Origin of the sequence: Bacillus salacetis (genome assembly GCF_003581585.1) — a bacterium.
Classification (GTDB): Bacteria; Bacillota; Bacilli; order Bacillales; family Bacillaceae_B; genus Rossellomorea; species Rossellomorea salacetis.
Genome location: NZ_QXIR01000018.1, coordinates 1 through 57671, shown reverse-complemented (window position 1 = coordinate 57671; position 57671 = coordinate 1). Strand labels below are relative to the sequence as shown.

General features: G+C 43.4%; 59 protein-coding genes, 1 pseudogene and 1 riboswitch. Of the genes and pseudogenes, 27 read left to right on the top strand and 33 right to left on the bottom strand.

Features of this window, described 5'->3' with window-relative positions; translation table 11 throughout:
* The first annotated feature begins 85 nt into the window (after positions 1–85).
* Positions 86–2011 carry a heavy metal translocating P-type ATPase gene (locus D3H55_RS13625; protein WP_119547524.1) on the top strand — a complete coding sequence of 642 codons (1926 nt, stop codon included), beginning with the start codon at positions 86–88 and terminating at the stop codon, positions 2009–2011.
* A gap of 593 nt (positions 2012–2604) precedes the next feature.
* Here the strand turns inward: D3H55_RS13625 and D3H55_RS13620 are convergent.
* Positions 2605–3450 (bottom strand): YihY/virulence factor BrkB family protein, encoded by an 846-nt coding sequence (locus tag D3H55_RS13620; protein ID WP_119547522.1) that lies wholly within the window; start codon positions 3448–3450, stop codon positions 2605–2607.
* Positions 3451–3471: 21 nt separating this feature from the next.
* Positions 3472–3855, bottom strand: coding sequence for a YtxH domain-containing protein (locus tag D3H55_RS13615; protein ID WP_119547520.1), 384 nt, complete (start codon positions 3853–3855; stop codon positions 3472–3474).
* 521 nt (positions 3856–4376) lie between these two features.
* Here D3H55_RS13615 and D3H55_RS13610 point away from each other — a divergent pair.
* Positions 4377–4601 (top strand): DUF1128 domain-containing protein, encoded by a 225-nt coding sequence (locus D3H55_RS13610; protein ID WP_119547518.1) that lies wholly within the window; start codon positions 4377–4379, stop codon positions 4599–4601.
* A 131-nt stretch (positions 4602–4732) separates the two neighbouring features.
* Here the strand turns inward: D3H55_RS13610 and D3H55_RS13605 are convergent, their stop codons facing one another.
* From D3H55_RS13605 to motA, 6 genes and pseudogenes are all read right to left on the bottom strand, one after another.
* Positions 4733–5251: a type 1 glutamine amidotransferase domain-containing protein gene (locus tag D3H55_RS13605; protein WP_119547516.1), complete on the bottom strand. Its 519-nt coding sequence runs from the start codon at positions 5249–5251 to the stop codon at positions 4733–4735.
* A gap of 94 nt (positions 5252–5345) precedes the next feature.
* Complete coding sequence (locus tag D3H55_RS13600; RefSeq protein ID WP_119547514.1) at positions 5346–6332, bottom strand: class I SAM-dependent methyltransferase; 987 nt, start codon at positions 6330–6332, stop codon at positions 5346–5348.
* Complete coding sequence (locus D3H55_RS13595; protein WP_119547512.1) at positions 6329–7645, bottom strand: FAD-dependent oxidoreductase; 1317 nt, start codon at positions 7643–7645, stop codon at positions 6329–6331. The genes D3H55_RS13600 and D3H55_RS13595 overlap by 4 nt, the downstream gene beginning before the upstream one ends.
* 174 nt (positions 7646–7819) lie before the next feature.
* A pseudogene (locus D3H55_RS13590) lies at positions 7820–9192 on the bottom strand (alanine/glycine:cation symporter family protein).
* A 130-nt stretch (positions 9193–9322) separates the two neighbouring features.
* The gene (gene motB / locus D3H55_RS13585; RefSeq protein WP_119547510.1) at positions 9323–10081 is read right to left on the bottom strand and encodes a flagellar motor protein MotB; all 759 of its coding nucleotides are present in this window, start codon (positions 10079–10081) and stop codon (positions 9323–9325) included.
* The gene (gene motA / locus D3H55_RS13580) at positions 10065–10865 is read right to left on the bottom strand and encodes a flagellar motor stator protein MotA (protein WP_119547508.1); all 801 of its coding nucleotides are present in this window, start codon (positions 10863–10865) and stop codon (positions 10065–10067) included. The genes motB and motA overlap by 17 nt, the downstream gene beginning before the upstream one ends.
* 219 nt (positions 10866–11084) lie before the next feature.
* Here motA and D3H55_RS13575 point away from each other — a divergent pair, with 219 nt between their 5' ends.
* On the top strand, positions 11085–12566 hold the full coding sequence (locus tag D3H55_RS13575; RefSeq protein WP_119547506.1) for a methyl-accepting chemotaxis protein: 1482 nt from the start codon (positions 11085–11087) through the stop codon (positions 12564–12566).
* A gap of 216 nt (positions 12567–12782) precedes the next feature.
* Here D3H55_RS13575 and D3H55_RS13570 read toward each other — a convergent pair whose 3' ends face one another.
* The gene (locus D3H55_RS13570; RefSeq protein WP_119547504.1) at positions 12783–13157 is read right to left on the bottom strand and encodes a DnaJ family domain-containing protein; all 375 of its coding nucleotides are present in this window, start codon (positions 13155–13157) and stop codon (positions 12783–12785) included.
* Between the two features lie 165 nt (positions 13158–13322).
* Here D3H55_RS13570 and D3H55_RS24310 point away from each other — a divergent pair, with 165 nt between their 5' ends.
* Entirely contained in the window at positions 13323–13478 is a 156-nt protein-coding gene (locus D3H55_RS24310) for a hypothetical protein (protein ID WP_168413086.1), read from the top strand.
* A 217-nt stretch (positions 13479–13695) separates the two neighbouring features.
* Here D3H55_RS24310 and hmpA read toward each other — a convergent pair whose 3' ends face one another.
* Entirely contained in the window at positions 13696–14907 is a 1212-nt protein-coding gene (gene hmpA, locus D3H55_RS13565) for an NO-inducible flavohemoprotein (RefSeq protein ID WP_119547502.1), read from the bottom strand.
* A gap of 193 nt (positions 14908–15100) precedes the next feature.
* On the opposite strand from hmpA, the gene D3H55_RS13560 reads away from it, so the two are divergent.
* The 5 genes from D3H55_RS13560 (at position 15101) to D3H55_RS13540 (ending at position 19742) form a co-directional block, all read left to right on the top strand.
* Positions 15101–15553, top strand: coding sequence for an RrF2 family transcriptional regulator (locus D3H55_RS13560; RefSeq protein ID WP_119547500.1), 453 nt, complete (start codon positions 15101–15103; stop codon positions 15551–15553).
* A 295-nt stretch (positions 15554–15848) separates the two neighbouring features.
* Complete coding sequence (locus tag D3H55_RS13555) at positions 15849–17081, top strand: aminopeptidase (protein WP_119547498.1); 1233 nt, start codon at positions 15849–15851, stop codon at positions 17079–17081.
* Between the two features lie 379 nt (positions 17082–17460).
* Positions 17461–18747 carry an MDR family MFS transporter gene (locus D3H55_RS13550; RefSeq protein WP_119547614.1) on the top strand — a complete coding sequence of 429 codons (1287 nt, stop codon included), beginning with the start codon at positions 17461–17463 and terminating at the stop codon, positions 18745–18747.
* A gap of 150 nt (positions 18748–18897) precedes the next feature.
* Positions 18898–19026, top strand: coding sequence for a DUF2639 domain-containing protein (locus D3H55_RS13545; RefSeq protein ID WP_119547496.1), 129 nt, complete (start codon positions 18898–18900; stop codon positions 19024–19026).
* A 212-nt stretch (positions 19027–19238) separates the two neighbouring features.
* The gene (locus D3H55_RS13540) at positions 19239–19742 is read left to right on the top strand and encodes an acyl-CoA thioesterase (protein WP_119547612.1); all 504 of its coding nucleotides are present in this window, start codon (positions 19239–19241) and stop codon (positions 19740–19742) included.
* 70 nt (positions 19743–19812) lie between these two features.
* Here the strand turns inward: D3H55_RS13540 and D3H55_RS13535 are convergent, their stop codons facing one another.
* The gene (locus tag D3H55_RS13535; protein WP_240628579.1) at positions 19813–20643 is read right to left on the bottom strand and encodes a DODA-type extradiol aromatic ring-opening family dioxygenase; all 831 of its coding nucleotides are present in this window, start codon (positions 20641–20643) and stop codon (positions 19813–19815) included.
* Between the two features lie 79 nt (positions 20644–20722).
* On the opposite strand from D3H55_RS13535, the gene D3H55_RS13530 reads away from it, so the two are divergent.
* Both D3H55_RS13530 and D3H55_RS25260 read left to right on the top strand, forming a co-directional pair.
* The gene (locus tag D3H55_RS13530; protein ID WP_119547494.1) at positions 20723–21055 is read left to right on the top strand and encodes a hypothetical protein; all 333 of its coding nucleotides are present in this window, start codon (positions 20723–20725) and stop codon (positions 21053–21055) included.
* Positions 21049–21174 carry a hypothetical protein gene (locus D3H55_RS25260; protein WP_276310241.1) on the top strand — a complete coding sequence of 42 codons (126 nt, stop codon included), beginning with the start codon at positions 21049–21051 and terminating at the stop codon, positions 21172–21174. The genes D3H55_RS13530 and D3H55_RS25260 overlap by 7 nt, the downstream gene beginning before the upstream one ends.
* Before the next feature lie 640 nt (positions 21175–21814).
* On the opposite strand, the gene D3H55_RS13515 is transcribed toward D3H55_RS25260, so the two are convergent.
* Positions 21815–21994 carry a hypothetical protein gene (locus D3H55_RS13515; RefSeq protein WP_119547488.1) on the bottom strand — a complete coding sequence of 60 codons (180 nt, stop codon included), beginning with the start codon at positions 21992–21994 and terminating at the stop codon, positions 21815–21817.
* Positions 21995–22007: 13 nt separating this feature from the next.
* Here D3H55_RS13515 and D3H55_RS13510 point away from each other — a divergent pair, with 13 nt between their 5' ends.
* From D3H55_RS13510 to D3H55_RS13495, 4 genes are all read left to right on the top strand, one after another.
* Positions 22008–22985, top strand: a complete 978-nt coding sequence (locus D3H55_RS13510; RefSeq protein WP_240628578.1) for a BMP family ABC transporter substrate-binding protein — start codon at positions 22008–22010, stop codon at positions 22983–22985.
* Between the two features lie 15 nt (positions 22986–23000).
* Positions 23001–24656 carry a methyl-accepting chemotaxis protein gene (locus tag D3H55_RS13505; protein WP_119547484.1) on the top strand — a complete coding sequence of 552 codons (1656 nt, stop codon included), beginning with the start codon at positions 23001–23003 and terminating at the stop codon, positions 24654–24656.
* 550 nt (positions 24657–25206) lie between these two features.
* Complete coding sequence (mreBH, locus tag D3H55_RS13500; protein WP_119547482.1) at positions 25207–26214, top strand: rod-share determining protein MreBH; 1008 nt, start codon at positions 25207–25209, stop codon at positions 26212–26214.
* A gap of 452 nt (positions 26215–26666) precedes the next feature.
* Positions 26667–26891: a hypothetical protein gene (locus D3H55_RS13495; RefSeq protein ID WP_119547480.1), complete on the top strand. Its 225-nt coding sequence runs from the start codon at positions 26667–26669 to the stop codon at positions 26889–26891.
* Between the two features lie 365 nt (positions 26892–27256).
* On the opposite strand, the gene D3H55_RS13490 is transcribed toward D3H55_RS13495, so the two are convergent.
* The 7 genes from D3H55_RS13490 to queF all read right to left on the bottom strand — a co-directional run bounded on the left by D3H55_RS13490 (position 27257) and on the right by queF (position 33487).
* Positions 27257–28339 (bottom strand): nitric oxide synthase oxygenase, encoded by a 1083-nt coding sequence (locus tag D3H55_RS13490; RefSeq protein ID WP_119547478.1) that lies wholly within the window; start codon positions 28337–28339, stop codon positions 27257–27259.
* Between the two features lie 159 nt (positions 28340–28498).
* Positions 28499–28699 (bottom strand): hypothetical protein, encoded by a 201-nt coding sequence (locus D3H55_RS13485; RefSeq protein WP_119547476.1) that lies wholly within the window; start codon positions 28697–28699, stop codon positions 28499–28501.
* 77 nt (positions 28700–28776) lie between these two features.
* Positions 28777–30663: a ribosomal protection-like ABC-F family protein gene (gene abc-f / locus D3H55_RS13480; RefSeq protein ID WP_119547474.1), complete on the bottom strand. Its 1887-nt coding sequence runs from the start codon at positions 30661–30663 to the stop codon at positions 28777–28779.
* Between the two features lie 190 nt (positions 30664–30853).
* Complete coding sequence (locus tag D3H55_RS25380; protein ID WP_338067944.1) at positions 30854–30973, bottom strand: RAxF-45 family protein; 120 nt, start codon at positions 30971–30973, stop codon at positions 30854–30856.
* Between the two features lie 189 nt (positions 30974–31162).
* On the bottom strand, positions 31163–32011 hold the full coding sequence (locus D3H55_RS13475; RefSeq protein WP_119547472.1) for a YitT family protein: 849 nt from the start codon (positions 32009–32011) through the stop codon (positions 31163–31165).
* Between the two features lie 333 nt (positions 32012–32344).
* A complete protein-coding gene (locus D3H55_RS13470) occupies positions 32345–32977 on the bottom strand; it encodes a queuosine precursor transporter (protein ID WP_119547470.1) in 633 nt (210 codons plus the stop codon).
* 12 nt (positions 32978–32989) lie between these two features.
* On the bottom strand, positions 32990–33487 hold the full coding sequence (gene queF, locus D3H55_RS13465; RefSeq protein ID WP_119547468.1) for a preQ(1) synthase: 498 nt from the start codon (positions 33485–33487) through the stop codon (positions 32990–32992).
* A gap of 110 nt (positions 33488–33597) precedes the next feature.
* Positions 33598–33644, bottom strand: a riboswitch (PreQ1 riboswitch).
* Positions 33645–33838: 194 nt separating this feature from the next.
* Between queF and D3H55_RS13460 the strand changes: the two genes are divergently transcribed.
* From D3H55_RS13460 to D3H55_RS13440, 5 genes are all read left to right on the top strand, one after another.
* On the top strand, positions 33839–35659 hold the full coding sequence (locus D3H55_RS13460) for a solute:sodium symporter family transporter (RefSeq protein WP_119547466.1): 1821 nt from the start codon (positions 33839–33841) through the stop codon (positions 35657–35659).
* A gap of 152 nt (positions 35660–35811) precedes the next feature.
* Positions 35812–36483, top strand: coding sequence for a cobalamin B12-binding domain-containing protein (locus tag D3H55_RS13455; protein WP_136035707.1), 672 nt, complete (start codon positions 35812–35814; stop codon positions 36481–36483).
* Entirely contained in the window at positions 36483–37049 is a 567-nt protein-coding gene (locus tag D3H55_RS13450) for a hypothetical protein (protein ID WP_119547463.1), read from the top strand. The genes D3H55_RS13455 and D3H55_RS13450 overlap by 1 nt, the downstream gene beginning before the upstream one ends.
* A 27-nt stretch (positions 37050–37076) precedes the next feature.
* The gene (locus tag D3H55_RS13445) at positions 37077–37649 is read left to right on the top strand and encodes a beta-class carbonic anhydrase (RefSeq protein WP_119547461.1); all 573 of its coding nucleotides are present in this window, start codon (positions 37077–37079) and stop codon (positions 37647–37649) included.
* Positions 37650–37795: 146 nt separating this feature from the next.
* Positions 37796–38005, top strand: coding sequence for a heavy-metal-associated domain-containing protein (locus D3H55_RS13440; protein WP_119547459.1), 210 nt, complete (start codon positions 37796–37798; stop codon positions 38003–38005).
* Between the two features lie 66 nt (positions 38006–38071).
* Here D3H55_RS13440 and D3H55_RS13435 read toward each other — a convergent pair whose 3' ends face one another.
* Entirely contained in the window at positions 38072–38533 is a 462-nt protein-coding gene (locus D3H55_RS13435) for a GyrI-like domain-containing protein (protein WP_168413085.1), read from the bottom strand.
* 141 nt (positions 38534–38674) lie between these two features.
* Here D3H55_RS13435 and D3H55_RS13430 point away from each other — a divergent pair, with 141 nt between their 5' ends.
* Complete coding sequence (locus D3H55_RS13430) at positions 38675–38962, top strand: hypothetical protein (RefSeq protein WP_119547455.1); 288 nt, start codon at positions 38675–38677, stop codon at positions 38960–38962.
* A gap of 34 nt (positions 38963–38996) precedes the next feature.
* Here the strand turns inward: D3H55_RS13430 and D3H55_RS13425 are convergent, their stop codons facing one another.
* Positions 38997–39563 (bottom strand): flavin reductase family protein, encoded by a 567-nt coding sequence (locus D3H55_RS13425; RefSeq protein ID WP_119547453.1) that lies wholly within the window; start codon positions 39561–39563, stop codon positions 38997–38999.
* 206 nt (positions 39564–39769) lie between these two features.
* On the opposite strand from D3H55_RS13425, the gene D3H55_RS13420 reads away from it, so the two are divergent.
* Positions 39770–41149: an amino acid permease gene (locus D3H55_RS13420; RefSeq protein ID WP_119547451.1), complete on the top strand. Its 1380-nt coding sequence runs from the start codon at positions 39770–39772 to the stop codon at positions 41147–41149.
* A gap of 298 nt (positions 41150–41447) precedes the next feature.
* Here the strand turns inward: D3H55_RS13420 and D3H55_RS13415 are convergent, their stop codons facing one another.
* The 6 genes from D3H55_RS13415 to D3H55_RS13390 form a co-directional block, all read right to left on the bottom strand.
* Positions 41448–42080 carry a response regulator transcription factor gene (locus D3H55_RS13415; protein WP_119547449.1) on the bottom strand — a complete coding sequence of 211 codons (633 nt, stop codon included), beginning with the start codon at positions 42078–42080 and terminating at the stop codon, positions 41448–41450.
* Complete coding sequence (locus D3H55_RS13410) at positions 42077–43123, bottom strand: sensor histidine kinase (RefSeq protein WP_119547447.1); 1047 nt, start codon at positions 43121–43123, stop codon at positions 42077–42079. Before D3H55_RS13410 ends, D3H55_RS13415 begins: the two co-directional genes overlap by 4 nt.
* Entirely contained in the window at positions 43120–43851 is a 732-nt protein-coding gene (gene liaF, locus D3H55_RS13405; RefSeq protein WP_119547445.1) for a cell wall-active antibiotics response protein LiaF, read from the bottom strand. The genes D3H55_RS13410 and liaF overlap by 4 nt, the downstream gene beginning before the upstream one ends.
* 96 nt (positions 43852–43947) lie before the next feature.
* A complete protein-coding gene (locus D3H55_RS13400; protein ID WP_119547443.1) occupies positions 43948–44598 on the bottom strand; it encodes a PspA/IM30 family protein in 651 nt (216 codons plus the stop codon).
* Between the two features lie 20 nt (positions 44599–44618).
* Positions 44619–44963, bottom strand: a complete 345-nt coding sequence (locus D3H55_RS13395; RefSeq protein WP_119547441.1) for a lmo0954 family membrane protein — start codon at positions 44961–44963, stop codon at positions 44619–44621.
* 331 nt (positions 44964–45294) lie between these two features.
* On the bottom strand, positions 45295–47067 hold the full coding sequence (locus D3H55_RS13390; RefSeq protein WP_119547439.1) for a M3 family oligoendopeptidase: 1773 nt from the start codon (positions 47065–47067) through the stop codon (positions 45295–45297).
* Between the two features lie 161 nt (positions 47068–47228).
* On the opposite strand from D3H55_RS13390, the gene D3H55_RS13385 reads away from it, so the two are divergent.
* Positions 47229–47966: a TspO/MBR family protein gene (locus D3H55_RS13385; protein WP_119547437.1), complete on the top strand. Its 738-nt coding sequence runs from the start codon at positions 47229–47231 to the stop codon at positions 47964–47966.
* A gap of 26 nt (positions 47967–47992) precedes the next feature.
* Positions 47993–48127 carry a hypothetical protein gene (locus D3H55_RS25255; RefSeq protein ID WP_276310240.1) on the top strand — a complete coding sequence of 45 codons (135 nt, stop codon included), beginning with the start codon at positions 47993–47995 and terminating at the stop codon, positions 48125–48127.
* 148 nt (positions 48128–48275) lie between these two features.
* Here D3H55_RS25255 and D3H55_RS13380 read toward each other — a convergent pair whose 3' ends face one another.
* From D3H55_RS13380 to D3H55_RS13370, 3 genes are all read right to left on the bottom strand, one after another.
* Complete coding sequence (locus tag D3H55_RS13380) at positions 48276–50156, bottom strand: cation:proton antiporter (protein WP_119547435.1); 1881 nt, start codon at positions 50154–50156, stop codon at positions 48276–48278.
* A 77-nt stretch (positions 50157–50233) separates the two neighbouring features.
* Positions 50234–51556 carry an oligosaccharide flippase family protein gene (locus D3H55_RS13375; protein WP_168413084.1) on the bottom strand — a complete coding sequence of 441 codons (1323 nt, stop codon included), beginning with the start codon at positions 51554–51556 and terminating at the stop codon, positions 50234–50236.
* 208 nt (positions 51557–51764) lie between these two features.
* A complete protein-coding gene (locus tag D3H55_RS13370; protein ID WP_119547608.1) occupies positions 51765–52139 on the bottom strand; it encodes a DUF1284 domain-containing protein in 375 nt (124 codons plus the stop codon).
* A 402-nt stretch (positions 52140–52541) separates the two neighbouring features.
* On the opposite strand from D3H55_RS13370, the gene kynU reads away from it, so the two are divergent.
* Both kynU and kynB read left to right on the top strand, forming a co-directional pair.
* Positions 52542–53819, top strand: coding sequence for a kynureninase (gene kynU / locus D3H55_RS13365; protein WP_119547431.1), 1278 nt, complete (start codon positions 52542–52544; stop codon positions 53817–53819).
* 12 nt (positions 53820–53831) lie between these two features.
* Entirely contained in the window at positions 53832–54452 is a 621-nt protein-coding gene (gene kynB, locus D3H55_RS13360; RefSeq protein ID WP_119547429.1) for an arylformamidase, read from the top strand.
* A gap of 206 nt (positions 54453–54658) precedes the next feature.
* On the opposite strand, the gene D3H55_RS24960 is transcribed toward kynB, so the two are convergent.
* On the bottom strand, positions 54659–54748 hold the full coding sequence (locus D3H55_RS24960; protein ID WP_240628577.1) for a putative holin-like toxin: 90 nt from the start codon (positions 54746–54748) through the stop codon (positions 54659–54661).
* Between the two features lie 214 nt (positions 54749–54962).
* Here D3H55_RS24960 and D3H55_RS24305 point away from each other — a divergent pair, with 214 nt between their 5' ends.
* Positions 54963–55127 carry a hypothetical protein gene (locus tag D3H55_RS24305; RefSeq protein WP_168413083.1) on the top strand — a complete coding sequence of 55 codons (165 nt, stop codon included), beginning with the start codon at positions 54963–54965 and terminating at the stop codon, positions 55125–55127.
* A gap of 50 nt (positions 55128–55177) precedes the next feature.
* Here D3H55_RS24305 and D3H55_RS13355 read toward each other — a convergent pair whose 3' ends face one another.
* Together D3H55_RS13355 and D3H55_RS24745 are read right to left on the bottom strand one after the other, a co-directional pair.
* Positions 55178–57412, bottom strand: a complete 2235-nt coding sequence (locus D3H55_RS13355) for a UvrD-helicase domain-containing protein (protein ID WP_119547427.1) — start codon at positions 57410–57412, stop codon at positions 55178–55180.
* A gap of 65 nt (positions 57413–57477) precedes the next feature.
* A partial coding sequence (locus D3H55_RS24745; protein ID WP_205685481.1) for a hypothetical protein occupies positions 57478–57671 on the bottom strand: 194 nt, incomplete at its 5' end.

Here is a 57671-nt window from a genome sequence, read left to right as displayed (position 1 = left end):
GGTTCGCAAGGAAAGGAATTCGCCAGGCATGGCACCGGCACGGCAGCTGAAATAAACAAAATATCTGCCAAAAGGAGAAGAGAAAATGAGCTCACACGCAAAGTCAATGACTGTAAGAGAACCTTCGAGTAAATCATCCCTGTCCTATTTAGAAAAAATCAAGCCACATGTTGAACTGATCGCTGCCCTCATCAGCGGGGTCTTCATCTTGCTCGGGTGGCTGCTGGCAGATGTCTCTTCACCCTCTTCCGTTACGTTCTATCTCCTTGCCTTTGTCATCGGAGGCTTTGCCAAAGCAAAGGAAGGCATTGAAGAAACCATTGCAGAACATGAATTGAATGTAGAAATGCTGATGGTCTTTGCTGCAATTGGTTCTGCCATCATTGGATATTGGACCGAAGGCGCCATTCTGATTTTCATTTTCGCAATCAGCGGTGCTTTAGAGACCTATACATTGAATAAAAGCCAGAGGGAAATCTCATCCCTTATGGACTTACAGCCGGAAGAAGCCTTAAGAATAACAGACGGAGTGGAGGAACGCATTCACGTTTCCGACCTTTCAGTCGGGGATCTTATTCTTATCAAACCGGGTGAAAGGATCCCTTCGGACGGCCAGATAATCAAGGGCTCCTCCACCATTGATGAAGCTGCCATTTCTGGAGAATCGCTGCCTGTGAGCAAAGCAGTGGAAAGTGAAGTGTATGCAGGAACTGTCAACCTGAACGGTGCCATTACGGTAAAGATTACAAAACCGAGCAATGAAACATTATTCCAGAAAATAATTGACCTTGTTCATTCAGCTCAAAGTGAGAAATCCCCTTCTCAGCTTTTTATCGAGAAGTTCGAAGGTACTTATGTAAAAATTGTGCTTCTCTTTTTGCTTCTCATGATGTTTCTACCGCACTTTCTCCTTGGATGGAGCTGGACTGAAACCTTTTACCGGGCAATGGTCCTCCTTGTGGTTGCGTCTCCATGTGCCTTGGTAGCATCGATAATGCCTGCAACCTTATCTGCCATATCCAACGGAGCAAGAAACGGAATATTATTCAAAGGCGGCATGCATCTTGAAAACCTGAGCAATCTTCGAGCCATTGCCTTTGACAAAACTGGAACACTTACAAAAGGACGACCTCAAGTTACTGATATCATCACAGGAGAAGGCGTTTCAGAATGTGAAATTTTGGCCATTACTGCAGCCATTGAAAAACAATCGAACCATCCCCTTGCCCAGGCTATTGTAAAACACACGAAAAGGATGTATCCGGATCTGCAACTGAACGAGCCTGATTCACTTGAGGATGTGACAGGGTGGGGCGTGAGAGCTTTCATCGGTGGAAAGGAATGGAAAGTAGGAAAAGCAGATTTTGCGGGGATTGATGATGCAAGCCATTTCGCCGGAGGAAAAGCGGCACAACTGGCTGGAGAAGGAAAGACAACCGTATTTGTGTCGGACGATAATGGAATAAAGGCTTTAATAGCTTTGAAAGATGTCATCCGGGAAGAAACAAAGGCTGCTTTAACGTCATTGCGGGATGACGGTATTTTAACAGTCATGCTGACAGGAGACAGCGAAAATACCGCTAAAGCAATAGCAGCTGAGGCGGAAGTCGATAGCTATATAGCGAAATGCCTTCCAGAAACAAAAGTGACTGAACTTAAGAAGCTGATTGATCAATATGGAACGGTCGCCATGGTTGGCGACGGTATCAATGATGCACCGGCTCTGGCTGCAGCAAGCGTGGGAGTAGCGATGGGGGAAGGAACGGATGTAGCACTTGAAACAGCAGATATCGTCCTTATGAAAAATGATCTGAAACGAATCGCCGATGCAGTACGCTTATCCAGAAAGATGCAGAGGATAGTGAAGCAAAATATCATTTTTTCACTATCTGTTATCTTAGTCCTTATAGCCTCTAACTTCTTGCAGGTTCTTGACTTGCCCCTGGGGGTTATCGGGCATGAGGGGAGCACAATACTTGTTATCTTAAACGGACTCCGGCTGCTTCGTTAAAGGTTTTACTGAAGAGTCCTGGATTTCACCTTTAGGGCTGCCTCGAATTCCAGTTCAATATGTATAAAAGGGTTTCCGGGCAGGAAACCCTTTTGCAGTTTAATGATAACCGTTTTGTCCGTTAGCAGACCCGGATGTTTTATTTTTTGATTTTTGCTTGCTGTTTTGTTTAGTTCCGCCATCTTTTTTGGTTTTCTTTGTCATGGTCAATTCCTCCCTCGGATGTTCAAGGCTCTTTTGTTCAGGCTCTTTTCGTAGACTTTGCTGCTATTCAATATAATGCGAAAACAGCCTTTGTTTAACAGCCCCGTATGATTAGTCTGTTCAAACTCAAAAAAAGTTTACCGGTAATAACCGGTAAACTATAAAGCGCAAGCCCTCCAATTCATTCAGCACCGTAAGGATTGGAGGGCCACTGTTTGAGATGTAGGAACACGGCAAGCACAGCGAGCCGATGGTAAACTATTTCAAGGTGTCGGGAAGGACACTGGCCGGTTTGGCTTTGGAACTGGAATTCCCTCCAGGGAAGGACTAAATCCGCGAGGCGCTGTCCGCTGGGGCTGGACGGACTGCAAATCTAAGACCTTCCAGGACTACTTACAGTCCCCAGTATTCTTCACATTCATGATTGCATTGATATGGCCGCCGATCATAATGATGATGCCGGTGAGATAGAACCAGATCATCAGGACGATGATACCGCCGATGCTTCCATAGGTAGCTGAGTAATTTCCAAAGTTGCTGACATAAAATGAAAAAGCCAGTGAAGCTCCCACCCATCCCAGTGCGGCAAATACAGCCCCGGGAACGGCGCTTAAACATTTGATTTTCTTACTGGGGGCAATGAAATAGAGACCCACAAACACGATAAATAAAATGATTGGAGAAATCGCCCACCTTACAGCTCCCCAAATAGTGAGGAATTGATCGGAGAACCCAAATTGGGAAAACAGGAATAATCCGATTTGTTTTCCAAATACCGGAAGCAGCAAGGCTACAATAAATACAAAGATCATCGCAATGGTCAGCAGGATTGACATTAACCTTATTACGATAAAGGATCTGGTCTCTTCCACTTCATAGGCATCATTTAATGATTTCACAATCGCATTCATTCCGTTGGACGCAGACCAGATGGTCGCGATGATACTGAATGATAATAAACCGGTATTCCGGTTTGACATGACTTCATTGATTGTTGACTGAATCATCTGCATTGTTTCACCAGGAGCAAAGTCACTGATGACGTTTAAAATATCTTCCTGTGTAAAAGGCAGATATGGAAGAAGGGTTACCATGAAGATCAGCAATGGAAAAAGTGAGAGGAGGAAGAAATAAGCCAGCTGTGCTGCCAGTCCTGTCACATCTCCATCGGATACCTTCTGAAATAACTTCTTGCCAAAACCTTTAATTCCTCCAGTTTTACTCCTCTTCGTCATCCTTTCACCTCTTATTCTGCATTAATACTCCGCTTTGGTGTCCACGGATTGATGTTCCTCCTCATTGAAAACCTCTTTGTAGGATTCAGAAGAAGAATGAATTGTTTCTTTGGTATCTTCTATGATTTCCTTTACTTGAGGAGAAAGTTCTTTGATTTCTGCCACTTTTTGATTGATGAAATCCATGTCCTCTTCTATTTGTTTAGCTGTCTCCCTGACTTTTTCATAAACTTCTTTAGAAGAATCCATCAGTAATTGAGGATTGCGGGCATACCGGCCAATCAACTCCCCGCTTTTTTTCGTGCTGGCCATTACATCTTCACGCGTCTCTCTATTCAGCAATGTAACGAACCCGCCTGCGATTGCTCCGAAAACCAATCCTTTGATAAATCTCTTAGTTCCCATATTCATCCTCCGATACATTAATGTTATTAGCTTGCGCCCTGTTTTAGTTCTTTAATCATATAATGGCCTAGTCCAGGGGGCAAACTCTTTTATCTTTTTACTTCTTCTCATAATGACTATTTCCCTCTTTTTATGAAGGCTGTTTTCGCATATGTTGTTGCGTTTGGAAAAATCCCAAGTGCCTGATTCCCCCCCTGTATTCCGAGGTTTTACTCTCGAAAAAGAAAAAGCAGGGGCTCTTTTCTTTCCTGTTTACCAGTGTTTTTACGGCGATTTACCAGGATATTAGTTGAAATTCGTATTAAAGAGCAACAAAGTTTACGAAAAGAGCACTAATGAAATACTTCAAGAGAGACCTGTCAAATGAAGTTTATGAACAGTAGTATTATTTATCCATTTACGGTGGTCCTCAAACATAACGAAAGGCTCCATGTCCCTGCCCGACAAGGTTTCTTATTGACATCCCCTGTAAGTAATGAAAAGATGTTAGTAATGATTAACCAAAAAGGATGGATGAAACCATGGATCTTTCACAAAAATCCCCAGAAAATGTAGAGTTTATGATTGAAAAAATCAAGGAAAAACTAAGAGTTGTAAATGTAGGTGCCATAAAGCCTTCCCACTTCGACGGTGAAATGTATGAAGAACTGAGAGACATTTATGAAATGGTTGACCGCAAAAACCATTTCAGCCCCAGTGAAATGCAAGCAATAGTCGAAGAATTAGGGAACTTGAGAAAGCAGTAAAAGATCCTTTTTTTATTCTATGAGGGCAGCCAAAGGGTGGCTTCCAAAATGGATATGAGTACATTTTCAAGAACTTGAAACATGTTCATGAACATTAAAAGGACCGCCAATAACGGCGGTCCTTTTTCTTATTATGCACTCTTTAAGAGTTTAAGTGATTCTTTGACAAATGCAGGAATATCATCCGGATTACGGCTTGTGACAAGCTGGTCCTTACATACAACCACTTCTTGATCTTTGTAGTTTGCTCCCGCATATTCCATATCCACTTTAATGGATTTAAAGCCGGTAGCATCCCTGCCTTCCAATGTTTTCGCAGTCAGCAGGAGCTGGGGCCCATGACAAATGGCGAATACGGGTTTTTCGCTGTCCATGAAGCTCTTTGTGAACTTAACAAACCGCTCATCACCGCGTAACTGGTCGGGTGAGAATCCTCCCGGAAGGAACAAGGCATCGAAGTCATCAGGGTTAACACTATCAATGCCTTCATCGATCGTTACTTTTGCTTCTCCCTGCTTTCCTTCTACTGTTTTTCCTGATCCCTTTTCGATCGTCACCACTGTATGCCCCTCGTCTTTAAATGCATCCGCAGGTTTGGTATACTCTACATCTTCAAACATATCCGTAATTAAGCATGCAATCTTAGCCATATGCAACCTCTCCTTTAACATTTTGTCTACATTACATTATTCCCGCTCAGCCAATTGAAAAACATGATGCTGTTATAAATTGCTGGAAACTATTTCATTTCTTGAAAACTGCAATATACCAGCCGCCTTCCTTGATAATGGGATCAAGGGACATCATTTTCAACCCGGATTTCTCCGCAAATCCTTGCAAGTCTCTTTCAGTGGGGACTGGATAGAGATTATCAAAAGTCATAAAGAAGCTATTGAACGCACTGGAAAACTCTTTTCCATGCTTAGGTTTCTGAATCGGTGTGATAATGGAAAGTGCTCCATTTTTCTTGATCCATTGGGCAGCGTTCTGGAAAAATCCTGCCCTCTCGTCCGGTTCAATATAGTGAAGAAGATTGTTTGCCATGACAAGTTTGAAACGATCCTCAGGTTGATACTCATTAATATCTTTGTTCAGTATTTCAATATTCCCATGTTCTTCCACGATTTTCCTCGCGCTGTTGGCAACTTCCTCATTCACTTCCACCCCCACCATCTTTTTGTGCGGGAACTTCTTGGCCAGCTTACGAAGATATCCTGCCTCTCCGCATCCAACATCAAGTACAGAATCTACATTATATTTCTTCATGACTTTCTCCACTTTCGGATATGCAAGCTGTTCCAAAAGAGTGGAGGTCTTAGCCACAGTAGGACCGTGCACGCTTGAATCAAAGTGCTGCTTCGTTTGATTCCTTAGCAGTTCCGGGTAAGCGAGCAAAGACGGGATATGGAGCTCCATCATCTCCTTCAGGATAATCCCGGAAGAAAAACGGTTTGATTTTGACTTCGGCAGTTTCCACTTTTTCATAGTCCTGACTTTCTCACCCGACAATCTCTTAAAATGCTTGAGGATGATCCCTACCTCTACCCACTGTTTTAACAAATCATATTCAAGCTCCCTTGCTGCAGCCACTTCCTCAATGGAAGCAGGCTTTTCAAACGACTTGAACAAATCCAATTCATATCCTACATAGGCATGCCAGCTGATTAAAAATGGCATGTTTTTTTTCATCCAGCCCCTCGCCCGCCAAACCCTGACATATTCTCTTATCATACTAATTGCTCCTTCCATTTCCATGGGTAATCTTCTCTCTCTGTAAAGAGCCTCACTTCTTTTTCCCCTTGTGTAAGGGGTGTGTTCCGCTTTGGAAGCAGCCCTCCCTGGATCATTCTGTCTTTAAGGGAATCCTGCCACATCCCTAGCCCGGAAATATTAAGCATCTGCTTGAAATGCAGAATCGGATCCTGCTCGATTCTCTTAAGGCTCATTTTTCTAAGTTTGCCGACTGATCTATATGGAAATGAGTAAGCAAGTGCAGAAAGGTGACTCAGTTTCATCTGATTTGTGACTCTTTCTCGACGCACGTGAGGGAACCACTTCAGGTTTTCTGCATTCAATTTGCCTTGGGCGTACATATCACTTAAAAGTTCTCCCAGTACATCGGCATCCTGGATTGCCATGTTCATCCCTTCCCCTGCCATCGGGTGCACCGTATGGACAGCGTCACCGATCAAGGCTTTATTTCCTTTAGTATAGGAGTCAGTGTGATAGGCTATCGGCACCATCAGCTGAACGGTCTTCCAATTGTCGATCTGATTGACGTACCCTTCCATTTCCGGGCATAACTCAATATATAGTTCATGAAAATACTCTATTGGCTTCTTCCTTAGTTCCTTGTATTCTCCAGCAGGAATCAGATACACAGAGCGGACTTCATCATTCGGCAGAGGGAACAGCCCGAGGAACCGGTCAAATGTAGAAATGATTTTCCCTTCTGTAAATGAAGGAGGCCTCGGAAAAGTGACTGTAAGGAAATGATGATTGTATTCATTCTCTTCTTTCTTGATCCCCATTTCTTCCCTTGTCACTGATACACGTCCTTCTGCACCAATATAGAAGGAGCTTTCATATAATTCTTCCTTTTTTTCCTTTCTGTCCTCCACTATGGCCTTCCCCCCTGAATATCCTTTACAGCTGCTATTTGAGCGGTAATGGAAGGAAGGATATTCACTTGCGGCTTCCCTGATGATTCCCTTCAATTTTTCATGATGGATCATCAAGGAATAGGAATATTTACTGGGAACCACGTTGTATTTCATATTCGACTCGTCCACCGAGCCTGAATTCTTGTCGATTTCCACTAAATTCAACTCATCAATTTCATGTCCATTCTCTTTGATTCTGTCCAGCAACCCCAATTCATCAAAGATCTTCAAGCTTTTTGGCTGAAGCAATTCTCCTTTATATACAGGCGTCGGTCCGGGCAGACGTTCAATTACTGTTACATCTATATTGCATTTCGCAAGTTTAAGAGCAAGAGTCAGTCCGCCGATGCCGCCTCCTGATATAAACACATCCGTTCTCAAATCATCACCGCCTTTTATCGATATTTATCCTTATTTCCATCATTTAAAACTAACTGGTGTGCTAAAGAGCGGTTGGCAGCCGGATGAATTATTTCCCGGAAAATAGCGGTTAATGACGAATGGCAGCATAAAAGCCTGCTTCTCGAATGGCATACAAGAAGCAGGCTTTTGGATTCACTTTTTACTTATATCTTTCAGATAATAATCCTCGGATGTGAAAAATTCCTGTGTCAGCCTTCTTACTTCCTTGCTTAACAGCAATACGGCTATGATGTTTGGAATCAGGATGGCCACGAGCGCAAGATCAAGGAACTGCCAAATGACTTTTGCTGCCCCCACTGAACCAAGTATGATGGCAGCGATATACATAAACTTAACAAACAATGCCGCCTTCAGTACGAATAAGAATTCAGCTTGCTTTGCTCCATAAAAAACAATGACAACGATTGTCGACAGGACAAAGAAGATAAGCGAAATGGTGACAAGAAAACTGCCGGTGCTTCCAAGATAATTTTGAAAAGCCTGTGTAGTCAGGGCAGAGGGGTTGTCCAATGAACCTTCTGCTGTCCACACACCGGAGGAAATAACAACGAATCCAGTTGCCGAACATACAACTAATGTGTCGATCACAATTCCTATAATGGACCATAATCCTTGTCTTACGGGATGATCGGTGGTCGCTGCCGCGTGTGCAATGGGTGCAGTCCCCAGTCCTGCTTCATTCGAATACAGTCCCCGGGCAAAGCCCCAGCGGATGGTTTCTGCCACAGCAACTCCTGCAAACCCGCCCATTGCCGACATTGGTTGAAATGCATGAGAGAAGATGAGGTTCAATACGTTAGGCAGTTTTTCCAGGTTCATAAACAAAATGACCAAACATGCCCCAACATACAGGAAGGCCATGAAAGGAACCAGCATTTCTGTTACTTTTCCTATTCTTTTTATGCCGCCGAATACAATCAAGGAAACGACTATGGCAATCACAATCCCTGTGTACATACCGTCTACCTCGAACGACTCCTGGACAGTGGAGGCAACCGCATTCCCCTGAACCATGATGCTCGGGATCAATTCAATCATCAAAGCAAAAGCAAACCAGACCCCGAGCCATTTCATGTTCAACCGTTTTTCATATAATACATCGGTCCGCCGACAAATTCGCCATTGGCATTTTTCTCACGGTACCTTACCGCAAGTACACTTTCAGAGAATTTCAGAGCCATTCCGATCAACGCTATGACCCACATCCAGAACAGCGCACCCGGACCGCCAAACATGATGGCCGCCGGAACTCCTACTATATTGGCAGCGCCGATTGTCGAGGAAAGTGCTGAAGTCAGTGCCTGCAGCGGCGTTACCGTTCCTTCCCCTTTTGGCTTTTTGAAGATGCTTCCCAATGTTTGCTGAAATATGTAAACCGGGTAACGGAACTGTACAAATTTCAATAATACTGTCAGATAAATTCCAGTACCTGCTAAAATGATGATAACCGCCGGTCCCCAAAGCCATGCAGAGACCGCTCCGACTGCTTCCAAAAATCCATCCAATCTGTAAACCCCCTGTAAAAAATCTAATAGTAAATACCCTGGCCCTCCTATCACTAAACGTCCCAATTATTTCACCTTTATCTGAAAAACAAAAAAAGCACCTGTAATTTAACAGGTACTTCCTTTTCACTCACTGTATGATCCTTGGGAGTATCAATACTTCCACTCTTCTGTTTTGTGCTCTTCCTTCACTTGTATCATTGCTTGCCAGCGGTTTGAATTCTCCGAAGCCTTTTGCACTGAACAAGCGGGGATCAAGATTTTGGTTCTTCAAGATAATCTTCATGAAATTAACTGCCCTCATGACACTAAGTTCCCAGTTCGAGTCATAATTCGCATTACTGATCGGAATGTTATCTGTATGGCCGCTTATGATCACGCTTCTGGGAGTATCCATTTCCAATAACCCTGACAATTCCTTAGCAATCCCTTGATCCTTTGACCCTACTAGCGCCGACCCTGATTGAAAAAGGACATTATCCCTGATTGTCAGCAAGAGACCTTCTGAAGTCAGTTGGGTTGCAAATTGTTTTTGCAGTTCATTTGCGGCGATATATCCATCCACTTTCTTCTGAAGCTCCGCCAACTCCTGCCTTTCCTTCTCTTTCGCTGCTTCCAGTTCGTCTACAGTCAATGGGTTTTCTTCTTGTTTCTGATCACCAGAATCCACTTCAGGTACAGGGGACGGATAATCCATCACTCCGGATCCCCCTACAAAAATTTCATTAAAGGCTTTGGACATTGCCTGGAACTTCTGTGCATCAACACTGCTTGAAGCAAAAAGTACAATGAAAAGGGCCAATAAAAGCGTAAGAATATCCGCATATGGGATTAGCCATGATTCATCTACATGTTCTTCATGATCATGTTTTTTACGCCGCCGCTTCATCCTTGACCACTTCCTCATCAGTAAGTCGTTTTCTTTCACTTGCCGGCAGATATGAAGCCAGCTTTTGTTCGATGACTCTTGGTGCTTCACCTTCGATAATGGAAAGGACCCCCTCAATCATCATAACCTTCAGTTTAACTTCCTGCTTTGATTTCCGCTTTAGCTTATTTGCAAATGGATGCCATAATACATATCCCGTGAAAATCCCAAGGAGAGTAGCCACAAACGCTGCTGATATCGCCTCGCCTAAATGCCCGATATCATCCATGTACCCCAATGCGGCAATCAGCCCGACAACGGCTCCAAGAACACCCAGTGTCGGAGCATACGTACCAGCTTGAGTAAAGATCAAAGCTCCAGCCTGATGCCTTTCCTCCATAGCGTCAATTTCCTCATTGAGCACATCCCGGATGTAATCTGCATTTTGGCCATCAACAGCCAGACCCATCCCATTTTTCAAAAATGGATCTTCAATATCATTCGTCTTTGCTTCTAAAGCAAGCAGCCCTTCCCTTCTGGCCAAATCAGCCCACTCAGAAAACATAGCAATAAGTTCTTTAGGTTCTTGCAGCTTATTCTCTTTAAAGATGATCCCAAAAAGTTTGGGAACCTTTTTAATCTCTGATGTCGGGAATGCAATGGTTACTGCACCTATTGTACCGAAGATAATGATCAAAATGGCCGGCAGGTTCAGCAGCCGGTCTATAGGTACGCCCTTAAGAACCATTCCGACCCCCACCGCCACTACTCCTAATACGACTCCAATAACCGATGTTTTATCCATAGAATTCACCCTATACTTTTTTTCTTACTGTTTATATCGGTAGCCGCGGAAAATATTGAAGGACAATTTTTGCATTTATATGATTTGTCGGTTGAGTGACACAGAGCTGTTAATTTACTGGTTTTTTAAAAAATTTTCCAATTAAGCTATTGAAAAATTGCGAAAACTGACGATAATTAATAGTAGAAATAGACTATTATTCGACAGGAGAGACCCAATATGACCATTGAGGATCTGAAACTGCAAGATCTAAAGAAGAAGAATATCCTGATGCTTATCTTATATTCACTTTCTTTACTGGCAGCCATTTCATATACTCTCGCAAACAAAAATCCATTGATTGAGACAATCTTATATTCCACCCAGCTTGCAGCGATGCTGGCATTCTTTTTCATCTATCATGCTGCTTTAAAGAAATTTCATTTATTTCCTCTCCTTACGATTCCGGTGATCTATATAATTATCGGTGTCGATATCTTTGTCAATGGAGGTTCCGGGAACAACCTGATCATCCTGCTTTTCCTTGCTGTCATCTCTGCCCTGCACTTTAACCTCTCACTTTTTGCCATCGGATATGGATCCGGGTTTGTATTATTCATCTTGAATAAACTGTTCTTCGGCGGGACTGGGGACATTGACACTATCTTCATTCCAGGTGTACTCGTGTATATAATGCTTGGAATCCTATTGTCCATTGTCGTGAAACTGAATACAAATCAATTTGCCCAGCTAAAGAAGTTTGTGGCTGATGCAGAAGCGGAAGGTGTTAGAAAAGAACAGCAGAAGGTGCTGCTGGAAACTGAACTTGGCACGATATTCAGGAGCATCAAAAAAGTGAACGAGCAAATCCAGCACCATCTTTCTTCCCATAATGAAATGAAATCTGCACTGCAGGAAATCTCGGCCGGAAGCCAGACACAAAGTGACCAAATCAACAGTATTGCCTCCATTTCCGAAGCAACAATGAAACAGATGGAAGAGATGGCTTCCATGGCGGAAACATTATTTCAGCATTCAGAAGAAGCAAGTGCCACAGCTGCCAGCGGTACTGAAAAAGCGGACGGGCTCCAGATTGAAATGAACGAGCTGAACATGCTGATTCATGATCTTAGTGCCACTTTCACTGAATTGACAAATAAGATTGAAGAGACCAACAGTTTCATCGGAACCATACAGGGCATCACAGAACAGACAAATCTGCTGGCACTGAATGCATCCATAGAAGCAGCCCGGGCTGGTGAAGCCGGCCGCGGTTTTTCCGTAGTGGCAGATGAAATCCGGAAACTTGCGGAAATGACAAGCACGACGGCTTCCCTCATCAACGAGAATCTTTCTTCAGTCAACCAGGCTAATTCGACGGCACTGCAAAAAATGAACCTTAGCAGCAGCAAACTTTCTGATAATGTTGCGACAGTGGAAAATGTGAGCATTTCATTCAAAGAACTGAGTTCAAAGCTTAAGCTGCTTCAAACTGAATTTCATACCTTATCTGCGAATTCCAATTCTGTAAAACAACAGACGGTTCATGCTGAACTCTCCACTAAAGAACTGGCCGCAGTCATTGAAGAGGCATCTGCGGGGCTCGAAGAAGTCAGTGCAGCCATTGAGACTTTAAATGAGGATACGCATTCAATAGCTGGTTATGTGAACGACACAGTAAATAGTGCCGAGAAAATCCAGGCGGATATCGATAATAAATAATTCATTAAACCAGGAAAGGAGCAGCCCTGTTTTGGACTGCTCCTTTTCTTATACTCTCTTTTCGTTAACTTTGTTGCTATTCACTATAAACTTCAAATAATATCCTTGTAAATCGTCGTGAAAACCCCTGTGAGGAGGGAAGAAAAGAGCTGCTCGTTCTTTTTCCAGAGTAAAACCTTTGTACCGAAAGCAGCAATATATGCGAAAACAGCCTTCTTATAATAACTTCTTCTCTATTTTATGTTCGTAATTTTTAAAGACGGAACTATTTGTTTTAATTCTTTTTTTAGACATCAGTCCATTGAATTTAAGAAGTTTTTCATTAAGGTCCTTTTTCAACCCTTCCTTCTCAAGCTGATCCTCACAATCGCGGATCAAATCTTCTATCTGAAGCATTTCTTGCCTGAGCGCATTCTCTTCAGTTGAGAAACCGGCATTTTTCATGATGCGGTGAGCCATGCGAAGTTCTTCCGGGACACTTGAATCATCATCCAGGTTCAAAGGCTTTCCAAAGCCAGAAAGATGATCGAACTCTCCATCTTCATAAGCTTTTTTGATTTTCTGTTCAGCTAGAATTGTAAATAAGTCCACCGTATATCCCCTCCCTAAATAAAAAGTCACCTCACTTCCATTATAGATCTTAACTTTTGTCAGTCCACCTGACCTTTAAGTCAATTTTTTGAAATTTATAGTATCTCATAAAATCCCCGTTCATGGAAAAACTACGACGAGGAACGGACGGAAAGGGGGATCAAAATGAGCACAGGAAAATCTTTTCAACATAAGAAAAAAGGCCATCCGGGAAATAATCCATCAGATGCCCTAACTGAAAAACATACAAAGGAAAAAATCGAAGACGAAGAATATATCGTCACACAAGAAGCTTTCAAGAACCGTGTAGACGGAGATTGAATATTCTTTAAAATGAAGGAGGACGAAAACATTACGTTTTCGTCCTCCTTCATTTCAGAAATCAGTAGAAGTGCCTAACTAAAAGTTGATGAACTTTCAAGGGATAATGATTAGTTTTTGCAGCAGAAGGGGTGCGTTCTTCTTCCGTACTATACTTACTTCCCTCATTGCGATAAGTCATGCCCGATTGGAAAATCCCATAACACTTCTGCTTTCCTTATGCTTCCTGGAGTTGAAATTTCATCGCTGGCCCGAAAAATTCATAACAGATCTTATCTTCAGGGATGCCGATTGACATCAAGGAAGAGATCACCGCTTTCATAAATGGAGCTGGTCCGCAAACATAGAAGATGCTGTCCCTATCTACAAGGCCATCGAGAACAGCTGTGTCAATATATCCGCGGTGATCGCAAAGTGTCCCGGCATTGACCGGCTTTTCATAGGCAAAGAATGCCCGCCCATTATCAAGTACTTCCATTAACTCAGCCACATTCTTTTTAAAGGCATGTACTTCTTCATTACGGCTGGCATGGATGAACAGGGCAGGCCTGGACGGAGTGTTTTTTGCCAATGCCTCAAGCATGCTGAACATTGGTGTAATGCCGACTCCCCCGCTTATCAAGGTGACAGGGGAATGGTCGTTCACGTCAAGATGAAAATCACCAGCCGGTGCGCTGACTTCAATGACTGCTCCCTCACTTACACTGTCATGAAGATAGTTTGATACTTTGCCTTCAGGGGAATGTTCCGCTTCCCGTTTGACTGAAATTCGGAAGTACTCCTTATTGGGAGCTGATGATAAGCTGTATTGTCTGTTGAACAAATATTCTTCTCCAGGAATGGCTGTCCGAATAGTAATATACTGTCCCGGCAGAAAATCCGGAACCATTTTCCCGTCTTCGGGCTGTAAATAGAATGAAGTGATCAATGAGCTTTCAACTTCCTTCTTCACCACTGTGAAATTCTTGAAGTCTCTCCAGCCTGCTTCTTGAGATGCTGCCTCCTGATACATCCCTTCCTCAACATCAATGAAGACCTGGGCGATCACGCCGTAAGCAGCGCCCCATGCTTCAAGTATTTCCTCTGTGGCTTCATCACCCAGCACCTCTTTAATTGCCTTTAACAGATACTCTCCAACGATTGGATATTGTTCCGGTTTTATTCCCAGGCTTCGGTGTTTATGCGCTATTTGCTTCACAGCCGGCAGCAATGCTTCCAGGCGGTCTATATTCTGTGCTGCTGCATAGACTGTATTGGCAAGCGCTGTCTGCTGGCGTCCCTTTTTTTGATTGACATGATTAAAGATATTTAACAGTTCAGGATGATTTTCAAACATTCTTTTATAAAATAAGCTAGTTATTTCTGTACCTTTCACTTCCAAAACCGGTGCTGTGGATTTAATGATTTCGATTGTTTTTTGAGCTAACATATTATCGCCCCTAAAAGATATATTTTTAATACACCTTTATACTAATCCTCTCGTTTACTTAAAGCAATATTTTAAATACACCTTTAAAGAAATGGACACATTTAGACAGTCCTGGCTGTAAATTGTATAATGAAAGTATCATTGGAAGCTGCTTCTGCATTCAGTAACGGCTCCCTCATTGAAGGTGAAGCAATTGAAACTAACGTTATATACAGACTATTCCCTGCGCGTCCTTATTTATCTTGCTGCAAAAAAGAAGGACGAGCTTGCCAATATCAAGGAAATTGCAGACTCTTATCAGATTTCAAAAAATCATTTGATGAAAGTCACCCATGAACTCGGAAAGATGGGGGTCATTGAAACGATCCGCGGCAGAAATGGCGGAATAAGACTTGCCAAATCCCCTGGTGAAATCAATATAGGGACTCTTGTCAGAAAGACAGAAGATGATTTTAACCTGGTGGAATGTTTTTCATCAGAACATAACACCTGTATCATCACCCCGGTGTGCGGCCTGAAACACGTTCTCGCTAAGGCATTGGATGCCTACTTGGATGTGTTGGATCAGTACACATTGAAGGATCTCGTGCAGAGCCCTGAGGATTATCGGCTGCTGTTCTCACTGAACAACCCTCCGAAAATATAGAGTAGTTCCCAGCCTTACTCAAAAAGGACGAAATCGATTTATGATTTCGTCCTTTTCTTCTGTAAATAGATATACGTTGTCTTACGATTACAATTCAACAACTAAGCAAATTTCCAGTGAAAGCAGAATGAAAAAGTTATATCTGTCTTATGATAACTTAATTTGCTTGACATATAATTGAATCACGTACACTCTTAAAAGCAATAATTACCAAATGACAGAATTTAAAAATTTGCAAAAGCTTCTTGGATTGATAAAATGAAGTAGAAAGATTCTGAACAAAAGGAGAATACATATGGAAAATTTCAAGCAAAACCTTGAGAAATACGCAGACCTGGCTGTCAAAGTCGGAGTCAATGTCCAAAAGGGACAGACATTGGTTGTCAACGCTTCCCTGGATGCAGCTGAGTTCATCAGACTGGTTGTAAAAAAAGCCTATGAAACAGGTGCAAAGCACGTCTATGTAAACTGGAATGATGATGAAGTAAATCGTTACAAGTACGACCTTGCTCCTGATGATGCCTTTACAGAGTTCCCTGAGTGGAAGGCAAGGGAAATGGAGACCCTTGCTGAAAATGGGGCTGCCTTCATGTCAGTTGTTTCTGCTACTCCGGACCTTTTAAAAGGTGTAGATCCGGAACGCATCTCCAACTTCCAGAAAGCAGCCGGCCAGGCAATGGATAAATACCGTTCTTACATCCAATCTGATAAAGTAAGCTGGACTGTCCTGGCGGCTCCATCTGAAAAATGGGCAGCAAAAGTATTCCCTGACGCTCCTGCCGACGAGCAGGTCGACAAGCTATGGGATGCGATCTTCAAAGCAGTCCGTGCAGATCAGCAGGATCCTGTTCAAGCATGGAAAGACCACGACCAGAACCTGCATGAAAAAGTCGACTACCTGAACAGCAAGAACTACAAAAAGCTTCATTACACTGCTCCGGGTACTGACCTCACTATCGAGTTCCCTGAAGGGTATATGTGGGTCGGAGCTGGAAGTGTATCCGAAAAAGGTGTAGACTTCATGGCAAACATGCCGACAGAAGAAGTATTTACTGTTCCTTTGAAAACAGGCGTTAATGGTACCGTTTCAAGTACAAAGCCATTAAGCTACGGAGGAAACGTCATCGACAATTTCAAAGTGACATTCAAAGACGGACGCATCGTCGAGGTCCAGGCTGAGGAAGGCGAAGACATCCTGAAACGCCTGGTAGAGACTGATGAAGGTTCACACTATCTTGGAGAGGTGGCATTGGTTCCTCACCAATCACCAATCTCGCAGTCCAATGTCCTTTTCTATAACACACTGTTTGATGAGAATGCATCCAACCACCTTGCCATCGGAAGCGCGTATGCGTTCTGCGTGGAAGGCGGTAAATCAATGTCCAAGGATGAACTTGAGAAAGCCGGCCTGAACAACAGCATCACCCATGTTGACTTCATGATCGGATCCGCTGATATGGATATCGATGGGATCACTGAAGACGGCACAGCTGAACCTGTCTTCCGCAATGGCGGCTGGGCATTTTAATTGAAGTAAAGTATTCAGACCAATCCGCATCTGTGCGGATTGGTCTTTTTGGTTTTGATTTTAGTCATAACGGATCGCCAGGAAGCATCATACGGACATTTTTCTTGGATTAGGGTGTTTCATGGATCCTTCATTCAATCTCTTTTCTTCTCTTACACGAATGACGGTCTTTCATAGTCATTTCATGCGTCCGCCTTCCCTCTATTTGTCGCAAAATGGTATCTCAAGATTATTTTATAGGATTCTTCTTAACACACCCTATTGGCCGTGTCCTTTCTACCCGCGATAAAGCTTTTATCACAGAAAAATCTTCTTGTAATTTTGGGGTTCCGACTATATGATATTAAAGGTTAAATTCAGGGAACGGAGAGATTTTTTTATGAGAATCAGGGATTGGGATCGAAACTTGAAAGTCAGGCTTTTCGGAGAAGCGATGATGAATATTACATTCTGGATGTTCTTCCCGTTTCTCACGATTTATTTTACCGAAGCATTCGGGAAGCAGATGGCCGGGCTGCTGCTCATTGCTTCACAGCTCTTTGCGGTATTTGCAAACTTAATGGGGGGTTACTGCGCAGATAAATTCGGCAGGAAGACCATGATGGTACTGTCTTCGTTTGGACAGGGATTTGCCTTCCTCATTTTCGCATTCGCCAGTTCCCCATGGCTGGAATCAGCCGCGCTCGGCTTTGTCTGTTTCACCCTTGCCAGTGTTTTCGGTTCCTTTTACTGGCCGGCAAGCCAGGCTATGGTCGCGGATGTTGTCCCTGAAAAGGAACGCAGCCATGTTTTCGCTATTTTTTATACATCCATCAATATCGCTGTGGTGGTCGGACCGATTTTAGGAAGCATTTTTTATGTGCATTATCGATTCGAGCTTCTGCTAGTTTCAGCCATCATCTGCATGATCCTTGGTTTGATGCTGGCCAAGATGACTAGGGAAACCGCTCCCCGGAGTCTTAATGTACAGCAGGCAGCCAAAGAGGAACGGAAAGCGTGGTACCATGCAATAACTGACCAGTTCAGGGATTACAGGGTGATTGCCAGGGACAGGACCTTCCTGTTATTCATTTTGGCAGGAGTGTTAGTGGGACAAACATTCATGCAGCTCGATTTGTTGATTCCTGTTTATATAAAAGATTCAATGGAGAGTGCTTCATTGCTGTCCTTCACTCTGACCGGTGAACAGATATTCGGCGTCATCCTTTCAGAAAACGGATTACTGGTTGCACTGTTGACTGTCGTTGTTACGAAATGGATGACGAAGTATAGAGAGAGAAATGTATTTGTTCTTTCGTCTTTGATTTATGCGGTTTCCATCTTCTTATTTGGGCAGACCGCATCGGTTTATGTATTCATCATATCCATGGCGGTGTTTACATTCGCTGAACTGATGACGGTCGGTATCCAGCAGAACTTCATTTCGAAGCTTGCTCCAGAACATATGCGAGGACAATACTTCGCTGCTGCCAGTCTGCGGTTCACTCTGGCAAAAACAGTCGCTCCGCTGTCCATCACCTTTTCATTATGGGCCGGATATGAGGCGACCTTCATGGGCCTTGCATTTCTTGCATGTTTAAGTGCTGTTCTATACTTCGCCATGTTTCAGCAGATTGATAAAAAAAGCACAATGAACCAGCCAATTGCAGTCAATACGAAAGCTTGATAAAACTTTTCCGGAAAATTAAAATACACCCCTTTCGTCATGGATTTATAGATGTTACAATGGGACCCGGTTGAAAAAGATTAACTTTTTTTCAATGAAAAATAGCCGATTGACTCCAATCAATAAATCGCAAAGAAAGGGTGTATTTCAATGCATATCGGAAGCAAAGGCTGGTACGTGGAACAACTTAAGGAGAAGGGCATCCGCCGTTATGAAGAGCGGAAAGTTGAATCCTACAAAAAGCACGTTTTAGCTAATCTACTTGAAAAATACCAATAATGTTTTCAGCCGGGGAGCATCGATTCTTCCCGGCTTTTTCGTTTTATAAGGATGAATTTCAATGAGCCGGACCGAGTTCACTTTTTTAGTCCTGCCCGGCTGATTCCCCGCATCAAAAGCGGAATTTCCATCATAAGAATAATCAATGGTGTTTGTTTTATATTATTTAGTGGATTATATAAGAGAAGCCACATTTGAAAGGTGATAAGAAAATGAGCGAAACAAAAAGAATGAAAGATACGAGGACAATCAAGACGAGCCATGTGCTTCCTCCCGACACAAATCATCACGGCACCTTGTTCGGCGGTAAGCTCATGTCCTATATTGATGATGTTGCCTCCATCTCCGCATACAAAATGGCAAGGAATCCAGTTGTCACTGCTTCGACAGATTCAGTCGACTTCCTTAAGCCCATAAAGGTCGGGGATGCAGTTACACTGGAGGCGATGGTTACCTACACAGGGAGCAGCTCCATGGAGGTTTGTGTAAAAGTCACATCTGAGAACCTGCTTACGGGAGAAACGGCTGTTGCTGCCATTTCATTTCTGACGTTTGTTGCATTGGATAATAACGGAAAGCCCTGTCCCGTTCCTAAAGTGATTCCTGAAACAGAAGAGGAAAAGTGGCTGAATGAAACGGCGGATAACAGGGCATCCCATAGAAAGGCAAGACGGAAACACAGTCAGGAATTGGCTGAGTTCTTTGCGAATCAATAAGATGAACAGAACCCGTTCTTAAGGAAGAACGGGTGTTTCTCGTAGAGTTTCCAATCAGCGGTTAAAGGGTTTATTGATGGTACGCCATACATAACAGCCCAAAATAGGTTGGAGCTTCATATGATAAAAACTTGCTTTTCCGTTCATCGAATGGAATCGCCCCTGCCAGGATCATGGTTTGCCAAATGCCATCCGGTTTGGCATTCTCTATTGACTCTTCAGGAAATTCTGCCATCTCCTCCAGGTTATCCTGTTGGAGGAGCAATGTAACCTTCTCGTCGAGTATTTGCGCCTCCTCATGGTAACCATAAGGACCGGCTGGATTATGAGTATGGGACCAATCACAGCTGGCAATCAATCCTGTCCTGATACCACTCGCAGCAACAACTTTCCTCATCATCCGGCCAAATTCAATATGCATTTCATATGAAATGGACCTTGAAGGGGTAATGATGACTACAGGGATATCCGGCATGAACCGGAGCGGTACAGCTGCGCCCCAGTCCAACTGCAGGCACGATAATGGGCCGGCACTTGTACCAAAACCAATTACACCTGCAGGGAGCCCTTCGGCTTTTGCCCCCCTGGCCAGAAGATCCGCCATCTCCCTATGTATCTTTCTTTTCATAGAGAACTTTTCGCCATTCTCTTCGACAATCCCCTCCACCGTTTCAGAGCCTGTAATGGAAAACTGGCCATCAATCCGGGTTCCATGGGGAGTCAAGACAATCAAGCAGCCGGGCTCAGCTTCTTTCATCCAATTCCCCAGTCTTAACATGCTTTGTCTCGTGATGTTCATCCGCTCCGGTTTTTCTCCTGCTAATTCCGGGATAATTTCTCCACCATGCGGTGCTATACAAGAAAACACAAAAGGATTCATTTTCCACTTCCTTTCCATCATTTTAGTGTCTCCACCCATTCATACATCGCCAGCCCCTCCTGAATAAGATATTTGCAACTAAGAAAAAGGGGTGATCTCAATGAAATCCATTAAGCTTCCCACTCTCTTAGGCGGTCCGATTATCCGCAGGGCAGATACCCATCAAGTTACTATTTGGCTTGCAACGAGCCAACCACTTGAAATTAAAGGAAAGGTATTTAAAGTCACGAACGGCCGGGAAACAGAAACCAATGAGTATGAAATGCTCGACAGCTATACAAAGACTGATACCATCAGGGCAGGCAGCAGGCTTTTTATTCATCTGTTATCCATTTCTCCACATACAGGTACTTTTCCTGCAGGCACTTTGATAGGATATAATCTCTCCTTTGCAGACGGAAATACCTGTGGAATAAAAAGGATCCGTTGTTAATCGTTTCCCCTGCCCTGTTATACGGTATTGGATTGATCGAGAATTCTTCACAAAAACTTTCGCTGCCCCTTCGTTCACTGGGGATGCCCGTCTCACATGACTTTGACCTTGAAGCCTGAAAATATAATGAGAAGGGTTTCTAAGAGTTTCTCTCCCGGATTGCTGATTGGGACCCTGAGGAATGCTTCATACTATCAGGAGATGTCCATTCTGCTTCAGCAGCCAAGTCTTCTGTTAAACTCGCCGGCCATGAAAGCTTTACTATACATCAGTTCACAAGCAGCCCTATTAAAAATATGAGTTATTCATCAATCACCGGTACTCTTATGAAATTGTTGATTCGGATAATTGCCCGGTCTAGAACAAACTCCAACATTCACCGTTTTTGTTCCAGGAACTATGAACTGCATACTTCCAAAGGTATTGAGCTTTCTCCGAAAGAATACATTCGGAAGGAGAACATTGAATATATAAGAATCAAAGATTCATCGATAGTTGAAACCGATAATAATATCGGTTTATTCACGTACCAGCCGCATCTGTTCACCAACCGGCTATTATTAAAGGCTCTTTTCGTAAACTTTGTTGCTATTTATTATAAGTTCAAATACTATCCTGGTAATTCACCAAAAAACCCTCGGTAAGCAAGAAAGAAAAGAGCTACTCTCCCTTTTTCGTGAGAAAGACTTTGGAATACAGGGGAAAAATCCGGCTCTTGGGATTTTTCCGAAAGCAACAATTAATGCGAAAACAGCCTTATTAAAAGACCCCTCCAATCATTTTACTTGGAATAATCAAGGTGAATAGATAAACAGGCAGCCTGCCAAAGCTGCCATTTTTTAGTTCCTGATAAATTTTACTGAACCCCTTAATATACATTTGGCTGCTGACGATAAAAGAAAGGTACGGACAGCCTTCTTTGGTTGTCCAATAACGCATGGGGGGAACATCATTGAAAAAACGCATACTTACAGCTTTGCTCATCTCTGCATTATTCTTAGCGGGATGTTCATCAGCATCTACTTCCGAAACAAACGAAAAAGAATATAAAATCGGTGTACTGCTATCTGACACCGGCCTGGGGGATGAATCCTTCAACGATTCGGCTTTCAGGGGACTGGAAAAAGCTCGGGACGAGCTTGGAATTCTTTTTGATTACAGGGAAGCGCCTGATGGGGATTTCGAGTCACAGCTTGAAGAATTGTCCAAGCAAGATAACGACCTGGTCATCGGGCTGGGATTTTCAGTACAGGAAGCCCTTGAAAAAACGGCTCAGAACCATCCGGAACAGCAATATCTCCTTATCGATGGTGTATCGGAGCTGGAGAATGTGACATCAATCACCTTTAAGGAACATGAAGGCAGCTTCCTTGTAGGGATGGTCGCCGCGATGACAAGCAAAAATCAAAAGCTTGGGATTATCGGAGGTGCAGATGTACCTGTCATCCACCGGTTTGAAAAGGGATTCGAGCAAGGCGCAAAATACATCAACCCTGATATCAGCATCTCAAAGGAATATGCCAACAATTTTGGAGATGCCGCCCTGGGGAAAAAGATCGCGGAAAATCAAATCAAGGACGGAGTGGATTTTATCTATCCTGCAGCCGGCTTTACAGGAGTCGGCGCCATACAGGCAGCTCAAGAAAAACATATTTTCACAGCCGGAGTCGATTCTGACCAATATTTTGTTGCGGAAAAAGCAGTGGTCACATCCATGATGAAAAACATCGATGTAGCGGTCTTCAATATGGCGGAGAAGCTTGTGAAGGATGGATCTATCGGTACGGAGGTATATGAGCTTGGTCTTGCCGAAGATGGAGTCGGCCTTGCAGCAATCAGGAACTTTACACTTTCAAACGAGCAAAAGAGCGCCATTGAATCAGCCAAGGAAAAACTCACTTCCGGCAAGATTACGATCAATTTAAACTAACAAGGAGCCAGATAAATGAAATTACGAAACAGATTGACCATCCTGGGTGTACTCCCGCTGGTACTTTCAATCAGCATTATTGCATATATGATATTTCAAATTGTAAATATCCAAAACTCGGCAAAGGATGATGTGAATGTATTAACCGCCACTGAATCCTTGAATGGCAGTTTGATCGTCACAAAGCAATCGCTGGCGAACTATGCTTTCACATCATCTGATGCCAATAAATCCGAAGTCCTTTCTCTGCTGGCCGGCACGGAAGAAGAAATGAACAATCTTGGACAGCTCATTAAAGATGGGAAGAAAAGGGACACACTTTCCAAGGCTGCAGGCAAATTCGGAGAGCTGAAGCAGGCAGCCGAACAGGCTCTGAACAGCCAGAATACAGCAGAAGTAAAAAGACAGTCGATGAGGATTTCAGGTGTCCTGAATGATATGCACCTATTGAAAAAGCAAACCAACGAATGGTACGATGGCATACTAAAGCAAACAGAAGAAAAGATTGCCTTTATTATTATGTCATCCGTAATTGCCTCTGCCCTTCTGATTGTATTGTCAATCGGTCTTTCCTGGTTCATTTCCAGCAGGATCATCAATCCGATCAACATGGTTGTCAAAGATGCAGCGATGGTGGCTGCTGGAAACTTAACCATACAGCCAAGGACTGCAGGAAAAAACAGTAAATTCGAAATCGATCTTTTGCAGCAATCATTCGCTGATATGGTACATAACCTCAGGCAGACAGTCCTGTCAGTCGATTCAATCGGCGGCAGGGTCGAAACATTCACTGACGAAGTAAGCGTCCATATGCAAAGCCTTACAGAAAGCAGCAATCAGGTTGCCGTATCCACGGAAGAACTTTCACGGGGTAGTCAATCCATTTCTGAAGATATCAGCTCTGCCGCAGAAATGATGAACGCGATGGGAGAGGAATTCAGCAAAAATGTAGAAGAAAGCAATCTATCGGTCCAATCCAGCAAAGAGGCGCTGGAAATGGTTCAGACAGGAAAGGCCACTATTGATAAACAGAAGGCTTTCTCAGAACAGCAATCCCAATCTTCCCAAGACATCATGCTATCAGTGGAGCAGTTCGCACAATACACGGATGAAATCGATCAGGCAGCCGTTTCGGTCAAAAGCATTGCGGACCAGACCAACCTCCTGGCTTTGAATGCAGCAATCGAAGCTGCAAGGGCAGGTGAAGCAGGCAAAGGGTTTGCTGTAGTTGCAGAAGAAGTAAGAAAGCTTGCTGAAGACTCTTCTCGAGCTACCGAACGGATCGGGAAAATGGTCATGAATATCAAAGAAGGAATCGGTTCCATCATTGAACTTACCAACAATGGGAACAGACTCTCTCAGAATCAACTTTCCTCCATGGCGGAAACCGAGAATGCATTCGAGAATATTTCAGATAAAATCAGTATTGTGTATCAGCAGTTGAATACTCTTGTAAAAGGCATGGAACATTCAAATGAAATGACGGCGAGAGTCACTTCAGCAGTTGAGAATATTTCCGCTGTTACCGAAGAAACAGCCGCCGGTACGGAAGAAATTTCTGCATCGACTGAAGAACAGCTGAACTTCTTTACCCAAATGAATGAAAAGGTTGGACAGCTTCATCAGATGACAGAAGAAATGAACAAAGAACTCAGCAAGTTTACATTATGATTTAGAGAGCCGTCCCTTTTTTAATAGGACGGCTTTTATTCTGGCTTTTCAGCTGGAGTGCTGCTTCCGCATAACTCCCATGCCATAATTCCCCCGGGTTATCTATGCTTCCTCTCTGCAAAAGAGCAGCTCCTTTTGGTTATAAGTATCTTGAGTAAAATAATTCATATACTTTTGACTATCATGGTCATTTAGGAATAATTCAGGCTTACATAAGAACCCATTCCCATGCTCTGATGCCCCTTCAAAACCCTAATTATTGCCATTACAACTTTACAGCCAGTTTAAGTTTCATTGACACACAAATTTCGACATACACCATTTCTTCATTCTCCATGCCGGTTAAATATTGATAAGACAATAAAAATACCTGCTACATGGTACACGCCATTTTGTAACAGATTGTAACAATTAATTTCTGGTAAATTTATCCGTGACAATAACCGTCAAAAATCTCCTATAATTTATGAAGTATATGTAGATAGATTTTCAATCTCAAAATGTATTAAACATGAAATCAAGATGACGACTAACAGTTGGAGGAATAAATATGCTTTCAAATACGGAAATAGGTATTGATTTAGGTACTGCTAATATCCTGGTATACAGCAAGAATAAAGGAATCATTTTTAACGAGCCGTCCGTTGTGGCAATCGATACGGAAACAAAAACCGTCCTTGCTGTAGGGACTGAAGCAAAAAGCATGATCGGGAAAACACCAGGAAAGATCGTAGCAGTAAGACCGTTAAAAGACGGGGTTATCGCTGACTTTGATGTTACAACAGAAATGTTGAAGCAAATCATGAAAAAAGCAAGCAAACAGATCGGCTTATCCATCAGAAAGCCGAGTGTTGTGGTTTGTACGCCTTCAGGAGCGACTTCTGTAGAAAAAAGAGCCATACAGGATGCAGTCAAAGGAAGCGGCGCGAAATCTGTCACGCTGATTGAAGAACCTGTTGCAGCTGCAATCGGAGCGGATCTGCCAGTGGACGAGCCGGTAGCCAATGTAATCGTTGATATCGGAGGCGGCACAACTGAAGTTGGCATCATCTCATATGGAGGGGTCGTATCCTGCAACACAATCCGGATCGGCGGTGACCAGATGGATGATGATATCATTCAACACGTACGCAAAAAATATAACCTGTTAATAGGTGAACGTACTGCGGAAACAGTGAAAATGGAAATCGGCTACGCCTTGATCCCTCATGAAACCCTGACAATGGATATCCGCGGAAGGGATCTTGTGACTGGCCTTCCAAAGACAATAACTCTGGATTCAAACGAAATTCAGGAAGCACTGAAGGAATCCCTTCTTCACATCCTGGAAACCATCCGTGCTACATTGGAAAACTGTCCTCCGGAGCTGAGCGGGGATATCGTGGACCGAGGAGTCATCATTACTGGAGGTGGCGCCCTCCTTGGCGGTATGCAGGAATGGCTTTCTGAAGAAATAGTCGTCCCTGTCCATCTTGCTCCGAATCCATTAGAATCTGTTGCCATAGGAACAGGACGTTCACTTTCTGTCATTCACAAACTGCAGAAGGTTGCAAAATAAAATCCTTATCAAGGCCCTGAAAACCAGAAATGGTTTTCAGGGTCTTTTTCAAAGCCTCTTTTCGTAAACTTTGTTGCTATTCAATATAAATTTCAACTAATATCCTCCTGGTAAATCGCCGTATAAACAACGGTGAGCAGGGAAGAAAAGAGCTGCTCGTTCTTTTTCGAGAATAAAACCTTTAAATTCAGGGGAAAAATCCGGCGCCCGGGATTTTTCCGAAAGCAACAATATATGCGAAAACAGCCTTTTCAAAATAAACGGCTGAATAAAAGAACCGGCTGCACAGCGTCCTGCAGCCGGTCATGAAGATGAAAGGAGGTTCTTCACAATACATAATATGTATTGAAAGCAAACGTGCTTGTACGTCTAACTATTTTTTTGAATTAATGAGAATTGGGCATATCCTGAGCGACCATACTACTAGTAGTAACAGGAAAGGGTGATGGTCCATGCTCGAACACCAGGTGGAAGACTTATTTGATTTCTATGGATACAGTGATCTCTACAGACGCTTCCGGTATCCACTATTTGTTTCCGGACTGCTTGATAAGGCGAGTACAGAAGAACTTGAAGATTTCTTTGAGAACTTTTCCTTCCATGACCGCCAGCCGCTTTTCGATGAGTTCCGCTACTGGTTTCAATATTTTCTTGTAACAAGAAAGAGCTTTACTTAAGGTTTAGGTGGAGTCACGATCCCTGCCTGGCTGATGCGAGCTGTTCTATTTGTACCCCTGGCTATGTCTTGTTCATCTCTTATTTTGGACGCTCCATGCCTTCTGCACGCCTCTTCTCTTTTGTCCATCTTTTGTTTTGGACACTGCAGACCTTCTATATGCCTTTCCCCTCTTGTTCATCACTGGTTTTGGACACAATAGTCTTTTATGAATTTGGCTCAGATAATAAGGATTTTGCAAACTGTTCCTTCTGGAAAAATCCTTATGGCCCGGATCTTTCCCCTATACCTGATATTTCACTTCCCAACAGTAAGGCTATAGCAGCAAATTTCACGAAATGAGCCTTGAATAAAAAAGAAAAAGCCTTAGCTGTAGGCTTTTTCCTGGTAAAAGTAATTTGGAGACTTCCATTCATTTTCATAGCTTCGATGAAAAACATGTGTGGCAGCCGGCGAGACCGGGGGGATGAGCCATGACCAATCTCCGGTAAGTTCTCTGCCGCACTGTTTTTCCTTGTTTTCAAAAACCTTGAATTGCTGTGCGGCTGTATGGTGATCGACAATACTGATTCCCGCTTCTTTGAAAGAATGAAGCACCGCTATATTCAATTCCACTAAAGCTTTATCCTTCCACAATGATGATGTTCTGGAGGTATCAAGCCCCATGCATCCGGCCACTCTCGGCAGCATATCATAGCGGAATTCATCAGCAAGGTTCCTCGCCCCTATTTCCGTTTCCATATACCAGCCGTTAAAAGGTGCCGCTTTATAAGAAATCCCGCCAATCTCCAGCCTCATGTCGGATATGATCGGGACACCATACCATTTCAGCCCAAGGTCATGGAACCAGTTATATTCAGGATGCCTCAATGGAACTTCCAGTACATCCTCATGATTGAGGTCCTTCCAGTGCGGTTTCCTTTCTCCTATTTGAACCACCCAAGGCAATATATCGAAATGGGTTCTTTTCCCTTCCCATCCCATCTCTTCGCACTTTCCGGTGAAATCGATTGAGGCAGGGTCCCCTGTTACTCCAAGCACATCTTTATATCCAGCATATCTTATTAATTGATGATTCCAAATCCGTATGTCGGGTCTGCCCGGCATTGAAGGACGGAAGATAGTGATAGTCGGACGGATTTTCCCTTTATTTGAGGCATATTTCAGATGGGCATCCATCTCTGTAAAGATCTCTTCTTCGGTAGCAGCCTCCCTTGCATCCCTGACATGCATGGTGTCCCAAAATAGTCTTCCGATACAGCGGTTACTGTTCCTCCAAGCCATTTTCGCGCCATGTTCCAATTCTTCATATGTATGGGTATAAGTGCCGCTCTTATTGATTTCTTCTTCAATTTCTCTTTTTCTAAGTTCGGATTGCCCCGTGGTTTTTCCAAGTTCTTCATAACATATATTGATAAATGAATAGGCTTCTTCAAGTAGCTGTTTCATCCAAACTCCCTCTCAGTTTAATCTTTCCACAATTATATCATTTGCCTCTATCATTTATTGATTCGTGTTGTGTTCATTTATCAACAATTCTCCTTGCCTATAATGGGATTAGCTGAAAATAAAAAAAGAACCGCAGTTTTTCACTGCGGTTCTTTTGTCTTAGTCATGCCTCTTATGCTTATTAAGCAATTCCTTCAGCATATTGATGATTGTTGCGCGTTCCTCGTGATTGAAAGTGGCAGTCCACTCTGTGATCAGCTTGTTCTCGTCAGGATGAAGCTCTCTCTGAAGTCCGTCCACTAGTATTTCATGAATTTCATCAAGTGTCTCTCTTCTATTTCCTCCGCGAATTTCTTCCATGATGTCAAACCTCCAGTCCTTTTATTCCGGTTATTCCCTGATTAAGAAAGCCCGAAACTTTCGAAGCACACTGACCTTCATAGAAGAAGCTCCAGGGAAGTATACTTTTCTTCCCTTTCCTTTTCTTTCTCCTCTTTTTCAGCAAAAAGCTTTTGAAGTGCTTCGAGATCTGTCTCCTTAGCAAGCTGCTGGTCTATTGCAGAAATTTCCGTTTCAATCTCAAGAAGTTCCTCTTCAATTGAGTCGATGGAAACCTGGTTCTTTCCGTGATGCTCCTTGACCCGGATTTCCCTGCTGATTGGCACATCAGGCTTGCCGGCCGGCTCCTCCTTCAACTGGAATTCTGCCAGCTTTTCTTTTGCCCAGGAGTAGCTCCCAGGAAAGCAATACAGTTTTCCGTTGTGAATCCAATAAGTCTTTTCAAACAGTTTATTTAAGAAATATCTATCATGTGAAACAGCTAATATCGTGCCGTGAAAGCCTTCAAGGGCGTCTTCCAGGACCTCTCGGGAATCGATGTCGAGATGGTTTGTCGGTTCATCGAGAACAAGAAAATTGATATCCTTATGCATCAGCTGGGCCAGCCGCAGACGCATCTTTTCCCCTCCGCTGAGCTGGCCGACTTTACGGAACACTGCTCCTCCGTAAAACAGGAATCCTGCAAGAATATGCCTTGCTTCTCCCTCGGTCACTGATACTTCATCCCTGAAAGCATCAATCAACCTCCTGTCGGGATCTGCGGTAGTGAAATGCTGTGACAAATAGCCGATCCTGACATTGCTGCCCAGTTTGACTTCTCCTTCATCATGCTGCATTTCCCCTAACAGCATTTTGATGATTGTAGATTTCCCAGTTCCATTTTTACCGACAATAGCTGTACGGTCCTTAAAATGGACATCGAGGGATGCCTCTTTAAAAAGGATTTTTTCGCCGAATGATTTTTTGGCATCTTTCATGCTGAAAACCACTTTACCGCTGCGGTCTCCATTTTCAAACTCCAGCCCCATCTTCTTCCGCTCCAGGACAGGCCGTTTCAGTTTTTCCATTCTTTCGAGGGCGCGTTCCATATTTCTTGCCCTTTTATGAAGGGCAGCGTTCGGCGGATTTGCCTGGTTTGCCCATTCTTTCAGCCTTTTGATCGCTTCCCTCATCTTTTTGATCTTTTTTTGCTGCTCCTGGTACTGTTGGAATTCAAGGAGAAGCTTCTCTTCTTTCTCCCTCACAAATTGAGAATAGTTGGCATGATAAAGGCAAACCTCCCCATCCTCCAAGTCAATGACTTTATTTATCGTTTCATCGAGGAAGTAGCGGTCGTGCGAGACGATCATCACCGAACCGCTGTACTCTTTCAGGAAGCCTTCAAGCCATTCCACTGCTCCGATATCCAGATGATTTGTCGGTTCATCCAAAAGCAGCAGGTCAGGCTTTTTCAAAAGGATCAAGCCGAGACAAACCTTGGTTTGTTCCCCTCCGCTGAGAGCAGTAAACTGCTGGTCCATCAGGCCGGTGATTTCAAGGCCATTCGCCACCTTGGCTATTTCAGACTCTATTTCATATCCTCCGCCGAGCGTGAATTTATCCTGTATCTGTCCATACTCTTCCAAAAGCCTTTGAAGTACTTCCGGGTTACTTTCGGTACCCATTCTGGTTTCCAATTCCTTTAATCTGGCTTCTATCCCGATAAGGTCCTGAAAAGCAGATTTCAGTACATCTTTGGCTGAAGTGCCTGCTTCATACTTCGGAATCTGCGACAGGTACCCGATCCTTGCTCCCTTTTTGGTATGGATTTCACCTGTGTCCGGCTGTTCGACACCGGCTATCAATTTGAAAACAGTCGTTTTTCCGGTTCCGTTCCGGCCGACACATCCGATCCTGTCTCCTTCATGGACCTCAAATGATAAATTCTCAAAAACAGAGTTTCCTCCGAACATTTTGCTGATCTGCTGTACGCTGCATATTATCATAATTTTTCTATCCTTTCTTCTCTCATTAATTTAATGAGCAAGAGGATCTCAGAAGTATATAAAAAAGCCATGTATAAGTAAGACCTATACCATGGCTTTTTGAATCCGGGCATAAAAAAAGGAAAGCGTGACGCGCTCTCCCCCCGTTTCTATAAAAAGTGTGGGTATTGAGACCTCTTACCGTTCTGTTCTATATGGAATTGCTAAAAAAGGGCATACGTATCCCGTTGAAAGCAAAACCATGAAAAATTGCACGACAAATGTAGATGTATTCTAAAAATTGACCGTGCAACCCGACAGAACTTTTCATCTCAATACACACCTCCTTAAAATCTTTAGTATATCCATAGTATAAATTTTTCGAAAACTATAATCAAGGGGTTTCTGTAAAATAAGCAGTCTGCCCAAATCCTTTACCCCTTTAAAGCGATGGGGGACAGTCCCCCATCGCTTTAAAGCACTAAAAAGGACTTGCTCCTCATGAGCAAGTCCTTTCCATTCAAACCAGGCGCTTGAAATTCTGGCCCAGTATTTCATTCATATTGTGGACTGTAATGAAAGCAGTTGTGTCCACTTCCGTGATGAATCCCTTAAGTCTGGAAAAGTCCTTCCTGCCGAGAATCGTTGTAATGACTTCTTTACTATCGGAAGTGAATGCCCCTTTGGCAGTATGGATTGTAGCTCCTTTTCCAAGTTCTTTAACAATGTACGTGCGAATTTCATCGCTTTGATTGCTGATGATCACCACTTCTTTGTTTGTATTGAATTGCTGAAGCGTGTAATCAATGACAAGTCCATTCAGGATAACTCCGAAGAAAGCATACATTCCGACCTGTGTCCCAAAGAGGAAAGTGGAAGAAAGAGCAATCGCCAAATCGGAAAAAAGCACTGCACGGCCGATTTCAATATTAAAGTATTTATTCAGGATCATGGCAATGATATCCGTTCCGCCGGTTGAAGCCTTTTGATTGAACACCAATGCCATACCTGTTGCAGCGATGCACTGCCCGATGATCAACTGAATAAGGATGTCCTCGCTCAGCGGGGCTTTCAATGGTGCAGCTGTCTCAAGCAGCCATACATATCCTGAGAGAGCAAAGCTGGCATAGACCGTCTTTGCCCCAAAGCTGAAGCCCAGGAATATGATACCAACAATAAATAGTACAATATTGACCATAATCATGAACATACCGATCGACACGCCAGGCATGACAGAATTCAGCAGGATAGATAACCCGCTGACTCCCCCTGTTGCCAAGTTATTAGGCGATAGAAAGAAATGAACATTCACCGCAACAAAAAATGCCCCGAGATTCATTAGTAGAAATGACATCAGCTTTTTTTGCATCACTGCAACCTCCTTTATATATATGATGATGAATCGATTGATTTTTTCTTAGACAACGGGATTATATAGGTCACAAACACCTTTGTAAAGGGGTATCATCAAGGTTTAACTATTGAAAAAATTGCAAAGGTTTACATTGGTAATCCGCTCTATTTCCCTTAAGGATTTTCACTATTCGTTACAGTATTTCTTCCTCATCTTTGGATTTAGTGATTCAAGATGCTGCCCAGACCTGCCGGCTGCCCAAGCCATCCTGGACGTCCATACTGCAAGCCTTTAATAATTTCCGGTACAATTAAAAAAACCATCCAAAATAGGATGGTTCAATCAAATTTATCCTGCTGCCTCCACACCGCTGCCGCCCTTTTCTTTACGGGCAATCCGGACAAGGAGATAAACAAGCGGTGTATCGACCACAGCAACGACAAGCTTAAACAGATACTGTGTCCCTATCAGTACAAACAAAGCCCCGAGAGGCATCGTACCAAAGAATGCAATAGTGATGAAAATCACTGTGTCGGCAAGCTGGCTTAACAAAGTAGAGGAGTTGTTGCGGATCCATAGCTTATCAGTCCCATGCTTGGCTTTTAATTTATGGAATACAGAAACGTCCAAATTCTGGCTGACAAAGTATGAAATCAGGCTTGCCAGCGTGATGCGGAAGCTGCCGCTCAAGATTGATTCGAATTCCGCCTGCATCCCAAAGAAGGGGGCCGCGGGCAAATTGATGGCTGCCGCGATGAATACAAGAGCAAAGACCTGTGTCAGCAGGCCTGCGCGCACCGTAGACCGTGCAGCATCTTTTCCGTATACTTCACCAATGACATCAGTGATCGGATACGTAAATACATAAACAATGACAGCTGCCGGAAGAACCGCCCATTCACCAAGGCTGAAAAGCTTCACGGCCAGGATATTCGAAAGGATAAGCAAACCAACGAAAAGAGAATTTAAATAGATAAGCATTCGCCGGCCTCCTTAACGATTATCGATGGTTTCCGGGTAAAGGTCATGATTCATCATGCGATACTCCGCCATCTTCTCAAACTTCGTACCCGGCTTGCCATAATTGCAATAAGGGTCGATGGAAATTCCGCCTCTTGGGGTGAATTTTCCCCATACTTCGATATAACGGGGGTCCATCAATTCAATCAGGTCATTCATGATAATATTCATGCAGTCTTCATGAAAGTCACCGTGATTTCTGAAACTGAATAAATACAACTTCAGCGACTTACTTTCAACCATTTTAATATCCGGTACATAGCTGATATAAATCGTGGCAAAGTCAGGCTGCCTAGTTTTTGGACATAGGCTCGTGAATTCCGGGCAATTGAACTTTACGAAGTAATCCCGGTTTGGGTGCTGGTTTTCAAATGTCTCCAGCACTTGAGGAGCATACTCAAATAAGTAGTCAGTTCCTTGGTTTCCTAATAGTGTAACATCTTGAAGTTCTTCATCTTTTCTTCCAGACATAAAAAAAATCCTCCCTTTTATACAACCTATAAGGAGAATCCACAGCCAACGTATATGATGAGACAAACAAAAAACCATATCCTTCATGGATATGGCTACAATTGTAAGTCTCATCCATAGTTTTTTATAGAGGGTTTGGGCTATGAACCTCTCCTGCGATAGGAAACTATTTAATTCAATATCTACTATAGTAGTGGAGCCGCATTAAATTGTCAATATCTAAATAAGAAACCGTTTACAATGATAATATAATAATTTTTTCCTAATAATCCCACTTCATTTAGGTTTCAACTTCTACAGAAGCGGATATATATTATTCTACGATATTAACTGATGTGGAGGAAAATTCTCATGTTCAACGGGTTAACTTTTACCATTATCTCTTGTCTATTTTTCATGGGACTGGTAGCTTGGATTTCATACATAAAAACGAAAGGATCAGTCAATGATTCCGATGGATATTTCCTTGCGGGAAGGGGGTTGACAGGTACTTTCATCGCAGGTTCCCTCTTGCTCACAAACTTGTCAGCTGAACAGCTGGTCGGATTGAATGGACAGGCATTCCGTGCCAACTTATCTAATATGGCCTGGGAAGTAACGGCTGCTTTTGCAATCATTATTATGGCACTCTACCTCTTGCCTAAATATCTTGGAAGAAGTTTTACCACCCTGCCTGAATTTTTGAGCCAGCGATACGATGAGGGCGTCCGTAAGTATACCGTTGTCCTTTTCATGCTCGGTTATGTATTCGTGACCATTCCTTCAATGCTCTACTCGGGGGCACTGGCTGTCTTAAAGTTATTCGATGTACCTGCCCTCCTTGGCATCAGCTATACTCAATCGGTATGGGTCGTCATTTGGGTCATTGGGATCATTGGTGCAATTTATGCCATATTTGGCGGATTAAAGGCTGTGGCTGTCTCAGATACCTTGAATGGAATCGGACTGCTCATCATTGGAATCCTTGTGCCGATTCTCGGATTCTTTGCTTTAGGGGACGGCAACTTGGTCGGAGGCATGAAGGAAATTGCCACCACCAACCCTGAAAAACTGAATTCCATCGGGTCGAGTGAAGATTCTGTGCCATTCTCGACCATCTTTACCGGCATGATTTTTGCCAACCTTTTCTATTGGGCGACAAATCAATATGTCATCCAGCGTACGCTTGGAGCCAAGAACTTGGCTGAGGGACAGAAAGGGGTCATCTTCTCAGGTTTTTATAAACTACTGGTTCCATTCATGATGATGATTCCCGGTGTAATCGCTTTTCATTTATACGGGGATTCTTTAAGGACAGTTGATATGGCCTATCCGACGTTGATTGCAAATATCCTGCCCACTTACTTGACCGGGTTCTTCCTGGCAGTGCTTCTCGGGGCTGTTTTAAGTTCTTTCAATTCGCTTTTGAATAGTGCGGCTACATTATTTGCACTTGATATCTATAAGCCTCATTTCAATAAAAACGCGAACGACCAACAGTTGATTTCGGTCAGCAAAAAATTTGGTATCCTATTGGCAGTCATTTCAATGAGCATTTCACCAATGCTCATGAATGCTACAGAAGGACTCTGGGACCTGATCCGTCGATTCACTGGATTCTTCAATATCCCGATTGTCGTAATCCTGCTTGTAGGCGTGCTGTCTAAGCGGATCCCTTCACTTGCAGCTAAAACCGTAATCTTTTTCCATGTGATTACGTATTACATGCTTGTCTGGGGAACCAATCAATTATTTGGCGTTGAACTTGGCATCAACTTCATCCATATTTATGGAATCCTCTTTACCATAGAAGTATTGATGATGATTGTCATCGGAAAATGGAAACCACTTGAAAAGGCTTATCACTACCAGGCAGATTCCAAGGTCGCCATGACTCCTTGGAAATATGCGCTGCCGATGTCCATCATCCTGCTTTCCAGCGTAGCGGTTGTTTATGTCATCTTCTCTCCGATCGGCCTGGCCTACAGCGAGGGTGTTGTTTCATCGTCATTCTGGCCGGTCATAGCTGGAATCGTTGTAGCAGCGGTCCTTCTTATCAAGGCTGCCCTGAAGAATTGGAACAAAAAATATTCCGGGTATCTTGAAAGAGGTTATACAAAGAAATCAGCATCAACAGTCAAAAAGGCGATTAATAAATTGACCCCTGCTTTCTCTGCCAAAAACGAAAACTGACATATAGGGTGTCCCGGAATCTTGCAAGCTCCGGGATGCCCTTTTTTATTTGAGCTTCGTCGCTTTTCATGTACTCTTAAACACACTAAAATATGAATAATACGCAGATTCTGTTAAAATAATGATAAGTCATAACAACTGGAGTGTCTCCTTTGCAAAAACAAGTGAGGAAACTAACTGAACTGGCTGTTAACGGTGATCTCCCTGAAATCCACAAATGGTATCAGGAAAACCGTGAACTGACAATTAAAACTATAGATTTCTACGAGAAGATCTTAAAACCCGTCATGGAAAGGGTCGGCAGCCTGTGGGAAAAGAATCTGATTACAGTCGCTGAAGAACACCTGGCGACAGCGAGCATCGACTATCTCATGACACAGCTGAGATACCAGCTGCTGCATCCTGAATTATTAAAGAGTTCACCTTCCATTCTCTTGTTCTGTCTCGAGGGCGAACAGCATTCCCTTGGTTTAAAGATGGTTTCTGATGTATTCAGGGAATATAAATGGAATGTGAAATTCCTTGGTTCAAGTGTTCCGACTGAAGAAGTCATCAAAACCATTGATAAATGGGAACCTGATGCCATAGGAATATCCGTGTCTCTCTCACCGCTGCTGCCTAAACTTAAAGAATGTATAAGTTTAATAGATGCACTGGAAAGAGACATTGATGTCTTCGTAGGCGGACGTGTTGTATCGCTCTACAACCTTGAAGAATTAGGAATCGACAATATCCATCTGTGTAATGACCTTAATGACATTGAAGCCATTGCATCGAAAAACGCACGAAAATCAGAACCCGTCCTTCCTAAAGGTGAACGATAATGGAAGAAATCCATTACTTACCCATCCCGATATTTATTCTGGATGCCAAACTCAATATAATCGAGTCATCATCAAGTGGAACAAAAATGATGAAAGGCTCAAGTTTTCTGGATATGATTGAAGAAGAGAGTTCAACCAAGTTCTCGAGATATTTTCACCGCCATTCCACAGGAATGCTGGAGATCAATATGAAATCTGCGACAGAATCCGGAATGCCTGATTTGCATGATGTTTATTTTCAGTTCGTGGAAAACAAACATAAGTTCTTTGTGGCTGTCATCAGTAAAGCTCAGAACTATTCTGACATTTCCAAGAAACTGGACAGAATCCAAAAGCAGCTGTGGAACCCAAATCAAGAGGAGTCTTATCAGAAACAGCTCCATCCAAGCTCCTTCCACCTTGATTCTGCAGCCGGCCAGATCCGCAAGCAGGAAATTGATATACAGGCTGCCATTCACCAGTTGAAACAGCTGCATGCTGAAATTGAAGACCTGCCTGCTGCCAGACATTTGGCAGAGCAATGTATGAGAATTGAAGAAACACTTAAGAATAATATAAAATTGTAGTGACCAATGAATGATGGAGGTTACATGATGTCCCTATTGAATGATATTCTAACGTTTAATGAAAAGTTTGTTTCCGAGAAGAGGTACGAAGATTACATCACAACAAAATTCCCTGACAAACGCCTTGTCATACTGACATGCATGGACACGAGGCTGGTTGAACTGGTAACCAAAGCAATCAATATGAAAAATGGTGATGTCAAGATCGTCCGAAATGCCGGTGCTGTGGTTTCACACCCCTTCGGCAGCATCATGAGAAGCTTGCTTCTTGCCGTTTATGAACTTCAGGCAGATGAAGTACTGGTCATCGGCCATCATGACTGCGGAATGAGCGGGCTGAATGCTGATAATGTTAAATCAAGCATGAAGGAAAGAGGCATAAGCGAAGATACCTTCGATACTCTGGAATATGCAGGAATCAACCTGGATGAGTGGCTGACCGGTTTTTCAAGTGTTGAAGAGAGCGTTGCGCACAGTGTAGACATGATACGCAACCATCCGTTGATGCATGATGAAGTTCCAGTGCATGGGCTTGTCATCGATCCCGCTACCGGCAAATTGGATCTGGTTGCTTCAGGGTATGAAACAGCCGAAGAATAGCCTAATAAAATGAGCAGCCATAATTTGGCTGCTCATTTGTTGTTATGCAGTCAAACTCTCTTTCCCTGTCCTTAAAAAGATACATACTTCCTGTACAGGAGGGGTATATATAATTAGCAGTAACTTCAAGGAAAGGAGAATCACTTGTGACTGAAGAATTGACCCTATATATAAAAGAAGCTGTAGATCGGAGCTCCATCCAAAACCTGGAGAGCCTCTTACTGAAACTTAACGGTGTGGAAAGGGCACTTGTGGATACCCAGGATGGAGAAGTGAAAATAACCTATGACACAAACCGAATTTCCAGCACAGACGTAGAAGAAACGATCCGGCAGAACGGCTTTTATTTATCGTAAAAAAAGAATCCCGCGGGATTCTTTTTTCTTGGGCTCTTGCCGGCTATAAATCTTTCTAAAGGAGCCTCATCTTAACACCGGGATATGAATAATTAATTTCAATTCATCTGAGTAAGGCTGATAATCGGAAGGATACTCTTCCAAATGTTCAAGGATCTGCTGATTCAGACTGAAGCCATTTTCCTCTATCCAGCTGTATAAACGCTGATAGGAGGCCATGACATCCGGCCCTTCATGTTCCAATACCGCATAAGTGTATGCCGGTACTTCGACAATCTCAAGGCCATACCGGATTTCTTCAATCTCACTGACTTCACTGCATAGATAATAGGTAAGTCCCCCGGTAAGATTATGGTAAGACACCCCGATTACGATTCCAGGGTTTACTTTGTTCTCAATTCCTTCAGTCACAGCTTGTAATTCGGGAAACAATTTCTGGATCCCCCCTTGTGAGGCTTCATCAAAGGTTCCCTGCCATTTAAAACCTAAAGCTTTGAACCCCTCTTTTTCAACTATTCTCGGCTTCACTTTTTCTTCTCCTCCAATTATCAATAAATAGATTTTTTGGGACCCTGTTATGGATGATACATCAAAAAAATTTCTGGCCAGCATTTTTAATACACCACTTACCCATTATCTACATATTGTATGATGAAGGAGGTGGTTGTTTTGCTATCACGCATCAAATGGCTGTCTTTCTCTATGGAAGCACTTCTGGCACTCCCTATATTCGGCGGGGTCGCTTCAGAATTAATGCCCTTTTACCTTTGCTTCGTTGCCGTATGGCATGCATGTGTATTGATGGTGTCCAAATCGGAGAATCAACCAATACTCGGAAGTGCTTTTGGAATTGTTGCTTCCTTTACTAACTTTTTCCCTTATGTACGAATTATTACACACGCTGTCACCGCATTCATCCTATACCTAGAGATCAAAAAAGCTCCGGGAATGGAGTGACCGCTGAGCCGGACCGGCAATAATGATCCGGCTCTTATTTCTTCTCTTTCACCACATGCTCCTCTATTTCGGTACTTCCATCCATTATCGCATATTGTGACCGGCCAAGATAAAGCGGAATGGACAGCTTATCAAAATCCGGGAGCCCTTTTTCATTGAATAATTCATCATCACGGTAAAATGCAGTGATACCAGCTGCAAACCAATCGTGATCTCCATATGAATTGACATCGATTGTCGTGCATTCATATGCTACATAGGCATCTTTCAAAATTGGGGCATTTGTCTTCCTTCCCCTTTCGAATCCCATTCCCCCATGTTTGAGTTTATTGATATCCAAGCCTGAATAAACCCCTGACTCTTGAATGAAACCTGCATATTGAGCAGGAAGAAAATTGATCGCAAATTCACCTGCTTGCTTTACTAAATGATGAGTATGCCTTTCCCTGCCAATGGCCACTCCATAAATCGGCGGCTCATAAGATATATAGGAATGCCAGCCTGCTGCCATGATATTGTCTTCACCATTATGGGAAACCGTCACCAAAGCAACCATACCGGGGTAACTGTGCATCACGGTTTTGTCCTGAATTGTCCTCATCTAAATCACCTCGATACTATTATCACACACTTTAGAAATATCTGTCATTTATAAAATTGATCTTTTTGGAGCCTGGGCATAATCCTGCTCTCTTGTATCAGGAATCACAATAATGTGTACGGATGATTTTTCCTCCAATATATTCTTCTTTTTACACACAAGCTAGAGGATGAGTATTTTTGAAAGTATTTGGAGGAGGATTTGCAATGAGCAGTGCAGGATGCGGAACAGGGAGCAACAGCCAGGACAATGGCGGCGGCTCAGAAAAAGGGGATTTAAAGTGGTCGCAACTTTCCCTGACTGGAGTGGGCTGCACAATCGGCACAGGATATTTTGTTGGTTCAAGTATCGGAATAAAACATACTGGCCCTTCCATTGTTTTTGCTTTTATACTGGCAGCGCTCGGAACATATATTGTTTTTAACCTTTTAGCAAAGATGACAGCCGAAGACCCCCAAGAAGGTTCTTTTTGCTATTATGCCAATAAAGCTTATGGAAAGTGGGCAGGGTTCAGCTGCGGCTGGAATTACTGGTCCTCAAATATATTAATCATGGGAAGCCAGTTGATGGCCCTCTCGCTTCTTTCACAGTTCTGGTTCGAAAAGGTCCCTTTATGGGTGTTTGCAGCAGGCTATGCAATTCTGTCCATTTTTGTTGTGCTGCTCGGAACCAAAGGCTTCGATAAAGTAGAGGATATTTTAGCAGTGATTAAAACAGCTGCCATCATAATGTTTATCATTCTTGCAGCTGCTGTGTTGTTTGGCTGGATACAGGGCGGTGATGGAAAACCAGCTTTTCCCTCTTCAACAGGCAAGTTCTTTCCGGAAGGATTCAGGGGATTCTGGTCTTCCTTGATTTATGCCTTTTACGCATACGGAGGGATCGAGGTCATCGGCCTTATGGCAATGCAGCTGAAGAAGAAAGAGGATGCTCCAAAAGCGGGAAAAGTCATGCTGATTTTACTTCTTATCATCTATGTCATTTCACTCGCCTTTGCCGTACTTCTTGTGAATTATGATAAGTTCACCCCGGATGAGAGTCCTTTTGTTACAGCTTTAAGTGATACAAATCTGAAATTCTTTCCGCATGTCTTTAATGGAGCGATCATCATTGCCGGTTTTTCCACAATGACCGCCGCTTTGTTCGGTGTAACCAATTTATTGGTTACAATGGCAAAGGACGGGGATGCACCGAAGCTTTTTTCCAAGAAGCTTGAAAGGTTTAAGAAACTTCCGCTCCCTTCCCTCGGCTTGGCTGCTGCAGGTCTTTTGCTTTCGGTCATCACTGCGCTTGTCGTACCGGGAAAGATCTATGAATACATCACAACAGCAGCCGGAATTTTGATTCTTTACAACTGGGCGTTCATCATCATTTCCGCACTTAAGATATTGGAAAATAAAGTATGGGGAAAAGCGCTCTCCATTGCCGGAATGGTCCTGCTCCTGGCTGCTGTCAGCGGGACAATCGTTGAAAAAGAGATCCGCCTTGGTTTTTTCATCTCTCTGATCCTTGTCGCCATTATCGCGATTGCAGCTTTTATCATGAAAAAGAAAAAGTGGAGCAAGGAACAACCATCAAGCGGTTAACAGGTTTGATCAAGCATTTTGAAATCTCCGCAGGAAAGTGGATATTTCATACTTGGGTTCCCCGCAGATGATTGCTGGCTTAGGAAAAATCCCGGGTGCCGGATTTTTCCCCTGTATACAAAGGTTTAACTCCCGAAAGCGAACGAGCAGCTCTTTTCTTTCCTTCTCACCAGGGGTTTTTACGACGATATACCAGGAAATTAGTTGAAATTTTATATTGAATAGTAACAAAGTTTACGAAAAGAGCCTAAAAAAAAGAAGCTGTTTCATCCGGAGTCCCCCAGGATGAAACAGCTTTTTATTCAACCAGCGCGTGTTTAAAAGCATAGATGACTGCCTGGGTCCTGTCCGCTACATCTAATTTCCCCAGGATATTGCTGACATGGGTTTTGACTGTTTTCAAGGCGATGAAAAGTTCATCCGCTATTTCCTGATTAGTCTTCCCCTCTGTCATGAGCAAAAGGATTTCCATCTCCCGATTGGTTAATTCTTCGTGAGGCAGGGAGGTGTTCCTTCCTCTCATTTTCAACATCATTTTGCCGGTAACCTCCGGTTCGAGCACAGTCTGCCCTTCATAGGTAGCACGGACAGCATCGGCAATCTCGCTCGCCTTTGACGTCTTCAGCATATAACTTGTTGCCCCCGCTTCCAATGCAGGGTATACCTTATCGTCGTCGAGGAAGCTGGTGACAATGATGATTTTGGCTTCTGGCCATCTCTCAATAATCCGGCGGGTGGCCTCTATGCCATCCATCTCTTTCATGACGAGATCCATTAAAATGATATCGGGCTTGTGTTCAAGTGCAAGATCAATCGCTGTACTGCCGTCATCCGCCTCTGCTACCACCTGGATATCCGGCTGGGCGGTCAAGTAGGAAGTGACACCGATTCTTACCATTTCATGATCATCAACAAATAGAACTCTTATCATTCTTTATCACCCTCTGTTTCCACCAGTGGAACTTTCACTTCAAGCCTGGTTCCTTTATTTGGTACACTGACAATCTTTAATGAACCGCCAATTTCCAAAGCGCGTTCCTGCATGTTCTGCAAGCCATATGATCCTGTTTTCTCTTTCTCGCTGTCAAATCCGATGCCATCGTCCATAACCCTCAGGATGACAAGGGAATCCCTTTTAATCAAGATGACTTCAAATGAGGCAGCCTTGGAATGCCTCAGCGTATTCGAAACGGATTCCTGAAGGATCCTGAATAAGTGATCTTCGATTCCTTTATCCAAATCGATCTCTTCTATCCTCCAGTCTACTTCCATGGGCACCTTGTTAGATAGTTCTACTAATAGTTCTTTAATTCCTTCCTGCAAGGTCTTTCCTTTCAACGCTGCAGGACGCAGATGAAGAAGCAGCGCCCTCATTTCCAGCTGAGACTGGTTGATCATTCCTTCGACCATCTTCAGCTGTTTTGACTCAGTCTCGTTGGCTTCCTCAGGTCTTAACTCAGTGATTGCCGACATCATCATGGAAGCAGCAAACAATTGCTGGCTGACAGAATCATGGAGTTCCCTTGCCAGCCTGTTTCTTTCTTGAGAGACGATTTCCTGGATCCTTTTCTCTTGTTCTTCCGCTTTTTCATTCACAAGTTTTTGTGTTTGCTTTGTCCTTTTGTTTATTTGCTCCTGTACTTTGTTCAGTCTGTCCCAAACACCGGACAATTCAACAATATTGAAGGCTTTACCGGCATCGATCAAGCGGCCCTGTTCAATGTTCATGACGCCCGTTTGAATATCGTACAGTTTTTTCCTCAATGGGAGAGCTGTCCAGATCCCCCCTGATAACCCAATGATCATAGTGATAACCGGGATATAAACAATCAAGGGGATATCCATGATTTCTTTTTTGATAAAAAATTGCCAGTCCGGAAGGGGAAAGATGAAGGTGAAAATGCCAGTAAATACGATAAGCAAGACGAATGACAAGGTAAGGCTGAAGAGTATCTGGCGCTTAAGAATACTCATACTCTTTTCACCTCGAGATCTCCAACAGCCAGAGATGTGATGACTTTCACTTTCTGAGGAGCTTGATCAAATTCACTTGTTTGGTAATAAACTGACTGGTTAAATGATTTTGGTTCAATTCTGTCAAAAATAGTGATTGCGCCAGCCAATCCATTATGATGGATGCTCACTTCAATATCATAAGGAACGAGGATGACGATATTGCCAAGTATATGGCGCACAGAGACCACAGATGTCCCTTTAGGAAGTACAGTATTCCCTAGATCGATGACTGTATCGCCGATGCCGCCCTGTATGTTAATGTCATTCCATTCGTAGACATGCTCCGGCGTCTGCAGTCGGCCGAACCATACGTTTTGAAGGGTCGCTCTTTTGATGTATACAGGTTCTCCCCCCTCATGGAAGGTCTGCTTGATTTGCGGTTCCACCTTTGAAGGATTCTTCTTTGAATCAGCAAACCGGAGGATGACCATGACTAATAGAGCCAGTAAAAAGAATTTGAAGGCCATTGTGTTGAGTATGGTCAGGGATAGACTGATGACCCCGAACCAAAATAATAGTTTTCCTGATGTGCGAGGAAGCCTTTTTCTTCCAAAGTATATGCATCCAAAAGTGATTAGCAGAAAGAAAACGACTCCCCCATCATAAAAAGACATTTCAAACAGAAGCATGATGATACCAATCAATAGGATCCAGCTGAATCGCTCCGTCCTGAATTTATTCAACATGGGGGAATCCTCCTTTCGTTTTATTTTCTAAATCTTAGATTTGAAACTTCCAAAAAGACGCAGAAGACTGCGCCTTTTTAGAATACCATGATTTTACTATGAAATAGAATGGGTTTCTTCGTTTTTCATTTGTTTTTCCAGCTGGGCAATCCTGCCGTCAATGCTGTTTCTGTAATAAGAAGTGTTCACTCCATGCTCCAGACGTTCAAGATAGGCTTCCATTTCTTCGAATCTGGAGAATGATTTGTCTGTATATCCTTCAGAGGATTCCAAGACCTTGTTCATTCGATGATTTGCCCTGGCGATATTTTCACGTCCCATCAGCTCCATCCGCTTGATATACATATCCTTCAATTTGTGTTTCATTTCTTCATACTTTTTCTCAAGCTCTTCCAGACCCTTAACAGCTTCATCCAGCGAGTGCTGTATTCGTTCAGCTCTCTCTGCAAAGTGATCATGTTCACTCAATGCAAATTCATATAGCTCGGTTTCGCCTGCCTGTGAAGCAACTTCTGCCTGATATTTTCTTTTATCTGCAAGCTTTTGGGTTTCCGCATATTTCTTTTCGAATTCCTGTTTTAATAGATACTGGCGTTCAACCAGCTTTCTTACTTTCTCTACTTCCGTTTCACATTCCCGAAGGTACTGGTTCAGCATTGCAATTGGGTTTTTCTTTTCCTTTTGATCAAGCATTTCGTGAAAATCTGATGTGATAGAATCTTTTAATCGGTTGAATAAGTTTGCCATGTTTTTATCTCTCCTTGTGTTTAGTTGTTTTTCAGGTTTGCCCATTCTTTTTCAAAGTTTGTGAAAGGGTCGCCGCTTTCGGTGATTTCAGGTTTTTCCTGTTTCCACTGTTTGATGACAACATACAGCAGGTAAATCGCTGCGATACCGATGATGGCCGGGAAGTTGGCCGCAGATGCACTTAGTGCCGCAAGCCCGATGACAGCCCAAATGACTTTTGCAAAAGTCGAATCGGTCTTCACAAACTGTTTGAATGAGTAATAAAGGACCAGGAGACTGATCGCAAGGCCGATCATCGGCCCCATATTAGCAAGAAGTACAATCGCTGCGATTCCTCCCAATACCAGTAAACCAAATTTTTTCATGTTCCTTCCTCCTTTAAGACTGGGTGTCCAGCCTATTTCCAAAAGAATCATTTGTTCTTTCGTTTCCATGTCTCTATAGTACCTTTCCTTCATATTTTTCATAACGAGCCTGAGCTTTATTTTCAACTAAGACCTTAGGCTTAGAGGACATAAGACTGTAAGTTATCGGAATTTAAAAAGGTGTTTTTAAAAAGGCTCTTTTCTTTCCTTCTCACCGAGGTTTTTACGGCGATTATCAGGGCATTATTTAAAATTTATATTGAATATCAACAAAGTTTACGAAAAGAGCACAATAAAAAAACCAGCCCGCAAGCGGACCGGCCTTCGACGTTCATTCAGTTAAACTCAAAAATTCTTCTACATCTTTGATACAAAGGGCGATACCCTTTTCCCAGAAAGCCTCTTTCGTTATGTCCTCTCCAAGATGCTTCATTGCGAGTTCTTCAACAGTCATGACTGCCGTGTCACGAAGGAGGGCCATATATTTCTCTTCATAGTTCTCTTCAGCTTCCAATGCTTTAGCATATATGCTCAATGAGAATAAATAACCGAATGTGTATGGAAAGTTATAGAATGGCACACCGGAAATATAGAAATGCAGCTTGGATGCCCAGAAGTGTGGATGGGCTTCATCCAGGGCACCGGCATATGCTTCTTTTTGAGCTTCCGTCATCAGTTCATTCAGTCTTTCAGCTGAAACCAGCCCGTTTTTCCGTTCCTCATAGAAGCGTGTTTCAAATAGGAAGCGTGCATGGATATTCATGAAGAAAGCCACACTCCTTTGCAGCTTATCTTCCACCAATGCAATTTTTTCTTCTTTCGTCTGGGCTTCTTTAACAGCTGCGTCTGCCACTATCATCTCTGCAAAAGTTGAAGCAGTCTCTGCTACATTCATGGCATAATTCCTGTTAAGTGTGTGCATCGGCCTTAGAGCATACGAATGGAAAGCGTGGCCCAGTTCATGGGCCAGCGTAGCTACATTTGACATGCTGCCTGAATAGGTCATGAAAATGCGAGATTGTTCGCTTAACGGAAAGGAAGTACAGAATCCGCCAGGCCTTTTGCCGGCGCGGTCTTCTGCTTCAATCCATCGGTCTTCGAACGCCTTTTGGGCAAAATCAGCCATCTCTGTTCCAAATCTGCCAAAGTGTTTCAGAATGAATTCCGCACCTTCGTTATAGGACATGCTGGAGCTGGATTCTGCTACAGGGGCATCCATGTTATACCAGTCCATTTTTTCCTTGCCCAGCATTTTCGCTTTCCGGTCAAGGTACTTAACGAACGGGGCCTTATTTTTTGAAATCGCTCCCCACATGGCTTCAAGTGTTTCTTTTTTCATGCGGTTATACTCCAGCGGTTCCTTAAGCACCTCGTCCCATCCGCGCTTTTTGTAGACATTCAATCGGAATCCTGCAAGGTGGTTCAATGTTTTCGCAAATAATTCTTCTTTATCAGTCCATGCTTTTTCCAGAAGGTCAAATATTTCTTTTCTGACTTTTTCATCTTGATGGGAGCTTAGGTTATTTGCCTGTCCGATAGATAGTTGTTCTCCATCATAAGGAATTTCCATACTGCCGACAATCGTGTCATACATCTGCCCCCAGCCGTGATATCCATCGATCGAGAGAGATTGAATGAGAGCTTCTTCGCCGCTTGATAATTTATCCTTGGCTTTTTCACGCCATTCATTCAATACAAATATCAATTCCGAAAGATGTTCTGTCCTTAGAAGCTCTTCCCAAACATCTTCCTGGGTTTCCGATAATTTTTGCTGAAAGCTGTTGAAGGCCACCTGGAAATCAGCACTTGCAGAGGTCAATTTACCGCGGAGGGCGTCCGCTCCCCTGTCCTTCATGTCCTGTGCCTCTAAGCAGCCGATGAAAGCCCCTGCCTGGCGGAGGTAAAGCATCACTTCTTTTGCTTCTTCAATCATGGTGGCAACCTTACTGCTGTCAGCCTTGGATTGCGGAGCTTGGAATGCTTTTTCATTCCGGGCAAACCCCGCTTTCTTTCTATCCAGTGTTTCCAGGTGTTCCTTGAACTGCAGTGAAGTGCTTCCCCCTTCAAAGAATACATCTAAATCCCATACATCAGAGTACGTCATTTTGAAATTCTCCCCTTTTAAATATGTAATCTTTCTATGTATATATATAGTTTACCATTTTCCGACTATTCTTGCTTTTGTTTTTAAAAAAGCATTGAAGTGTTTCTAATGGCAGCCAGGTGGAATAGTATGGGTATGATAAAAAAACTGGAGGTATCACCTTGGCGAAATTATTGGTAAACATAGCAGCATTCATTCTTGTCCTTGTCATGAACACATTAGCCGTCACACTCCCTTTGAATGGTCAAACCACCGGGGAAATCTCAAACCGGCTTGATGTGTTTTTCACTCCTGCTGGTTACGTGTTTTCTATATGGAGCCTGATTTACCTCTTGCTTGGAATTTGGGTGATCAGGCAGATTACCGGGAAGAATCGTTCTTCCCTTTACTATCAGGCCATCAGCCCGTACTTTGCTGCCACTTGCTTGTTGAACTCCGCCTGGATTTTCATGTGGCATTATAATTATTTTGGTCTTTCTGTCCTGATCATGCTTTCACTTTTGTCCACACTGATCGTCATTTACAGGAAGGTGAAGGAATTACGCAGAAACTTTTTTGACCAGCTGCCTTTCTCCGTTTATCTGGGATGGATCAGCGTGGCTACGGTTGCCAACATCAGTTATTTCCTTACTTACCTGGAATGGGGTGGATTTGGGTTGGGGGAAGCCTTTTGGGCCGTCTTCCTGCTCGTGATGACTTTTTGTCTAGCTGCGTATTTCAGGGTGAAAAAGAAGGATTGGATATATCCCCTCATAATTGTGTGGGCTGTTATCGGCATAGGTGTCAATAACCAGGCTGATCATCCCGTGCTCTCCTGGATAAGCTATGCAGTTGCCGTGATTGTTCTCTTGATGGTTGTTTTCATAAGGTACCCCCAGCATATTTCTAAAAGCGGCTGAACACCCTAAGACCATGGAGGTGCCACATGAAAGAAGGAAAGAATAAAAAGTTCACAGCGGCCGGTACGGACATTGAAGAAGTTAAGAGGCTGAATGACCAGTCCGGACTCTCTTACAATCAGGTAAAGCAGTTACTCGCTGAAAAAGGTAAGAAGAACTAACTATCTCTTCGACTAAAAAAAATGGCCAAAGGAGCAATCCAGTTTACCGCTTCTGCCCCAAAATAGAAAGCAGGCTGAACTAAGAACGTCCAGCCTGCTTTCTTTATTTCGTCTATATTTGTGATACCCTTAAAGTCCTTTTAGGGGTTCATTTATGTTTCGTTTTATTTTCCTTTTCCTTCTTCAGGGGTTTTTCCCGCTGCTCTACAAGCTTTTCCTGAATTTTATTCATTTCCTTATATGGCTGGGTCAGACTGACAACGACATCACCCGCTTCTGCCTTTCCTGGACCATCAGGCGAGAAGAACTCAATCTTCCCAGAAGGTTTCATCACAAAGAGAAGGATGGTATTTTCTTCCCTTTCATGCAAATACTCTTCAAAAGAATATTTCTCAGTTATGTTGGTCTTTCTGATGATATCCCCGCGTTCAATCCTCTTATTCAATTCATCCCAGGTGGCGTCTTCCTGAAAAAGAATCCTTCCGCCAAGAGTATGCACCAGATCCTCTATATCATCGCTTCTTTTGCCTTTCAGGGATAATTGAAAAAGGTTGGTCCTGCCGATTGATGGGATGAAGGTAGTACAAACCAAAGCATTGTATGAATCTACTTCCGTCGTCGCGAGCAAATATTCATAAGGGGTTAAATCCATATGATATTCCGTCTGTTCCGAGAGGATTTCCCCCCTGAAGAAAGGCACGCCGGCTTTTCTTGCTGAAAACAGCCTCTTCCATGAAGAATCTGCAATCATGACAGGCGTTTTGAGTTCCTTCAAGGTTTTCGCCAGTTCGGTAGAAAAGCTGCTTCCTCCAATAATCAAAACTCCCGGTCTTTCGTTGATGGCAAGATCAAGCTTCTTCGCAAGCCATCCGATTGAAAATCCATGGACTACAACAGTACCGAATACAAGTGCAAATGTCACCGACGTCAAGACAGCGGCATCTTCAAATCCTGTATCCAAAAGCACCGATGCAAAATAACTCGAAACGGTCAGGGCCACAATTCCCCTTGGGGCAATCCAGCCGACAAGTGTTTTCTCCTTCCATGAAAGGTCAGTGCCAATGGTGGAAAGAAAAATGGACAATGGTCGGACGATGAAGAGCATCAAGAGAACAAAACCTATGATCCGCCAGTTGAAGATCTCAATGAGTGTATCAAGCGACAGCGATGCCGTCAGCATGACAAAGATGGTCGAAATGAGCAGAACGGATATGTTTTCTTTAAAATGCCGCATATCGGCAATCGAAGAGATATGCATGTTTGCCAGAGTCATCCCCATTGCTGTTACAGCAAGCAGTCCCGTCTCATGGGTAATCTGATCCGATATCGTAAAGCAAGCAAGGACGACCACGAATACCACAGGTGATTTCAAGAATTCCGGCACATGCCCTCGTTCAAATACCCAGCCGACACCTTTTCCGCACAGCCAGCCTAGGACCACAGCGAAAAAGGAAGCGAGAAAGAACATCAGGAGTGTGTTTGCTGCCCCTTTCTCTGACGTGAAAAAGAGAATGAACTCAAAAGCGAAAACAGCCAGCAGGGCTCCGAATGGGTCAACAATAATTCCTTCCCATTTCAAAATGGCTGCCGGCCGTGGTTTTAATTTGGCCTGCCTCAACATCGGCAGTATGACAGTAGGTCCTGTGACAATAAACAACCCGCCTATTACAAACGCAACTGCCCAGGAAAGCCCCGCTACATAATGAGCTCCCAGAGAACCCAGGATCCAGGCAAGGAAAGCTCCTATGGTGACAATCCGGAAAACGGGCCTTCCCAGTCCTTTCACTTCCCGGAAGTCCAAATTCAGGCTTCCTTCAAATAAGATAATGGCTACTGCCATCGAAATTATCGGTTTAAACAAATCCCCGAACTCTTCCTGAGGATTGATGATACCCAAGAACGGACCAGCCAAAAGTCCGGCAATGGACATCACTACTATAGCCGGCAGCCTGAAACGCCACGCCGCCCACTGGGAAAAGATCCCCAGCACCCCGACGAGCATCAAGTTGAATAATATTGAATCAATCATTTAGTATCTCCTTTAATAAGGACCGAATTTTTTCTTCATCTGCTTAGAATCAGTTCCGGGGTATCCGATCTTGTCTTCTACATACGGACAGCGCTTTTAAACCAGAAGGTCAACCCCAGACGGCTGCATACGGTGTTGTAATGGAGCAGTGTCAGCAATACAGCCCCTGTATTCATACCGATAAGAACTCCAGCCATGCCGAACTGTGGAAGTGAACCCAGAAAATAGATTAGGGAGAACGAAACAACCGTTGCCCAAATAGTATGGTACAAAGCGTCCTTAATCAATCCAAACCCGATCATGAATGCCTGCAGAGGCATTACGAAAAAGTGGAAGAAAAAATAGGGCCAGAGTAACTTCAGATAATAGGAAGCGGAAGTTGAATGAAAAAATATATTCGTCAATTCTTCTCCCCAAAAATAAAAAACCAAAACAGCCGGGGTACCATACCCCAATGTTATCCAAACTACCTGTCTAAGTATAGAGTGTATACCTTTAATATCATTCTTTGAAACCTTTTCGGACACAATCGGTATAAGGGCGATTAACAGCGAGTGGGCGATGAAGGCAGGGAAGAATCCAATGGTAAGGGCAATCCCGGCAAGCACTCCGAAATGTTCTGTTGCGGATATTTCGGTCATTCCTGCATGCAGGAGAGCCGCTTTAATCAAAAACGGCTGGATTGCATGAGTGACAGCATGGAATATGCGCAAAACTGTGGTAGGAAATGATACAGACAGTAATGCCCTTCCCACCTCGGTCTTATCTGCAGGCTTTGAGGAGGTTTTCTTGAAGCTCCTGACAGACAGAACATATGCCTGCATGAAATAAAGGAAGACCACTCCTTCACTGGCGATGAATGTACATAATGCAATGATGATGGCTATATTGACTTCAAATGAAAATAACTGATAAACGATAACCAGGAGAATCAACTGGGCAATTTTCCTTAAGAAATTTGCGGCTGCAATCTTCCCCATGTGATGAACCCCCATAAAGTATCCTCTTGCAATGGAAGAAAACGATATAATCGGGATAAGCAGCAAAGTGAGCCATCGAACACCCGGGTGATATTCAGCCAAAAAAGGGAAAACAGAATAAAGGGCTGTCGCTGCAAGAAGGAAAATACAAGTAAAAACAATTGTCAGTTTCCATACCTGGGAAAGGATATTCCGGTGATAAACAACCTCTTTTTCCGCTATGAATTTCGATAGAGAAACAGGAAGCTCCAGACTGGCGATGATTGCGATCAAGAAGATGGAAGGCAGAATTGACATATAGATGCCCATGCCATGCTCTCCAAGCTCCCTTGCCAAAATCATATTGATGACAAACTCCAGGCACTCCCCGAAAAATGCTGTAATTATCAAAAAGGATATTCCCCGAATGAATAACTTCATATTTTTCAACCTCCGAAATAAGTACATGCCCTATCTTATGACGGATGTTCACGGTTTAGGATTTTTTTCATACCAAAGAGTTGTTGCCGGTCGTTTGTTCTTTAATACCTTTTAGAAGTGAGGCACTCTCCGTCTGCACCATCTCTTGCTTTGTCTTTCCCTTAGTATCTGAAGAAAGAATAATAAAAAACCGAGACAAACTTCTGCCTCAGTTTTTCTGGTAATTCTCTTTCAGGCCGGCGATTCCTTCTTTGCAGACCCTATATTCAAGCCAGGAGCAGCCTTCACAGATATGATCAAGGTCATCCGGCTCCACTGTTTCAACTGTAAGTTTCACCAAGGACGACTTCTTATAAACACCTCCTGGCTTCAAGCCAAGATGACCAATTGTGCGGCTGTCCAATCCCATTACTTTATTATTGGACTTGAGACTTCCGGTGCACAAGGTTTCTCCTTTATGCGGACAGGCCGAACAGGCTTCATCGAACCCTGCGACTACTCTGATGTCAAAGTCCTTTTCTGCATCTCTGATATCTGCAACAATTTCTCTCATTTTTTCAACAAAAGAAGGACTGTACCCCATCCCTTTAAAGCCATGTACACATAACAGATGATGTCCCCTCAACAATCTTGCCACCGGGATCCCCCTTCCTGACACTATTCTTCTTCCCTAGTTCTATGTCATGAAGGCAAATTCCTATTTGACCGCTTAAATAATTTTACTATTCCCTCAATTTGCTTTAACATTTATCTATATAAAAGGCTGTTTTAATATATTATTGCTTTCGGAAAAATCCCGGGTGCCGGGTTTTTCCCCTGTACTTAAAGGTTATACTCTCGAAAAAGAACGAGCAGCTTTTTTATTTCCTGCTCACCGGAGTTTTGACGACGATTTACCAGGATATTATTTGTATTTTATATTGAATATTGAATAGCACAAAATTCACGAAAAGAGCCATATAAAACTATTAAAGGCGGGGTAGACATGGATTACAGCGTAAAAGAGGATTATGCAGCGGAGCAGGATAAGTTAGATGCACTTTCACATTTCAAGAATGAATTTTACATAAGGGACGGCTGGTATTATATGGACGGCAATTCCCTCGGACTGCTTTCAAAGAGGGCCGAGAACTCCCTGTTGACTTCTTTGGAAGATTGGAAGCAGCACGGAATAGACGGCTGGATGGATGGCCGTGAGCCGTGGTTCTATTACTCTGAAAAACTCGGGAAGATGACGGCTCCGCTTATAGGCTCCAAAGTACGGGAAACCATTGTGACCGGATCGATTACAACCAATCTTCATCAGATGATTTCTTCGTTTTATAAACCTGATGGAAAAAAGACGAAGATACTGGCGGATGAGTTAACGTTCCCATCTGATATCTATGCTGTAAAAAGCCAGCTTGAATTGAAGGGGTATGACCCGGCAACTGATCTGGTTCAAGTCAAAAGCAGGGATGGCCTTACGCTCAGGGAAGAAGATATCATCGCTGCTATGGCTGATGATGTTGCACTGATTCTTCTTCCTTCCGTTCTCTACCGTTCCGGGCAGCTTCTGGATATGAAGCTTTTGACAGAAGAGGCACATAAAAGGGGCATCATCATTGGATTTGATTTGGCCCACTCCATCGGTGCCATTCCGCACCACCTTCACAATTGGGATGTCGATTTCGCTGTCTGGTGCAACTATAAATATTTAAACAGCGGTCCCGGGGGTGTCGGCGGGCTTTTCGTCCATGAAAGACACCTGGGAAGAAAGCCCGGCCTCGCAGGCTGGTTCGGTTCGAAGAAAGAAAAGCAGTTTGATATGGAACATACAATGACACATGCGGATACAGCCGGAGCCTTCCAAATTGGGACCCCCCATATTTTCAGTCTGGCACCTCTTCTCGGATCACTTGAGATTTTTGAAGAAGCCGGTATAGAAAACATACGGGCGAAATCTTTGAAGCTCACCAATTATATGATGCATCTCATAGAGGTCAGCTTGGCTGAGTTCGGTTTCACGATTTCTAATCCAGCAGTAGACCATTCACGCGGCGGGCATGTATGCTTGCAGCATGAAGAAGCTGCGCGCATTTGCAAAGCACTTAAGAAAAATGGCGTCATACCGGATTTCCGTGCGCCTAATGTAATAAGACTGGCACCGGTCGCTTTGTATACCTCTTTTCAGGATGTTTGGGATACCGTACAAATTCTTAAAACCATTATGGAAGAAGAACAATACAAACAGTTTGAGAAAGGCCGAAATGTTGTAGCCTAAGGAGGATTGTAGATGAAATTGATAGATATCTCTCAACGACTTAATAATAGCACACCTGTCTGGCCCGGTGATACGCCGTTTTCTTTTTCATTGAACTGGTCCAAGAGTGAAACCGGATCAGTGAATGTTGGGAATGTAAGGTTCAGTGCCCATACAGGTACACATATAGATGCTCCGTTCCACTTTGATGACAATGGCAGGAAAGTGGCGGAGCTTCCGCTGGAGAACTTCTTTGGAAGGGCACTGGTGGTTGAAATCTCCGGAAAAGAATCGATCGGGGCGGAGGAACTGGACGGACTCGATTTTAAAGGCGCCACCAAGCTTCTGATACGCACCGGCAGCTGGATGGATAAAAGTGTTTTCCCTGATGAAATCACCTATCTCCGGGAAAATATAGGCCCCCTCCTCAAACAAAAGGGCATTAAGCTTATCGGGGTCGATGTTCCATCCGTAGACCCACTGGACAGCAAGGAGCTGCCAGCCCACCATTCACTACAGCGCAACGGAATCGGCATCCTTGAAGGAATCGACCTGGATGGCGTCGAGGAGAAGATTTATGAACTAGCCTCCTTCCCTTTATCCATCGAAGGGGCTGACGGGTGTCCTGTAAGAGCAGTCCTGATCGACAGGTAAAACTTGAATTTTTATGTATTTCATCTCTCAAGTTCCTTTACTTCATGATGAGATATTGGGTATAATTATTACTATAAGAATAAATGTTGGCATGAGGGCCCCGGCTGCCACCGGAACCCTCATGCAAGCATACACTGCAGGAAGCAGCAGCATAGTATATAGTTAGATACTGAAGTAACCTCCCAAGGTTGAGAGCCGGCGGGTGGTTACTTCTTTTTTTGTGTGACCGCGATGATCGCTACTGTCAATGTTCCGAAGGCAATCATGATTTGTAGAGCATCAGCTGTTTCTATCATTAAAGAGACTCACCTCCCCTCAACAAAGGGAGCAGCCGCTGCCTGCTGGCATGTATACTATAGAACTATTTTAACATAAACAAGAACATATGTTCTAATTTTTGTTTGTTTTTTCTAAAAATGGTCCGATTCTACTGAATCCTTCTAAAGGTCTATAAGTTTGTTTCTCATCATAAGTTAGCAATGTAAGAGCTTTTGGAGGGAGGAGAAACCAATGGATTTATTCGTTGTACTCGGATTTGCTTTTGTTCTGTTATTCATTGGCGGTTTTTTCGTTTATTTCCTTAAAAGTACGCTGAATATTCCGGATAGTTCTTCCATTGACCCTGTCCCTGAAGAAGAGACGCCGGCAGAAGACCAAAACGACAGTGTCTCATGAGACACTGTCGTTTTGACTGTATAGAAATTGTGCTGCTTCCAAAAGTCTGCTCATCCACTTACCAGCTTTTCTCCTTTGGCCATTCTGGTTTCACACAGAGGACAGATTTTCCTTTTCAGGTTTTGTTCCTTCTCTGTGATTCTTGACCAGGCTATACAGCCCTCATTGCTGCATATCCAGGCAGCGACCTTGATTTTTGGCAGTGCTTTATTTGCTGCTACTTCTTTCTTGGCTGGTTCTTCGTAAAATGCATCGGTCAAAAACCGTGAAATGTCTCTCTTTTCGCCCTGATAGAAGGCTGGGGAACTTATGAAAAGAGCTTCTTTAGCTCGGGTTATAGCAACATACATTAGCCTTCTCTCTTCTTCAATAGCAAGTATATTTTTGTTACGGGTATCCAGATGAATTTTGTCCTCCAGCTTGTCTGCATTAAGTGCTGAGGTATGGGGAAGGTTCCCCTCGCTGGCACCGATCACAAACACTGCAGGAAACTCAAGGCCTTTCGCACGATGGATCGTCATGAGAGAAATGGCATCAGCGTTGGATTTATGATCCTCCTGCTGCATTTTCTCATGTTTTTCAGTGATGCTGTCTATAAACGAAATGAAAGCGGAAATCGATTGAAATCTCGCTGCAGAAGCCTCAAGCTCCGATAAAGTTTCTTTAATGACTTCCTTATGTTCAGTTACAGATACTTGTTCATTGGTATCCATATAATGATCATAGTAATCCTTTCTCATTTGTTTGATGGCAGCTGCGGGAGGTTCAGCTGAGAGATTCTTGATCATCCTGACCCTGTCCTTCACCTTTTCTCTCTGAAATTCATGAAGTTGCTCCATCTTTGACAGATGAATCAACGGATACTTTTTCCTCGACGATTCCTCATGGCTGAAAATGAACTTCATCCCTGCTGCCCTGTTGATGAAAAGAGTTCCGAGTATACCTTCTATCGCTGCGAAATTCCTTGGGACGAGTGAAAGTCTCAAATGGTCAATCAAAGGTTTGACGACCCAATGATCATAGAAATGCTGGTCTCCGAGATTATATGAGAAGAAGGGAATTTCGTCCATGACCATTTTTTCAAAGATGGCCCTGCTGCTGCTTGCCGTCCGATGCAGTATCGCAATATCCTTGTATTCCATCTTCCCGTTTGAAACCAGGTCTTTGGCTTTTGCCACAATCCATTCTGCTTCCTCATCAGAATTGGAGGGCCGGCTGTACTGCGGCTTGGCCGGCTTCTCTTTTACCACCTTGAGGGTTTTCTTGCGTCTATGCCTGTTTCTGCTTATGACTTGATTTCCCAGACCGACAATATAGCTGTTCGAGCGGTAATTGATGTCCAAGGTAATGACGATTGCATCCGGATACTCTTTATCAAAGTCCAGGATGAATGAATGGTCTGCCCCGTTAAAAGAATAGATCGTCTGATCATCGTCTCCCACAACGAATAAATTCCTTGAACGATGAGAAATCAGTTTGATCAATTCATATTGAAGCCGGTTGGTGTCCTGGAATTCATCCACCATAACATGAAGGAATCTATTCTGAAGAGCATTGAGAAGCCGGTGGTCCTGTGTAAGCAGTTCATGGGCTTTGACCAGAATATCATCAAAATCCATTTTCTCATTACGTTCCTTCCATTCCTCGAACATAAGTAAGATCTTTTTGATTTCTTTGTCTCCCGTTGTTTTTTGTGGAAGGTCCTCAAGGGTTTTCATATTCATCTTTAGATTGGACAGGGTTGAGAGCAGTGTTTCAGGCTGATACGGTTCCTGGATCCCTAACTTCCTTTGTATCTGCTTTAGCTGGATGTGCTTGAAACGCTCATTGCCAAGTATATCTTGTTTGAATCCCCTGCTCCTTAATATGTACAGAAAAAAGGAGTGGAAAGTGCCGGCTTGGATTCTGTTCACTTCCTTATGGTCTACCCCCGGAAGCACCGCGACCCTGTGTTTCATTTCCATCGCAGCTTTTTTTGAAAAGGTCAGAAGCAGTATGTTATCGGGGGAAATCCCCTTCACTTGAAGAAGGTAGCCTGTCCGCGAAACAAGCACGGATGTCTTTCCTGAACCTGCCCCCGCTAACGTCAAGCAGGGTCCTTGGGTATGCCGGACCGCTTTCATTTGAGCATCATTCAAACAAATCCCCTCTCGTTCAAGCAGCAGGAAGTAGGAATCATCCTCACTTTCTCCGTCTTGTTTAAACTGATCTTCACGATGGTAAACCGCTGCATTTGGCGTCACCTGAGATGAAACGCCGAATGGCCTGTTGGAAAAATTATTCATTCTAGTCACCCAGATCTTATTTGATATCCGATAGTATAGTGTATCTATTTGTAATGCAAATTGTATCAATCAGTATAGAAATACAAAAACCCCCATTCTGCCCGAGGATTAAAAGAAACAGTTTGCTCTTCATGTTCCTTATTTCCTGCGGAAGCACCCAATCCATAAGGTGCTGGACGTCCGCTTCCGCTTTTTATCAATCCAGCTCCAGCGCCCAGCCCCTCGGGGTCATAAGCCAATCCGTCAAGAAGGTTAAAGA

What these genes read in the sequence shown, in the direction of transcription:
- D3H55_RS13625 (WP_119547524.1), top strand. Translation starts at nt 86, where the DNA reads ATGAGCTCACACGCAAAGTCAATGACTGTAAGAGAACCTTCGAGTAAA.
- D3H55_RS13620 (WP_119547522.1), bottom strand. Translation starts at nt 3,450, where the DNA reads ATGACGAAGAGGAGTAAAACTGGAGGAATTAAAGGTTTTGGCAAGAAG.
- D3H55_RS13615 (WP_119547520.1), bottom strand. Translation starts at nt 3,855, where the DNA reads ATGGGAACTAAGAGATTTATCAAAGGATTGGTTTTCGGAGCAATCGCA.
- D3H55_RS13610 (WP_119547518.1), top strand. Translation starts at nt 4,377, where the DNA reads ATGGATCTTTCACAAAAATCCCCAGAAAATGTAGAGTTTATGATTGAA.
- D3H55_RS13605 (WP_119547516.1), bottom strand. Translation starts at nt 5,251, where the DNA reads ATGGCTAAGATTGCATGCTTAATTACGGATATGTTTGAAGATGTAGAG.
- D3H55_RS13600 (WP_119547514.1), bottom strand. Translation starts at nt 6,332, where the DNA reads ATGATAAGAGAATATGTCAGGGTTTGGCGGGCGAGGGGCTGGATGAAA.
- motB (WP_119547510.1), bottom strand. Translation starts at nt 10,081, where the DNA reads ATGAAGCGGCGGCGTAAAAAACATGATCATGAAGAACATGTAGATGAA.
- motA (WP_119547508.1), bottom strand. Translation starts at nt 10,865, where the DNA reads ATGGATAAAACATCGGTTATTGGAGTCGTATTAGGAGTAGTGGCGGTG.
- D3H55_RS13575 (WP_119547506.1), top strand. Translation starts at nt 11,085, where the DNA reads ATGACCATTGAGGATCTGAAACTGCAAGATCTAAAGAAGAAGAATATC.
- D3H55_RS24310 (WP_168413086.1), top strand. Translation starts at nt 13,323, where the DNA reads ATGAGCACAGGAAAATCTTTTCAACATAAGAAAAAAGGCCATCCGGGA.
- hmpA (WP_119547502.1), bottom strand. Translation starts at nt 14,907, where the DNA reads ATGTTAGCTCAAAAAACAATCGAAATCATTAAATCCACAGCACCGGTT.
- D3H55_RS13555 (WP_119547498.1), top strand. Translation starts at nt 15,849, where the DNA reads ATGGAAAATTTCAAGCAAAACCTTGAGAAATACGCAGACCTGGCTGTC.
- D3H55_RS13550 (WP_119547614.1), top strand. Translation starts at nt 17,461, where the DNA reads ATGAGAATCAGGGATTGGGATCGAAACTTGAAAGTCAGGCTTTTCGGA.
- D3H55_RS13545 (WP_119547496.1), top strand. Translation starts at nt 18,898, where the DNA reads ATGCATATCGGAAGCAAAGGCTGGTACGTGGAACAACTTAAGGAGAAG.
- D3H55_RS13540 (WP_119547612.1), top strand. Translation starts at nt 19,239, where the DNA reads ATGAGCGAAACAAAAAGAATGAAAGATACGAGGACAATCAAGACGAGC.
- D3H55_RS13535 (WP_240628579.1), bottom strand. Translation starts at nt 20,643, where the DNA reads ATGATGGAAAGGAAGTGGAAAATGAATCCTTTTGTGTTTTCTTGTATA.
- D3H55_RS13530 (WP_119547494.1), top strand. Translation starts at nt 20,723, where the DNA reads ATGAAATCCATTAAGCTTCCCACTCTCTTAGGCGGTCCGATTATCCGC.
- D3H55_RS13515 (WP_119547488.1), bottom strand. Translation starts at nt 21,994, where the DNA reads ATGCGTTATTGGACAACCAAAGAAGGCTGTCCGTACCTTTCTTTTATC.
- D3H55_RS13505 (WP_119547484.1), top strand. Translation starts at nt 23,001, where the DNA reads ATGAAATTACGAAACAGATTGACCATCCTGGGTGTACTCCCGCTGGTA.
- mreBH (WP_119547482.1), top strand. Translation starts at nt 25,207, where the DNA reads ATGCTTTCAAATACGGAAATAGGTATTGATTTAGGTACTGCTAATATC.
- D3H55_RS13495 (WP_119547480.1), top strand. Translation starts at nt 26,667, where the DNA reads ATGCTCGAACACCAGGTGGAAGACTTATTTGATTTCTATGGATACAGT.
- D3H55_RS13490 (WP_119547478.1), bottom strand. Translation starts at nt 28,339, where the DNA reads ATGAAACAGCTACTTGAAGAAGCCTATTCATTTATCAATATATGTTAT.
- D3H55_RS13485 (WP_119547476.1), bottom strand. Translation starts at nt 28,699, where the DNA reads ATGGAAGAAATTCGCGGAGGAAATAGAAGAGAGACACTTGATGAAATT.
- abc-f (WP_119547474.1), bottom strand. Translation starts at nt 30,663, where the DNA reads ATGATAATATGCAGCGTACAGCAGATCAGCAAAATGTTCGGAGGAAAC.
- D3H55_RS25380 (WP_338067944.1), bottom strand. Translation starts at nt 30,973, where the DNA reads ATGAAAAGTTCTGTCGGGTTGCACGGTCAATTTTTAGAATACATCTAC.
- D3H55_RS13475 (WP_119547472.1), bottom strand. Translation starts at nt 32,011, where the DNA reads ATGCAAAAAAAGCTGATGTCATTTCTACTAATGAATCTCGGGGCATTT.
- D3H55_RS13470 (WP_119547470.1), bottom strand. Translation starts at nt 32,977, where the DNA reads ATGCTTATCTATTTAAATTCTCTTTTCGTTGGTTTGCTTATCCTTTCG.
- queF (WP_119547468.1), bottom strand. Translation starts at nt 33,487, where the DNA reads ATGTCTGGAAGAAAAGATGAAGAACTTCAAGATGTTACACTATTAGGA.
- D3H55_RS13460 (WP_119547466.1), top strand. Translation starts at nt 33,839, where the DNA reads ATGTTCAACGGGTTAACTTTTACCATTATCTCTTGTCTATTTTTCATG.
- D3H55_RS13450 (WP_119547463.1), top strand. Translation starts at nt 36,483, where the DNA reads ATGGAAGAAATCCATTACTTACCCATCCCGATATTTATTCTGGATGCC.
- D3H55_RS13445 (WP_119547461.1), top strand. Translation starts at nt 37,077, where the DNA reads ATGTCCCTATTGAATGATATTCTAACGTTTAATGAAAAGTTTGTTTCC.
- D3H55_RS13425 (WP_119547453.1), bottom strand. Translation starts at nt 39,563, where the DNA reads ATGAGGACAATTCAGGACAAAACCGTGATGCACAGTTACCCCGGTATG.
- D3H55_RS13420 (WP_119547451.1), top strand. Translation starts at nt 39,770, where the DNA reads ATGAGCAGTGCAGGATGCGGAACAGGGAGCAACAGCCAGGACAATGGC.
- D3H55_RS13415 (WP_119547449.1), bottom strand. Translation starts at nt 42,080, where the DNA reads ATGATAAGAGTTCTATTTGTTGATGATCATGAAATGGTAAGAATCGGT.
- D3H55_RS13410 (WP_119547447.1), bottom strand. Translation starts at nt 43,123, where the DNA reads ATGAGTATTCTTAAGCGCCAGATACTCTTCAGCCTTACCTTGTCATTC.
- liaF (WP_119547445.1), bottom strand. Translation starts at nt 43,851, where the DNA reads ATGTTGAATAAATTCAGGACGGAGCGATTCAGCTGGATCCTATTGATT.
- D3H55_RS13400 (WP_119547443.1), bottom strand. Translation starts at nt 44,598, where the DNA reads ATGGCAAACTTATTCAACCGATTAAAAGATTCTATCACATCAGATTTT.
- D3H55_RS13395 (WP_119547441.1), bottom strand. Translation starts at nt 44,963, where the DNA reads ATGAAAAAATTTGGTTTACTGGTATTGGGAGGAATCGCAGCGATTGTA.
- D3H55_RS13390 (WP_119547439.1), bottom strand. Translation starts at nt 47,067, where the DNA reads ATGACGTACTCTGATGTATGGGATTTAGATGTATTCTTTGAAGGGGGA.
- D3H55_RS25255 (WP_276310240.1), top strand. Translation starts at nt 47,993, where the DNA reads ATGAAAGAAGGAAAGAATAAAAAGTTCACAGCGGCCGGTACGGACATT.
- D3H55_RS13380 (WP_119547435.1), bottom strand. Translation starts at nt 50,156, where the DNA reads ATGATTGATTCAATATTATTCAACTTGATGCTCGTCGGGGTGCTGGGG.
- D3H55_RS13375 (WP_168413084.1), bottom strand. Translation starts at nt 51,556, where the DNA reads ATGAAGTTATTCATTCGGGGAATATCCTTTTTGATAATTACAGCATTT.
- D3H55_RS13370 (WP_119547608.1), bottom strand. Translation starts at nt 52,139, where the DNA reads ATGGGGTACAGTCCTTCTTTTGTTGAAAAAATGAGAGAAATTGTTGCA.
- kynU (WP_119547431.1), top strand. Translation starts at nt 52,542, where the DNA reads ATGGATTACAGCGTAAAAGAGGATTATGCAGCGGAGCAGGATAAGTTA.
- kynB (WP_119547429.1), top strand. Translation starts at nt 53,832, where the DNA reads ATGAAATTGATAGATATCTCTCAACGACTTAATAATAGCACACCTGTC.
- D3H55_RS24960 (WP_240628577.1), bottom strand. Translation starts at nt 54,748, where the DNA reads ATGATAGAAACAGCTGATGCTCTACAAATCATGATTGCCTTCGGAACA.
- D3H55_RS24305 (WP_168413083.1), top strand. Translation starts at nt 54,963, where the DNA reads ATGGATTTATTCGTTGTACTCGGATTTGCTTTTGTTCTGTTATTCATT.
- D3H55_RS13355 (WP_119547427.1), bottom strand. Translation starts at nt 57,412, where the DNA reads ATGAATAATTTTTCCAACAGGCCATTCGGCGTTTCATCTCAGGTGACG.